Below are 57,671 nucleotides of genomic sequence, written 5' to 3' on the forward strand. Positions count from 1 at the left end.
TACATTTGACGTTTCAATCCTAGAATTAGGTGACGGTGTCTTCGACGTATTATCAACTGCTGGTGATAACAAACTTGGTGGGGACGACTTTGACAATAAAATCGTTGACTACTTAGTATCAGAATTTAAACAAGAAAACGGTATTGACTTATCACAAGATAAAATGGCATTACAACGTCTTAAAGACGCTGCTGAAAAAGCGAAAAAAGACTTATCTGGAGTTACTTCAACTCAAATTAGCTTACCGTTCATTACAGCTGGCGAAAATGGTCCATTACACTTAGAAACAACATTAACTCGTGCTAAATTTGAAGAGTTAACTGATGACTTAATTCAAAGAACGAAAAAACCTGTTCAACAAGCATTATCTGATGCTGGTCTAAACAAATCAGATATTGATGAAGTTATTTTAGTTGGTGGATCAACTCGTATTCCAGCCGTAGTTGATTTAGTTAAAAGCGAAACAGGTAAAGACCCTAACCGTTCTGTAAACCCTGACGAAGTGGTTGCTATGGGTGCAGCTATTCAAGGCGGTGTTATTTCAGGTGATGTTAAAGACGTTGTATTACTTGACGTAACACCATTAACATTAGGTATTGAAACAATGGGTGGCGTATCTACACCATTGATTGAACGTAATACGACTATCCCAACTTCTAAATCACAAGTATTCTCAACTGCTGCTGATAATCAACCAGCTGTTGATATCCATGTGTTACAAGGTGAACGTTCAATGGCCGCTGATAACAAAACATTAGGTCGTTTCCAATTAACTGATATTCCTGCTGCTCCACGTGGTGTTCCTCAAATCGAAGTTTCATTTGATATCGATAAAAACGGTATTGTTAATGTTAAAGCAAAAGATTTAGGTACAGGTAAAGAACAAGCAATTACTATCCAATCTAACTCTGGTTTATCAGATGACGAAATTGATCGTATGATGAAAGATGCTGAAGCAAACGCTGAAGAAGATAAAAAACGTAAAGAAGAAGCTGATTTACGTAATGAAGTTGAACAACTTATCTTCCAAGTTGAAAAAACAACGAAAGAATTAGATGGAAAAGTTGATCAAGCAGAACTTGACAAAGCAAACAACTTGAAAGATGAATTGAAACAAGCTCAAGAAGATAATGACCTTGACAAAATGAAAGATAAAAAAGAAGAATTGAGTCAAGTTGTTCAAGAATTATCTGTTAAATTATACGAACAAGCACAACAAGAACAAGCCAATGCTGAAGGCGATTCATCAAATGATAATACTTCAGATGACGATGATGTTGTTGATGCAGACTTTGAAGAAATGGATGACGACGACAAATAAGATAGACTGAAACGTCATATCAATCGTCTGAAATAGACAATTAGTTGGCGGTTGGTCCTTATCAAAAGCTAGTGATTTCAAGGATGATCTACTTTGGTAAGGCCAACTGCTTACTTTTTATGTGAATTTAAACTAAAGAAGGGAGCTTGTTATGGCAGATAAAAATCCTTATGACGTACTAGGTGTCTCTAAAGATGCCAGTCAAGCTGAGATTAAAAAAGCCTATCGTAAATTATCTAAAAAATACCATCCTGATTTAAACGATAGTGATGATGCAGAACAAAAATTTAAAGAAATTTCTGATGCTTATGAAATTTTAGGTGACGAACAAAAACGGAAACAGTACGACCAATTTGGATCAACAGGTGGTGCTGGTGGCTTTGGTGGCTTCGGTAATGGCGGTGGCCAGTATCAACAATATTCTGGTGGCTTCGAAGACATTTTTGATACCTTCTTTGGTGGGGGTAGTGGCTTCGGTGGCTTTGGCCAACAACGCCGTCGCGATCCGAATGCGCCTCGTCCTGGTGATGATTTACAATATACAATGGATTTAAACTTTGAAGAAGCTATTTTTGGTAAAACAGAGCATATTAGTTTCAGAAGAGAACAAGATTGTCATTACTGTCATGGGACAGGAGCAAAACCAGGAACTTCACCAAAAACATGTTCTACTTGTGGAGGACGTGGAGTGGTTAATCAAACACGTAATACACCTTTAGGTCGTATGAGTACGCAAACAACGTGTCCAGATTGTAATGGATCAGGTGAAGTGATCGAAGACGAATGTACGCATTGTCATGGAAAAGGACGCGAAGCTGTAAATCATAAAGTAAAAGTGAAAGTGCCAGCTGGTGTAGAAGATGGTCAATCAATACGCCTTTCTGGTCAAGGTAATGAAGGCTATAATAATGGTCCTGCAGGTGATTTATATGTTGTTTTCCGCGTAAAAAGTAGTGACATGTTTAAACGTAAAGGATCAGAAATTTACTTTACGTTGCCAATAAACTTTGCTCAAGCCGCATTAGGTGATGAGGTAGAAGTGCCAACCGTTCATGGTAAAGTTAGTATGAAAGTTCCTGCCGGGACTCAAACAGGTGAAACTTTTCGATTGAAAGGAAAAGGAGCACCTAAATTGAATGGTTCTTCTAATGGTGATCAACGAGTCACAGTAAAAGTTATGACACCTAAAAATCTAAATGATGGACAACGAAAAGCGCTTCGCCAATTTGCTGAAGCAACAGGTGATAATGTGACTGAAGAGGAACGCAACTTTTTTGATAAATTAAAACGTGCATTTAAAGACTGACTAGATGAAATTAAAAATTATTAAGAGATTAGGAGACTTTCCTAGTCTCTTTTTTTATAGATAGTAAGAGACATTGGTTAGAGAATTGTTATTATCTCAAGGCTTTGCTATAATGAGGTCTGTTAAACAAGAAGGAGCTTATATCTATGAATATCGAAGAAATGAAACAACGACAAGAAAGAATTAGAAATTTTTCGATTGTGGCACATATTGACCACGGGAAATCGACACTTGCCGATCGTATTTTACAAAATACGGGAACCGTATCTGAACGGGAAATGCGTGATCAAATGCTTGACTCCATGGATTTAGAGCAAGAACGCGGAATTACAATTAAATTAAACGCTATTGAATTGGAATATACTGCCAAAGATGGCGAACGTTACATCTTCCATTTAATAGATACCCCAGGGCACGTCGACTTTTCTTATGAAGTCTCACGTTCGCTAGCTGCCTGTGAAGGGGCTGTATTAGTAGTAGATGCTGCGCAAGGGATTGAAGCACAAACGTTAGCTAATGTGTACTTAGCTTTAGAGAATGATTTAGAAATTTTACCAGTCATAAACAAAATTGATTTACCGGCTGCTAATCCAGAAGCGGTTCAGGAAGAAATTGAAGATGTCATTGGTATCGAAGCTGATGATGCCGTGTTAGCAAGTGCAAAAGCTAATATTGGGATTGATGATTTATTAGAACAAATTGTTGAAAAAGTTCCAGCTCCAACAGGTGACTTAGAAGGTCCTGTACAAGCTTTAATTTTTGACTCAGTTTATGATCCTTATCGTGGAGTCGTCTTAAGTATTCGAGTACAAAATGGTGTCATCCATCCAGGGGACACTATCCAAATTATGAGTAATGGAAAGACATATGAAGTAGTTGAATTGGGAATTATGTCACCAAAACCGATTCCTAGAGATTACTTAATGGCTGGGGATGTTGGTTATGTGACAGCAAGTATAAAAGATATCCAAGATACTCGTGTGGGGGATACGATTACTTTAGCTGATAATCCGGCCACTGAACCATTGGAACAATATCGACAAATGAATCCAATGGTGTATTGTGGGATTTATCCTGTAGACTCTTCTGATTACGGTGATTTAAGAGATGCTTTAGAAAAATTACAATTGAATGATGCCAGTTTGGAGTTTGAAGCAGAAACGTCACAAGCATTAGGATTTGGCTATCGCTGTGGGTTCTTAGGATTACTACACATGGATGTGATTCAAGAACGTTTGGAACGTGAATTTAATTTGAATTTAATTGCAACCTCACCATCCGTAATTTATCATGTTCAAAAAACAGATGGTTCCTGGGTAGAAGTCGATAATCCTTCTGAAATGCCGGATAATACGAATATCGAATCAGTAGAGGAACCATATGTTAAGGCTGAAATTATGGTACCTCAAGAATTTGTTGGTGCAGTTATGGAATTATCACAGAAAAAAAGAGGTAATTTCGTTACGATGCAATATTTGGATGATATTCGTGTCAATGTGATTTATGAAATTCCATTATCTGAAATCGTCTTTGATTTCTTTGATCAATTGAAATCCCATACTAAAGGATATGCATCATTAGATTATGAAATTATTGGTTATCGCCCATCAAATCTAGTGAAGTTAGATATTTTATTAAATAATGAAGTCGTGGATGCTTTAAGTATTATTGTTCATCGTGATTTTGCGTATGACCGTGGAAAAAATCTGGTTCGTAAATTAAAAGAAGTCATTCCGCGTCAACAATTTGAAGTTCCTATCCAAGCTGCTATTGGACAAAAGATTATTGCACGAACAAATATCAAGTCCTTACGAAAAGATGTCACAGCTAAACTGTATGGTGGAGATGTTACTCGTCGACAAAAACTTCTAAATAAACAAAAAGAAGGTAAAAAACGAATGAAAGCAGTAGGATCTGTCGAAGTTCCTCAAGAAGCTTTTATGGCCATTCTCGATATGGACGAAGATAATTAATCATTTAATTAATACAAAAAACTTGGAGATTAGTATCATGCTAACCTCCAAGTTTTTTTAATAGTGTCAATGTTTTATGGTAATGGATATCCAGCTGATAAATAAAGATCATACCATTCTTGATTCGTTAAATTCACTGTCAATGCTTTAGCTGTATCTTTTAGATGGTCTGGAGACATTGTACCAGTGATGACTTGAATATGTGCAGGATGTTTAAGAATCCATGCGGCAGCAATCGCATTTTTCCCCACTTGATATTTATTTGCTAATTCAGCTAGTTTTTCATTAACTTCTGGGAAATCAGGATGGTCAATAAAGCTACCTGAAATTAAACCATATTGAAATGGAGACCAAGCTTGGATGCGAATTTGTTGTTGCTGACAATATGCTAATAGTCCACTATTACCAGTAGCGTTTTGACCTTCTGGATAATCAGTGTTAACCGTCACTTCTTGAGCAACCATATCCGCATGCATTAATCCAAACTGTAATTGATTATATTGCAAGGGTTCAATGGTACCAGCTTGTAAAAGGGCAATTTGATTTTGACCAAAGTTTGAAACGCCAAAACTGTTTACTTTACCATCATGACGTAAATGGAAGAAGGCTTCGGCAATTTCATCCACTTGCATTAAAGGATCCGGACGATGTAGAAGAAATGCATCTAAATAATCTATTCTCAAACGTTTAAGTGTTCCTTCAACAGATTCGATGATGTGATCTTTACTGAAATCATAGCGGGGGCCGCCCATTTTTTTTGTAATGATGCCACCTTTACTTTGAATAAATAAATCTTCACGATTTAAAGACGACTGTTTTAAAGATTGACCAAAAGTTTTATCTGATTCACCTTCGCCATAAATATCAGCCGAGTCAAACATCGTAATCCCATTATCAACTGCCGTTTCAATAATGTTTTGAGCATCTCCCACACTTTTTTCATGCATACGCATAATTCCTAAAATAAGAGGCGATTGCTTTTTAGCACTTTCTGAAATTTTTTCTTGATTCATAAAATCATCCTTTTTCTCTTTACTAATATTAAATCTGAAAACGGTTAAAAAAGCAATGATAATTATTTGATACGTTAATATTTTAATCTGATTGGGTACCTATAATAAAAATATAAAGTAGTAAAAGACTGTTATAATAGCTTTTAGAGTAATAATTAAAAAATAATATCATTTATTTTTAAAATAACCTTTGACTTTTATAAGAAAACTATTACAATATAGTTAATAGATAAAAGCTTAGTCATGAGCAGTAACAAAGCCTTTTAGTTCAGAGAGCTTATGGATGGTGAGAATAAGCCTAAGAGATTGTGAATCCGCATAACTAGCTGACTCTGTAAGCCAATATTGGTGAAGGAGCTCCGGTATCAGCCGTTAACTATGAGTGTAAGTCAATGACTATGACTTAAATTAGGGTGGTACCGCGGATAATTATGTTTGTAATAACCATTTCGTCCCTTCCAAGGAATTGGAAGCGATGAAATGGTTTTTTTGTATTTTAGGAGGAAGAAATTATGATAGATATTAAAGAAATTCGTCAAAATTTTGATCAACTCGTTGAAAAATTAGCAGTTCGTGGCGTTGATAAAGCTGAAATCGAAGAAGTGAAAGCAAATGATGAAAAACGTCGTGAATTGATTGCACAAACAGAACAATTAAAAAATGAACGTAATGAAGTATCAAAAGAAATTGCTAATTTAAAACGAGAAAAAGCTAATGCTGATGATAAGATTGCGCAAATGAAAGAAGTCGGTAATCAAATTACTGAGTTGGACAATCAAATTCGAGAATTAGATGAAAAAGTGGAATATACAATGGCACGTATTCCAAACATTGCTCATGAATCTGTTCCTGTTGGTGAAGACGAGGATGAAAACGTTGAAGTTCGTCGTTGGGGACAACCTAAAGAATTTGATTTTACACCAAAAGCTCACTACGAAATTGGGAAAGAGTTAGGTATTTTAGACTTTGAACGTGGAGCAAAAGTTTCTGGTACACGTTTCTTGTATTATAAAGGTCTTGGTGCTCGTTTAGAACGTGCAGTATTTAACTTTATGTTAGATGAACATCAAAAAGAAGGTTACCAAGAATTACTTACACCATATCTTGTAAATGACAAAACAATGTATGGTACTGGTCAATATCCTAAATTTAAAGAAGATGTCTTTAAAATGGATGATGAAGAACGTGATTTAACATTAATTCCAACAGCTGAAGTACCACTAACTAACTTCTATGCTAATGAAATTATTCCTGGTGAACAATTACCAATTTATTTCACTGCATTTTCACCATGTTTCCGTTCAGAAGCGGGTTCAGCTGGACGTGACACACGTGGATTGATTCGTTTACATCAATTCCATAAAGTTGAAATGGTTAAATTTGCAATGCCAGAAAATTCTTACGATGAATTAGAAAAAATGACAGACAATGCTGAAAACATTTTACGTAAATTAGATTTACCTCACCGTGTCATTACTTTATGTACAGGAGATATGGGATTCTCAGCTGCGAAAACTTACGACGTTGAAGTATGGATTCCAGCGCAAGATACTTATCGTGAAATCTCTTCTTGCTCAAACTGTGTTGATTTCCAAGCTCGTCGTGCTAAAATCCGTTTCCGTAATGCAGATGGTAAACCAGAATTAGTTCATACTTTAAATGGTTCAGGTTTAGCGGTTGGCCGTACTGTAGCAGCTATCTTAGAAAACTATCAAACAGCTGATGGAACAGTAAAAATCCCTGAACCGCTTGTTCCATACATGGGTGGTATCACTGAAATTACTAAAGACAATGCGACAGGAACTAAAATGCCTTAATTGGTATAAGGTATAAATAATGATATTATCAGGAAAACGGATTACTGAATTACAAGGAGATGGGATTGAAATTGAGCCCTTTAATCCTAAGCAAGTGAATCCGAATAGTTATAATCTAACTTTAAGTGATGAATTAGTTGTCTATGAAGATAAAGTCTTAGACATGAAAAAAGAGCCAACAGTTAAACACATTCATATTCCTGAAGAAGGTTATGTTCTAGAACCAGGAAAATTATATTTGGCACGTACGCAGGAATATACGCGAACGAGTCGGTTTGTTCCTATGCTTGAAGGCCGTTCTTCGGTTGGACGCTTAGGATTATATATCCATGTAACAGCAGGATTTGGTGATGTTGGATTTAACGGTTATTGGACATTGGAAATGCATTGTTTGCAACCAATTCGTATATATAGTGGTGTAGAGATTTGTCAAATTTATTATCATACGATTGACGGCGAATTTGATACTTATTCATCTGGAAAATACGCCAATAACAATGGTATTCAAGGAAGTCAATTGTATAAAGATTTTCTCTAATAGTTAACTAAAAAAGATTAAACATTCAAAAGAAAGGCTGGGATTTCCCAGCCTTTTTTACTCACTCTAAAATCTTTTAAAGACCAGTGTCGTTTATTTTATCCAAGGTCTTTGTATGCTAAAATAAGCATAACTATAGAAATGTGAGGCGTTTAAATGAGAGATTACAAAGCAATAGCATGGAATAAGACATTTGGAATCAAACAGCTTTTAGCTGATGTATCTTTTTTAATTCGTGAAGGTGAGCACATTGGTTTAATTGGAACGAATGGTTCAGGGAAAAGTACATTGTTAGAAATTATTTCAGGTAAAGATACGTTTGATTCAGGAAAGGTAGAAATGCCTCGTGATTTCTCAATAGGCTATGTGCCACAAGAAGCAGATTTAGATCCTAACCAAACGATATTTGAAGCTATCTATGAAAGCGATAGTCCTTTGGTGAAACTGGTAGGAGAATATGAACAAGCGATACTTGACTTAAATCTTAACCCAGAATCAGAAGCAGCTATTAAACGATATCAAGATTTGGAAACAGATATGAATCAACGAGATGGTTGGACTTTAGATACTAAAATTCGAACCATTTTATCTAAATTAGGAATTACTGATGTCATGCAGCCTATTCATGAATTAAGTGGGGGACAACGTAAGCGAATTAATTTAGCAAAAGTATTAATTGATGATCCTGATTTATTATTAATGGATGAACCTACGAACCATTTGGATTTTGATATGGTGGAATGGTTACAAAATTATATTAAAAATTATAAAAAATCAGTTTTAGCTGTAACCCACGATCGCTATTTCTTAGATCAAATTGCGGATCGCATATTAGCGTTAAATCGGGGAGATATGCGGGAATATGAAGGGAACTATCAAGCATATTTGGAAAAACGAGCGCATGAAGAAGAAATTGCTGCTGCGACTCAGGAAAAACAAAAAAAACTTTATAAAAGCGAGTTAGCTTGGATGCGTAAAGGAGCTAAAGCTCGTACGACTAAACAACAAGCACGCATTAATCGTTTTGAAGACTTAAAAGCAGATGTTAATCAGCCTAAAGCGAAAAATAATAATGTAACGTTAGATTTTGAACAACAACGACTAGGGAAAAAAGTCATTACTTTAGATCACGTTTCAGTTGGCTATGATAACAATACCTTAGTGAAAGATATCAATTTACTCATTCAAAATGATGAACGAATGGGGATTATTGGAGATAATGGCGCTGGAAAAACGACGCTTCTTAATACTATGGCAGGATTATTACCCCCTAAAGCAGGAACTGTAGAATTAGGTGAAACCGTACGAATTGCTTATTTCCGTCAAATACCAGCAGATTTACCTGAAGACAAGCGAATGATTTCCTTTATCCAAGAAGTCGCGCAAGAGTATGAATATACGGATGGTCGAAAAATGAGTGCTTCTCAAATGCTTGAACAATTTCTATTTCCTCGTGAAACTCATGGGATGTTAATTGAACAACTATCAGGAGGAGAAAAGAAACGTCTTTATTTACTTAAGCTATTAATGGAACGTCCTAATGTTCTCTTTTTAGATGAACCAACAAATGATTTAGATATTGATACGTTAACAGTTTTAGAAGATTATTTAGAAACTTTCCCTGGGGCGGTTATTACAGTTAGCCATGACCGTTATTTTTTAAATAAAGTGGTAGATAGATTATTAATTTTAACTAAATCTAAGCACGAAGCGAGATTATTTTATGGCAATTATAGTCACTATCGCGAAGCAATTGATAATAAGCCGTCCGAACATTCAAATAAAACCAATCATAAAACAAAGAATAAAGAAAGTGTAACTCAATCTAAACCTAAAGATGAGAACAAAACGAATGATAAAAAACGGATGACCTATGCTGAGAAAAAGGATTGGGAGACTATTGAGGATGAAATTGATCAGTTAGAAATGGCGATTGCCGAAATTGATAACGAAATGTCAGAAAATGGTAACGATTTCAGCAAATTAAGTGAGTTGCAAAAAGAAAAAGAAAGCAAAGAGCATGATTTGCTGCAAAAAATGGAATATTGGGAATACTTATCTGAATTGTCTCTATAGGAGGAAATTATGACGACACAATATTTAGAGTTATTACATCATATTTTAGAAAATGGCTCACCAAAGCATGATCGAACTGGAGTAGGGACTTACTCGGTTTTTGGTTACCAAATGCGTTTCGATTTAGAAAAAGGTTTTCCGCTTCTGACGACTAAAAAAGTTCCCTTTAGTTTAATTCGTTCAGAGCTCCTATGGTTTTTACGTGGGGATACTAACATTCGTTATTTGCTAGAACATAAGAATCATATTTGGGATGAATGGGCATTTGAAAATTGGGTGTCAAGTTCAGACTACCAAGGGCCAGATATGACAGATTTTGGATTGAGGGCTGAGCAAGACCCTGAATTTAAAAAAGTTTATCAAGAAGTAAAATCTGAATTTTGTGAACGGATTTTAACCGATGATAAGTTCGCAGAAAAATATGGCGAACTCGGTGACGTGTATGGAAAACAATGGCGAGCATGGCCAACACGTGATGGAGGCACTATTGATCAAATTGGAAATATTATTAAACAATTGAGAGAAACCCCGGATTCTAGACGAATCATTCTTTCAGCTTGGAATCCTGAAGATGTCCCTAATATGGCGCTTCCTCCCTGTCATACACTCAGTCAATTTTACGTCAAAGACGGGAAATTAAGTTGTCAGTTGTATCAACGGCCAGGTGATGCTTTTTTAGGTGTTCCTTTCAATATTGCAAGTTATGCGTTGTTGACGCACTTATTAGCTCGTGAAGTTGGATTAGAAGTTGGAGAATTTATTCATACTTTCGGTGATTTACATATTTATAGCAATCATATTGAGCAAGTTAAAGAACAATTGAATCGTGACCCTTACCCATTGCCAACGCTAGAAATTGCAAATAATGGCAAATCTATGATGGCATTAGAGAATAAAGATATTAAAGTTAAAGATTATAAATCACACTCCGCAATTAAAGCATCAGTTGCTGTATAAGGAGGGAAATAGATGTTAATTGCAATTTGGGCACATGCTCGTAATGGCGTTATTGGAAAAAATAAAAAAATGCCTTGGCACCTACCAAAAGACTTAGCATTTTTCAAAAAACAAACGGGAAATCATCCGATTGTTATGGGTCGGAAAACGTTTGAAGGATTTGACTATCGTCCGTTACCAAAAAGAGAAAATATTATTTTAACTCGTCAGAAAGAACTTCTTCCTGGTGTGAGTGAATATGATAACGTTCGCCAAACCCAAGATATTGAGGCGATTATCGAACGAGGGAAAAAAGAAGATATTTATATCATTGGGGGTGCGGAGATATATCGCCTATTTTGGTCGCATCTCGATGAATTGAGAGTTACAGAAATTGATGCGAATTTTGACGGAGATACAGTTTTTAACCCAGATTTAAGTGGATTTTACTGTTATCGTGAAATAATTGGTGAAACAGATGAAAAAAATCCCTATCCATTTCAATTTAAATTTTATCAACGAAATAAAGGAGATGACTAATGAAGAAAGTAAGTTTTCTTTGGAAATGGGCCTTCCTGCTATTAAGTGGGGTCATTCTTATTTTAGTAGCTATAGGTTTGTGGACATTTTATACTTTGCCAGAGAGTGATAGGGAGCCTGTTAATTTTCCTGTACAAGAAGAGACGATAAATGGACAAGCAGACTTAAGTACTACTTCTTTTAATGGCCTAGTTGAAGCAGCAATCGGTGGTAATGATGTGCCTTATCAAGTATTTATTGATGATGCTGTCCATTTAACGGGTGAGTTAACGGTCTTGAATCGTCAAGTAGCCTATGAGATGACAGCAGACCCTCAAGTTGACGATGATGGTAATATTAGTTTAGCAGTCAAAGATATTTCGCTAGCGGATTTGGATTTACCTATTCGGAGTGTATTAACTGCTTTTCAACTAACTTTACCAGATGATGTGCCATTAGATGTCTATCCTAAAGACCAACGTTTAGTTATTAGACTCGATCAATTATCTCAAACTGTTGGATTTACGGTTATGGGAGGTAAAGTGGACTTATCATCTGATGAAATTAGTATGAAATTATCGTTACCAGTTGACTTAGTGATTGAACAAATTAATCAACAGCGGGGAGGAAATTAAATGACACGCTCTTTTTATCATTTTTCACAAACATTGAGAAATGCGAATAAAATTGATAGTGATCCAGAAGCTGCCTTAGCTGAGCTTATTTTTAGAGATACGGATTTCCCCAAATCGTCACATGATTTCCAAGAAGTTAGTGATTATATTGAACTAAATAGCCGCTATACTCATTATGTGCAGGCGTTTGATGACATGTGGCAAAAATATAGTGAGTAAAAAGTAAGAGAGAAGGAAGTCTATGACTAACGATAGTGAAGAAACGTCAAAAACAACAAATCATCAATTTAGAAAGCCTTATCTATTTAATCAAAAAAAAGCTAAGGATAAGAAACGTCAAGCGACGGAGCCTAAATCATCTATTTGGAGAACTTTAATTGGTATCCTCGTGATTATATTATTGACGGTTTTTATGACATTCCTTGGAACAAATTTATATTTGACGGGTCGTCTTCCATGGGATGGGATTCTCAATGATCGTTCTGTTTTATCGAGTCGTGATATTCGACGTTTGAATAATACTTACCGAGTTATCAATGATCAGTATTTTGAAGATATTAACGGAAAAGATTTGGTTTCTGGTGCGATTAACGGAATGACTGAATCCATCCAAGATCCTTATTCACAATTTTTGCAAGATAGTGCGAGAGATAATTTAGATCAAACAATTGATGGCTCATTTGAGGGTATTGGTGCAGAGGTCATGCAAGATGGTGACAAAATTAAAGTAGTGAGTCCAATTAAGGATTCTCCAGCCGAAAAAGCAGGATTAAAAGCCAATGATTATATTTTAAAAGTTGATGGAAAATCGCTCGAAGGATTTACTGTTCAAGAAGCAGTAGATAAAATTCGTGGAAAAGCCGGATCAACGGTAAAATTAACCATCGAACGTGCTGGTAACGTACAAGATTTGACTGTTAAACGTGGAGAAGTTCCTATTGAAACCGTTCATAGTGAGTTACTTGATAACTCATCGATAGGGTATATTCAGATTACTAATTTTTCAGAACCAACGTATAAAGAAGTTGTCACAGCTATCAAAGATTTACGTAAAGAAGGCGCTAATCGATTTATTCTCGATGTCCGTGGCAATCCAGGTGGACTACTACCTAGTGTGTTGCAAATTGCGAATATATTCTTGAATGATGGGGATACAATAGTGAAAGTCCAAGAAAATGGGGAAGATCCAGAGGTAATAAAAGCTTCATCTGAGGATTACGGTAATTTCAGAGTTGATGAACCCGTATCCTTGTTAGTTGACGAAGGTAGTGCGAGTGCTTCAGAAATACTAGCAGGGGCTTTAAAAGAGTCAGCTAATATTCCAGTGATTGGGACCCAAACATTTGGTAAAGGAACCGTCCAATCCGTATTACCAGTCGATAAAGAGTCGGAACTAAAATTAACCATTGCTCGTTGGCTAACTCCTGATGGACACTGGATTAATGAAAAAGGGGTTCAACCAACTGAAAAAGTTGAGTTACCGGATTATGCTCACCTATCTCTTATTGACACGACTAAAACTTATCGAGAAGGCGACCAATCAGAAAGTATTGAAAATATCGCGCATATCTTGAATGCGTTAGACTATTTAGATGATGAATTTGTTACGGATCAGTTTTCTAGTCAAATGACTCAGACAGTGAAAGAATTTCAAGCGGAGTCTAATCTTGATTCTAACGGAGAAGTGGATGCTGAGACGGGAACAGAACTTGTTCGTCAAGTCCAAGTAAAAATTAAAAATAATGATACGCAATTAGACAGAGCTAAAAAACTTATGGAAAAAGAATAAAAGGTAGGCGTTATAATGAAACGTTTTTTTAGTGAAACATTTTCAATTTTATTTTCAGTGATTATTGCTCTTGCAGTTTTTTGGGTAGTAAAAACATACTTCTTTTATCAAGTAAAAGTTGATGGAGATTCTATGTATCCGACGATGCAAGATGGCGATCGTTTCTTGGCAAAAGTCGATGGTGAGATTGATCACTCCGACATTGTTATTTTTCCTGATCCTGAAGGGAGCGGCAGCGATTTTGTCAAACGGGTTATTGGATTGCCAGGCGATACGGTGGAATATAAAAACAATCAATTGTATTTAAATGATGAACCTGTAGAAGAAAACTATTTGAATGATTTAAAAGCAGCCAATCCTAATCAAAAAGTGACACCAGATTTCACTTTAGATGAATTAACAGGTGAACATAAAGTACCTGAAGGAGAATTATTCGTCTTAGGAGATAATCGTCCAGTTTCCAAAGATGGTCGGTATTTTGGTTTTATTAAAGAGGATGATGTTGATGGGATTAGTTGGGTAAGAATCTGGCCTTTCTCTAAATTTGGTAAAGTCGAGTAGTTTAACTTAGATTAATAAAAAGTCGATAGACGATTTCTATCGGCTTTTTTTGATGTTCGCGAAGTTGTTGTAGACATGCTATAATCAATAAATTGAAAGCAATTAAGAGGAGGAATCATAGTGGCAACTATTCAATGGTATCCAGGACATATGGCTAAAGCTAAAAAAGAAGTTCAAGAAAACTTGAAGAAAGTTGATGTCGTAATTGAATTACGTGATGCACGTATTCCTGAGAGTAGCAAAAATCCTATGCTTGAAAAAATAATTGCGAATAAGCCGCATATTATTGTATTGAATAAAGTCGATTTAGCTGATAGTAAACAAATCCATGCTTGGAAAAAGCATTTAACTAATGATCAAACGACAGTTATGACCTTAAATAGTAAACAACCTAAAGCTATGAAAACGTTCAAAAAAGAATTGGCAGAATATACAGCCCCTATTCGACAAAAATGGTTGAATAAAGGGCTTAAACATAAAGCCATTCGATTGATGATTATAGGGATACCTAATGTTGGCAAATCAACATTTATTAATCAATTTACGAAGCAAAAAAAAGCGGCAGTAGGTAATAAACCAGGAGTGACTAAAGGCCAACAATGGATTCGTATTGATAAAAATTTTGAGCTTTTAGATACGCCAGGTATTTTATGGCCAAAATTTGAGGATAAGGAAGTGGCAACTCGGCTAGCACTAACTGGAGCTATTAAAGAAACTCATTTTTATAAAGACGATGCTGCTTTATATGCTCTAGACTTTTTAGGACACTATTACCCAGACTATATTCCTAATCAGTATGCTATTTCTCCTGAGGAAATGAATCCTCCTTATCCAGAGTTATTGATGACATTAACTCAGAAAATGGGCTTTATTGATGATTATGAAAAAGCTAGTGAACGAATGATTAAAGACTTACAAGACGGTAAATTAGGTCCAATCACTTTGGATCGAGTGGAAGATTATAATGATGGAGCGATGATGGATGAGTAAGCGACCAACAATAGCTGAAGTTAAACAGCGACTACTTGAAGAGACCTCCATCGATAATAAATGGTTAGAAGATTTATACCATGATGAACGTAAAGGGGTACAAGTCGCTTTAAAACAATATGAGAAACGTCAACAAGAACAGGCGCGGATTCATCAGCATATTTTGCAACTTCGACAAAAAGAAAAGATACTCCACCAAGAAGGGTATCAATTAATTGCCGGGGTAGATGAAGTCGGTCGGGGGCCATTAGCGGGGCCTGTCGTTGCTGGAGCAGTGATTCTTCCCGCTGATATGCCAGAAGCTTATTTCAATGATTCAAAGCAGTTATCTCATGCCAAACGTCAATCACTGGTGGCAGATATCGAAAAATATGCCATTAGTTACGCTGTCGCTGGTCAGTCAGCACAAATAATTGATCAAGTTAATATTTTAGAAGCAACGAAGCAAGCGATGACATTAGCGCTAAAACGGCTAACATCTACACCTGATTATGTGTTAATTGATGCCGTCCATTTAGACTCAATTTCCCATCTTCCGCAAGAAAGCATTATTAAAGGAGATGCGACGGTATATAGTATTGCAGCAGCCAGTATTTATGCTAAAGAAAAGCGTGATGAATTAATGGCACAATATGCTGAGCAGTATCCAGGCTATGGTTTTGAACACAATGCTGGATACGGGACCAAAGAGCATTTAGAGGGACTAAAAAAATATGGCCCATGTCCTATTCATAGATGTTCGTTTGCTCCAGTTAAGGCTTATTTATAATAGAAGCATTTTTTTCGTATTTATAGGTACGAAAGGAGTGCTTTTTATGTTTGAACCAGCGATATTAAATTTAACTCCCAGAGAGCAACTTATTTATTTGTCTGAATATGGTCAATTAACCTATGAAGAATTGAGTCAACTAAACATTGAGGATCAGGGAGTAGATGAACATGGTATTTGGCAATTAACTCAAAAGCATCAAACATTAAGCCAATTTTTACAGCAATATTCGGTAGAATTTTTTCGAGAACTATATCAAAAAGAAGGAATTAATCCTATCACTATAATAGATAATGAGTATCCGGAACAATTAAAAGAAATTTACCACCCACCACCCGTTTTATTTACCAAAGGAAACCATTCGTTATTAAAGACACCCTCACTAGCCATTGTTGGTAGCCGTAAAATGAGCGAGTATGGGCAACAAGTGATGACACAATTGATGCCAGCTTTAAGTCGTTATTTTACAATTGTTAGTGGTTTAGCTTGCGGATGTGATGCGATGGCTCATCAAACATGCATCAAAAATCAAGGCCAAACAATTGGTGTGATTGGAACGGGACTATTGACGGCTTACCCTAAGCAGAATAAATCCCTTCAGCATCAAATTGCGACGCATCACCTACTTGTCAGTCCATTACCGAATCTATCTGGAGTCAAACGATGGCATTTTCCTTTTCGAAATCGGGTTATTGCTGGTTTGTCTATGGGGACATGCGTTATTGAAGCGAAAATTCGCTCGGGGAGTTTAATTACAGCCAATTACGCCTTACAAGAGAATCGCAATGTTTATAGTGTGCCTGGAAATATTTTTTCAGAAACGAGTGAGGGCTGTAATCAATTAATCCAATTAGGAGCTAAGTCTGTGCTAAGTGCAAAGGATATTATTGAAGATTTGGAAGGAATTATCACGTGAGATAATTTAACGTTGTCAGTGAATGATTTAAATATTATGTTTGACAAACGAGACTCCTTAGAATATCATGTATAGCGATTTAATAACCGCAACAGATAGAAAGGAGCTTATCGTTGGCATATAAATATTTAGTTATCGTTGAATCACCAACGAAAGCCAAAACGATTGAAAAATATCTCGGAAGAAATTATAAAGTTGTCGCATCTAAAGGACATTTACGAGATTTGCCTAAGAGTAAAATGGGCATTGATATCGATAATGACTATGAACCTCATTATATTTCCATTCGTGGAAAAGGCCCTTTAATTAAAGAATTAAAAAAATACGCAAATAAAGCTGAAAAAATTTATATCGCTAGTGACCCGGACCGTGAAGGAGAGGCAATTGCTTGGCATTTGGCCCATTTATTAAAACTAGACCCAACAGATAATATTCGGGTAACTTATAACGAAATTACGAAAGACGCCGTTAAAGAAGCGATTAAACATCCTCGTCCTATTGATATGGACTTAGTTGATGCTCAACAGGCAAGACGTGTTCTTGATCGATTAGTTGGGTATAATTTATCACCAATGCTATGGAAAAAGGTAAAAAAAGGGTTATCAGCAGGACGTGTTCAATCGGTTGCTTTACATATGATTATTCAGCGTGAAAAAGAAATTCGCGCGTTTAAACCAGAAGAATATTGGACAGTTGAAGGAAAATTTCTAAAAAATCGGAAGACATTTACTGCCAGTGTTTCAAAATATAAAGGGAAAAAACTGGATTTAAAAAATGAAGACGATGTAAAAGAATTTATGCAAGAAATTAAAACCCGAGACTTTGAAGTTCAAAATGTGACCGAAAAAGAACGGCGCCGTTTTCCTTCTAAACCGTTTACGACATCCTCTATGCAACAAGAAGCAGCGAAAAAAATTAATTTCCGTAGTCGGAAAACTATGATGGTTGCTCAACAACTCTACGAAGGGATTAAAGTCGGTCGTGGGGCGGCTGAAGGACTGATCACTTATATGCGTACGGATTCTACACGGATTAGTCAAAGTGCCAAAAATCAAGCCCAAGCATTTATTGAGGCTAATTATGGAAAAGATTATTTAGGCCATCGTAAAAATGATAAACAAGCGAGTGGCGCTCAAGATGCTCATGAGGCGATTCGTCCATCTAATATCAGTCGAACACCAGAATCGATTGAAAAGTACTTGACGAAAGATCAAATGAAACTTTATTCATTAATTTGGTCACGCTTTATGGCTAGTCAAATGGCACCAGCTGTTTACGATACAGTAGCTTGTGATTTAGTCCAAAATGAGGCCACTTTCCGGGCAAATGGATCTAAAATTAAATTCCCTGGTTATCAAAAAGTATATAAAGAGGCGAATAATAAGGATAATATTTTACCAGCATTAAAAAATGGTGAAATGGTTAAAAGTAAAGATATTGAACCTAGTCAACACTTTACGCAACCGCCAGCTCGTTATACTGAAGCAAGTCTAATTAAAACGTTAGAGGAGCAAGGTGTTGGTCGTCCATCGACGTATTCACCAACTATTGAAACGTTAATCAAACGGTATTACGTGAAACTTGAAGCAAAACGTTTCGAACCGACTGAGTTAGGAGAAATTGTTAATGATTTAATTACCGATTTCTTCCCAGATATTGTCGATACTCAGTTTACTGCTGATTTAGAGTCTGAATTAGACGAGATTGAAACCGATAAGAAAGCTTGGGTAGATGTCATCGATTCATTCTACCAACCATTTTCTAAAGAATTGGATACAGCTTGGGATAAGATGGATAAAGTCGTTATTAAAGATGAACCTGCTGGATTTAAATGTCCTGAATGCGATCATGATATGGTGATTAAATTAGGGCGCTATGGTAAGTTTTATGCTTGTTCTAATTTCCCTGATTGTCGACATACAGAAGCCATTGTAAAAGAGATTGGTGTGAAATGTCCAACTTGTGGAAAAGGAGAAGTTGTGGAACGTAAATCGAAGAAAAATCGCTTATTCTTTGGTTGTAGTCGTTACCCTGATTGTGATTTCGTTGATTGGAATAAACCGGTTGGTCGGGAATGTCCAAAATGTCAACACTACTTAGTAGAGAAGAAAAAACGCGGTAGTAAACAAGTAATCTGTTCTAACTGTGACTATAAAGAAAATGAAGTGAAATCAAGCCAACAAGCTTAAAATGACGAAGCATTAAAATATTTTTGCAAATAATTGCAGCCCTCTTATGAGTATGGTATCTTTAGTATGCTATATAAGAGGGTTTTTAATACGCTTTTGAAATAGGTTAGCCGTTGATTAGATGATGAGACACTTGACGTCTAAATATTTCAAAGCGTTATTTTTCATTATTTTTTATTTTATGTATCAAAATTATGGAGGTATTTAAGTATGGAAAGTGACATTTTAGCTAAGATTCGACAAATTAAAGAAATCGTGAAACGTGAGGATATCGTCTCTAATGATAAAATGTCAGAATTTCCGTTTCAGCCATTAATTAGAGTTTTAGGCCAAATCTTAAATGCTAATGCTTATTTAGTTAGTGAAATTGGAGAGTTATTGGGCTTTTATTCTACGTTCGATTTTATTAATAGCGAACGTACGAATCAAATGCTGGCTAATCATCAATTAGATGAAACCTATATGCATGGGCTAGCTGCTATTAACCAGACAATCGATAATATTGCTATTGATGATGATCGAACGATTTTCGCGACAGAATATCGCCAACAGTTTTCTGAAGGTAAAACCGCGATTATTCCAATTTTTGCGGCTGATATAAAAATTGGTTATTTAATTCTCGCTCGTCCTGATGCGCAATTTAATGTTGATGATATGATTTTAGCTGAATATATCGCTAGCTTGTTAGCATTGGAAATGGAGCATTTAAATCGTGATCGTCAATCTGAGCAATCTAGACGACAACACTTAGTGGAATTGGCTGTTAATTCATTGAGTTACTCGGAATTAATGGCACTGAGAACTATTTTTGATGGACAAACAGAACCGGTATTTCGGATTACGGCTTCTAAAATCGCTGAAGAAGTTGGGATAACCCGTTCTGTCATTGTAAACGCCTTACGTAAACTTGAAAGCGCAGGGGTCATTCAATCACGATCTTTAGGTATGAAAGGCACACATATCAATATTAACGATGAACATACGTTAACCTTACTACAGCATCAATTGCATCTATAATTAAAAAGGTCGGAATAAATATTCCGGCCTTTTCTTACGTTAGCAGTAGTTAACGCTTATGATGATATCCAAAGGGAATTTTTGATTCTGTTCCTGCTTTAATACGCTGAATATTTTCCTTATGGCGAATAACAACCACAATCCAAATAATAGCTGTTACAATTGTTAATACCCAGTCGTGCCAGAAGAAGCTAATTAAAATAGCAAAGAAGATAGATAAGATACTAGCTAAGCTAACCATTCGACTAAAGTATAGGATGACGAAAAAAGATGAAATCGCTAAAATCGCGAACAAGGGGTCAAAAGCAAAGACTATACCAAAACTGGTAGCAATAGCTTTCCCTCCTTTAAATTTTAAATAGATAGGGTATACATGACCTAAAACAGCGCCTGCACCAAATAATAAGGGATGCCAAGTAAAGGGCGATAACATACCAATTAAGACAGGGATGCCACCTTTTAACATGTCACAGAGAAAGACGAGTAAACCACCTTTAGGTCCCAAGCCGCGAAAAGCATTTGTGGTGCCAATATTCCCTGATCCAACTTGTCGCAAGTCAACGTTAAAAAGTGATTTTCCAAGTACCAGACCGAATGGAATGGAACCAAGAAGGTAAGCAAAAATAAATAATAACAGATTTAGCATATGCTTACTCCTTTCTTAAAATATTAGTCTAATTATATCAGATTGAAATGGAAAACGCCTACTGATTTAGATACAAGCTTAGATGTGTTGTGAAAATATTAAAAGTAAAGTATGATAATTAAGATTGAGTAGAAGGGGTTGTTGAGATGGAAAAGCCAAAAAATCAAGAATATAATGAACAATCTATCCAAGTTTTAGAGGGATTGGAAGCAGTCCGTAAACGACCTGGTATGTATATTGGGTCAACAGATACTCATGGGTTACATCATTTGATTTACGAGATTGTTGACAATTCAATAGATGAGGCTCTTTCTGGATATTGTGACAATATTTGGGTTACCTTACATACAGATGGTAGTGTAACCGTTGAAGACAATGGTCGTGGGATGCCAATTGGACAACATGCAAGCGGTCGACCAACTGTTGAAGTGATTTTAACGGTGCTACACGCCGGGGGGAAATTTGGCGGTAGTGGCTATAAAACCTCTGGTGGACTTCATGGTGTCGGTTCAAGTGTTGTTAACGCACTTTCTGAGTGGATGACGGTTTCTGTTCGCCGCGATGGGAAATGTTACGAACAGAAATTTACTAATGGTGGTCATCCTAATAAACCGAAGACGACAACGTATAAAGGTCGTAAAACCGGGACTACGGTGACATTTAAACCTAGCCAAGAAGTATTTGGACGAGCACAATTTGATGCACAAACAATTCGTGAACATCTCAGAGAATCTGCTTTCTTACTGAAAGATTTAACGATTCATTTTAAAGATGAAAACACCGATGAAGAAGATACCTTCCACTTTGAAGAAGGAATTAAAGAATTTGTGGCCTATTTAAATGAAGACAAAGACACATTGCATGATATTGTCTTCTTTAAAGGAACGGAAAATGATTTTGAAATTGAAATTGCTTTTCAATATAACGATGGCTATTCCGAGACAGTCCTATCATTTGTCAACAATGTGAGAACAGCTGATGGTGGAACGCATGAATCAGGGATGCGAACAGGGCTAACCAAAGCATTTAATGAATATGCGAGAAAAGTAGAGTTGTTGAAACCAAAAGAAAAAAATCTAGAAGGAACAGATGTTAGGGAAGGATATACAGCTGTCTTATCTGTCCGTATTCCTGAAGAATACCTACAATTTGAAGGCCAAACAAAAGGAAAATTGGGGACACCAAAAGCACGTCCAGCAACGGAAGCATTAGTGAATAGTCGCCTATCTGTTTTTCTAATTGAGAACGGTGAAACCGCTCAAATGTTAGTTCGAAAAGCATTAAAAGCTCGGGAGGCTCGAGATGCTGCCCGTAAAGCTCGTGAAGAAAGTCGAACGGGTACTAAGAAAAAAGGAAAAGAAACGATTTTATCAGGGAAATTAACGCCAGCTCAAGGACGAAATGCGAAAAAAAATGAGCTATTCCTAGTCGAAGGAGACTCTGCAGGAGGGTCTGCAAAACAAGGTCGTGATCGTAAATTTCAAGCCATTTTACCTTTACGTGGTAAAGTGTTAAATACTGAAAAAGCAAATATTCAAGATATTTTGAAAAATGAAGAGTTAAATACCATTATTTATACGATTGGTGCTGGAATTGGCCCTGAATTTGATATTGAGGATGCAAATTACGATAAGGTAATTATTATGACAGATGCCGATACAGATGGTGCTCACATTCAAGTATTACTTTTAACCTTCTTTTATCGGTATATGCGTCCTCTAGTAGAAGCAGGTAAAGTGTATTTGGCAATGCCACCGTTATATAAATTATCTCGTGGTAAAGGAAAAAAAGAAAAAGTCGCTTATGCTTGGACAGATGAAGAGTTGGCAGACGTGACTAAAACAATGGGAAAAGGGTATACCCTTCAACGGTATAAAGGTCTCGGTGAAATGAATGCGGATCAGCTTTGGGAAACGACTATGAATCCAGAATCGCGAACATTGGTGCGTGTAACGTTAAATGACTTAAGCCTAGCTGAAAAACGCGTTTCCGTTTTAATGGGTAATAAAGTGCCTCCAAGACGGAAATGGATTGAATCAAACGTTGCTTTTACTATGGATGATTCAGATAACTTATTAGAAAATGTGACGGATGATCAAGCAAATGGTGAAGGCGAAGAACAATTACGTCAAAAAGCTGATACGATATTAAGCGAACAAACATCAGCGAATCAAATGAGCCTATTTGACGAAGGAGATATGGAATCATGATAGATATTCAAGAATTAAGTTTAGAAGAGGTTATGGGGGATCGCTTCGGACGTTATTCCAAATATATTATTCAAGATCGTGCGTTACCTGATGTTCGAGATGGGCTAAAGCCTGTTCAACGACGGATCCTTTATGCGATGTTTCAAGAAGGAAATGTTTCTACTAACAATTTTCGTAAATCTGCTAAAACAGTAGGTAATGTTATTGGTAACTATCATCCCCATGGCGATAGCTCAGTCTATGAAGCGATGGTACGGATGAGCCAAGAGTGGAAAAACCGTGATGTCTTAATCGAAATGCATGGAAATAATGGGTCAATGGATGGTGACTCAGCAGCCGCGATGCGATACACTGAGGCACGATTATCCAAAATCGCGGATGAATTATTACGTGATTTAGATAAAAATACTGTAGAAACGATGTTAAATTTCGATGATACAACCGAAGAACCCACTGTTTTACCAGCAGGTTTTCCTAACTTATTGGTCAACGGGGCTTCAGGAATTTCAGCTGGATATGCGACAGAAATTCCTACGCATAATTTAGGGGAAGTTGTTGATGCAACCACCTATTTAATTGACCATCCTAATGCTTCATTAGATAAGTTAATGACTTTTGTAAAAGGACCAGATTTTCCTACTGGTGCGATTGTTCAGGGAGAAAAAGAACTGAAAAAAGCTTACCAAACTGGACGTGGGAAAGTAGTTGTTCGTTCGCGTCATAATATGGAAACGTTACGAGGTGGTAAACATCAAATTGTCATCACCGAAATTCCATTTGAAGTGAATAAAGCCACTTTAGTTCGAAGAATGGATGAGCTACGGTTAAGTAAAGGAATTGATGGCATCTCAGAGGTTCGCGATGAAAGTGACCGTAATGGGTTAAGAATTGTTGTGGAACTCAAAAAAGATGCGAATGCTGAAGCCATATTACAATATTTCTATAAGAATTCTGACTTACAAGTGAATTATAATTTTAATATGGTAGCTATCCATGACCAACGTCCAGAGCAACTAGGGTTAAAAGATATTTTACAAGCATATATCAACCATCGTTATACGATTATTCGTCAACGGACAGCATTTGATTTGGAAAAAGCGCAACGGCGATTACATATTGTTGAAGGATTGGTTAAGGCGTTATCAATTTTAGATGATGTTATTCATACGATTCGTGATTCAGAAAACAAAGCAGATGCAAAACGTAATTTAGTGTCACAGTATGATTTTACTGAAGCTCAAGCTGAAGCTATTGTCAGTTTACAACTTTATCGTTTAACTAATACGGATATTACGGACTTACAAAATGAACGCTTAGACTTAAATGAGCAAATTGCTTCCTATCAAGCTATTTTAAATGATGATTACGTCCTATTTAGTGTGATGAAAAATGAACTTAAGGGTATCAAAAAAGCTTATGCAACACCACGACGTACTGAAATTCAAGCCACAGTTGATAAGATTGTGATTGAAAAAGAACTATTGATTAGTGAAGAAACGGTGATGACAGTCGTAACTCGCCTAGGCTATATCAAACGAACAAGTTTAAGATCGGTAAAATCTAGTGGAATGACTGAGCTAGGATTACGTGATGGTGATCAACCAATCTATGTTCATACACACTCAACATTGGATCAGTTAGTTATTTTAACAAGTAAAGGTCAATATATTTTCCAACCCGTTCATGAATTACAAGATATTCGCTGGAAAGATATGGGTGAGCATTTATCTCAACGGATTCCTCTAGCAGCGGATGAATTTATTTTAGCAGTATATCCGTATCAAGAATCCTCTCAAGATAAGCTAGTATTAGCTACGAAAGCTGGAATGATTAAACAAACCCAATTAAGTGAGTTTCAATCATTCCGCGGCCATCGTAACAAAGCGGGGATGGCGATGAAATTATCGAATGATCAAGATGAAGTTGTCAATGTCTATCTCGTGCCTCACGATACGGATGATAAAGTAGGCGAAGTTATTATTTTTACGCACTTTGGTTTTACATTACGTTATCCGATTTCAGAAATTAATGAAGTCGGTACGCGTGCTAAAGGGGTCAAGTCGGTAAATCTTAAGAAAGACGATTTTGTCGTTAATATGGTGTTTGAAGCGATGCCTCAGCCTAATCATCAAGTCTTAATGGTGACTCAACGGGGACATATGAAACGGTTAAAATGGTCTGACATCAATCAATTAGGTCGTGCGAAACGAGGACTAACGAGCCTAAAAGAATTAAAAACTCATCCTCATCGTTTAGTGAGTGTTCAAAAAGTATGGGATAGTCAACAAACTTTTGAAGTAATCGGTAGTCAAGGCTCTCAACAAACTTTTAAAGCGGTAGATATTCCAATAGGTGAACGTTACAGTAATGGATCCAAAATGATTGATGAAAGTAAACTAGGGGAAGTTCAACGTGTGACACCTTTATTTGACTTAGAAACTATTGAGATTGATTAATAAGTTATCATGTTTTACGTCATTATGGGTTTACTGCTATAATGCATTTATAGAAGAAACATTTATAAAGGAGAAGGTTAGATGTCAATACCGATGTATACTGCATATAATGACTTTCAAATTCCACAATTAGGTATGGGAACCTATAAACTAAGAGGGAAAATGGGTGTCGATGCGATTGCTGCTGCTCTTGAAATAGGTTATCGCTATTTAGATACCGCTTATAATTATGAAAATGAAGGAACAGTAGGTGAAGCTATTCGTCAATCATCTGTTAATCGTGAAGATATCCAAGTCGCTTCAAAATTACCTGGACGTTATCATGATTATGAGTCAGCATTAACGACGATTGAAGAGTCTCTTTATCGGACCGGATTAAATTATTTTGATTTATATTTAATTCATTGGCCAAATCCTAAACAAGACCAATATGTTGATGCTTGGAAAGCTTTGATTGAAGCTAAAAAACGTGGTTGGGTAAAAGAAATTGGGGTTAGCAATTTTACTCAAGATTATATTGAACGTTTAATTGAAGAAACAGGCGAAAAACCCGTTTTAAACCAAATTGAATTGCATCCTTATTTTGAACAAGCAGAATTATTAGCTTACCATCAATCGCAAGGAATTATTACGCAAGCATGGTGTCCTTTAGGTCGCGCCAATGAGAAAGTAGCAGAATCTGTATTAGAATTACCAAAAATCGTAACTATTGCTCAAAAATATGGAAAAACGCCTGCACAAGTCATTTTGCGTTGGCATTTACAACGTGGAGTGATGGCTATTCCAAAATCTTCTAAACCAGAACGACTAGCTGAAAACTTTGATGTTTTTGACTTTGAGTTAACAGATGAAGAATTAGCCACTATTTCTAGTTATTCACGGGCAGATGGCCGTCTAGCCAACCAAGATCCAGAGGAACATGAGGAATTTTAATTCATAAGTCAATATGCTAAAATAAACTTAATCAAATAGAAAGAAGGAGATTACGTGAGTAAAGTCTTAGTTTTTGGTCATAAAAATCCAGATACTGATGCCATTACATCAGCTATCGCTTATGCTTATTTATTATCTGAACAAGGTGTAGAAGCAGAACCAGTTGCTTTAGGAGAAGCAAATGAAGAAACAGCTTATGCGCTAGACCAATTTGGTTATGAAGCTCCTCGTGTTGTGATAACTGTAGCTGATGAAACAGATATTGTTGCCCTAGTAGACCATAATGAAGCACAACAATCAGTTGATGATCGTGACAAAGTAAGTATCCATTCTGTAGTCGATCATCATCGGATAGCGAATTTCGAAACGGCTGATCCCATTTTTTATTTAGCGCGTCCATTTGGATGTACTCAAACAATCTTATATGGCTTGTTCCAAGAAGCAGGAATTGATATTCCTGAAAAATTAGCGGGATTAATGTTATCTGCGATTATTTCTGATACGTTATTATTAAAATCACCAACAACAACTGATCGTGACAAAGAAGTAGCCGCTAAATTAGCTGAATTAGCAGGAGTTAACTTAGATGATTATGGTATCGCTCTTCTAAAATCAGGTACTAATGTTGATAACAAAGATGCTGAAGAAATTGTCGATGGTGATGCTAAATCATTCGATATGGGTGATTACAAAGTTCGCATTGGTCAAATCAATGTTGTCGATATTGATGACGTGTTAAACCGTAAAGATGAAATGTTGGAAAAAATGCAAGGGTTAAGTATCGATAATGGTTATGATACTTTCTTATTAATTGTGACAAATATTTTAACGAATGATTCAGAAGGTTTAGTTGTCGGTAAAGAAGAGCTGCTTCCTTATGTTGGCCAAGCTTTCGATGCAGAAGTCAACGATTCTCAATTACCAATGCCTGGTGTTGTGTCACGTAAAAAACAAGTGGTGCCCGTTTTAACAGCAAAAATTGAAGGATAACAGCCAAGATAATGCTGAGTTAGCAAAAGCTAGCTCAGCTTTTTTATTTGTCTAAATTATCTCCTATCTTTCAATGAACCGATAGAGGGTGTTATAATGAAACGGATTATGGGAGAAAGTAGGGGAATGAATGGAAGTTATTGTTATTGGTGGTGGCAAACTAGGTCAGAAAATAATTGAGGATTTAAATGACGAGGGACATCAGATTACCCTAATTGATAAAAATCCAGATGTATTAAATCGATTAATTGATGAGATTGATATTAAAGGTGTAACTGGGATTGGTACCGATATTAATGTGTTAAAAGATGCTGGAGTGACACAAGCTAAAGTAGTTATTTCTGCAACCCCGTCTGATGAAGTGAATGTGATTTCTGCAATGTTAGCCAAAAACCTTGGGGCTGAATATACAATTATTCGCGCACGAAATCGAGAATTTACGGATAATGAAAGTTTTATCAAACAAAAATTTGATATCGATTTAATCATTAATCAGGACAGAGAAGCCGCTAATGATATCTTACATGTGATTGACTTTCCATCAGCTAGTAATGTCGAACCGTTTTATCATAACCGCGTCCAATTAGTAAAAGTTCGCATATTGGCAGATAGTTTTCCGGATGGTATGGCGGTAAGTGATATTCGTCAAAAGATACCAGATTTAGTTATGGTTGTTATTGAGCGCGGTGATGAAACGATTATCCCTAGTGGGGATACGACACTCCAAGCGAAGGATCAAGTGGATTTATTTGCGCCTAAGAAAGTGTTAAATCAGTTTTGTGAACTTGCAGGCCATAAAGCCCATCAACGCTATCGAACAGCCTTAATTATTGGGGGAAGTCGTGTAAACCACTATCTCGTTCCGGCGTTGCATGCTAGAGGAATTCGAACACGAATTATAGAACGTGATGAAGATCGAGCAAAAGTCATTGCCAGTCGCCTCCCAATGGCAGAAGTGATTGTCGGGGATGGAACGGATCAAATTTTTTTACGGGAACAACGAATTTATAATTTTGAATTATCGCTATCACTAACCAATAGTGATGAAGAAAATATTATGGTTTCCTTATTTGCGCATCGAGAGGGAGTTACAAAAACAATTACGAAAGTGAATCGTGTGGGCTTAACTGATTTACTTGATGCGAGCCAATTAGATGCTATTCTGTCTCCTCGTATTTCGATATCTGATGCGGTTATTCGTGGGGTACGTTCTTTACGAAAAGAGCGAGGAGGCTACTTAGAAAACTATGCACGGTTAGGAAATGAAAAAACAGAAGCATTAGAATTTCGATTAGCGGAGGATAGTCCTATCTGTGGAACTCCAATTAAGGATTTACCACTAAAAGATCATATTGTGATAGGAATTATTATTCGTGACGGAGAAGTCATTTTACCAACGGGATTTGATGAGCTTCAGCCAGATGACCATGTATTGATTATCAATAATCACAAAAATATTCTTGAAATTAAAGATATTTTAAAAAGAAAGGTGAAATAAATGAATTGGGCATTTATTCGCTTTCTTATTGGTCGTTTATTAATGGTTTTAGGCATTTTAATGACAATTCCAGTGTTTGTTGGTTTTATTTATCAAAATGATGCCAAAATGATGTATGCTTTCTTTGTTAGTATTTTATTATGTTTAGCGGTAGGGTATGCACTATCTTATAAAATGCCCAAAAATGCGTTATTTTTCTCTCGTGAAGGGTATGCATTAGTCGCATTATCTTGGATAACTTATGGGGTTTTTGGTGCATTACCTTTTTATTTAAGTGGTGCAGTTAAATCACCAATTGACGCCATTTTTGAATCAGTTTCGGGTTTTACAACAACAGGCGCTAGCGTCTTAAGCGAGAGCCTAACAGCACTTCCAGAAGCCCTAATGTTTTGGCGCAGTTTTACCTTATTAATTGGTGGAATGGGGATGCTCATCTTTTTAATGTACATTATTCCCAATTTTGGCGCTAAAGGGGTTCATGTTATGCGAGCTGAGCTTCCAGGACCGAATCAGAGTAAAATTGAATCACGTGTGAGTCATTCGATTTTAATTTTATATGGTGTCTATATTTTCTTGACATTTGTAGTAACACTATTACTACGATGGGGAGATGTTCCATGGTTTGAAGCCATGCTTCTTGCGATGGGAGTTGCTGGGACGGGTGGATTTAATATTTATCCCGCCTCTATTGGTCATTATAATTCTCAATATGTAGAAACCGTCTTGGCCTTTGCAATGATGATTTTTGGGATGAATTTTAACTTCTTCTATTTAATTGTGATTGGTAAAGTGCGAGATGTCTTACGTGATGAAGAGTTGAAATGGTATTTAATGATTATTGGAGTCAGTTGTGCGATTATCGCATTTACCTTACTACCGCTGTACGATAATTTAGGAGTAATGATTGGTGATGTTTTCTTTAATGTGACATCAGTCATGTCAACAACTGCCTATACCAATCTTGATTTATTAAAGTGGCCTGTAACGACTCATATTATATTACTAGTGTTAATGTTTACAGGTGCGATGTCAGGATCGACTACTTCAGGACTTAAAGTCATTCGAATAGGTATTTTCTTGAAATCAATCCGTCAGGAATTGAGAAAAATTGTGTCGCCTAATCGAGTAGTTTCCATTACTTTTAATGGTCGTGCGCTTGGTAATCGGGAGCAGCGAGGGATTGCCTTCTATTTAATGACCTATCTATTAATGTTTGTGGTACTACTTATCATTTTAAGTTTTGATACAAGTAATTTTTCTAGTGCCTTTAGTGCTACTATTGCGACATTAAGTAATATTGGGGGAAGTTTAGATTTGCTTGGACCTTCAGAAGATTATGTTCAATTAAATGGATTTTCCAAAATTATCATGAGTTTCGGAATGATAATGGGGCGATTAGAAATCTATCCAATGCTAGTCCTATTATCTCCTACTTCTTGGCGAAAAATTTAGCAAATAATTGCATACAAAATTGTATTTGTAGGGTGAAGTGTATTGCTTCATCCTTTTTATATTCTCTTAAAAATAGTCATCATAGTGTATTAAAGTACATTTATTGTACTAAATCATCAGTTAATTAAATTTTGTTGATGACTATGTGTTTAATGATATAGCTTAAAAAGATTGATATACCAACATTTTTAATGATTTTGATTAATTTATTCAAAAATAAGGCTTGTTTTTCGTGAGTGAAAGTAATTGAAAACGCTTAAGGGTCATGGTAAAGTTAGGTCGTAATATGGAAAGCGTATTCAATAAGGAGGGTATTAAAGTGTCGGAAGAAAAAAAATATATAATGGCGATTGACCAGGGAACGACAAGCTCCCGTGCAGTTATTTATAATCACGCAGGGGAGACTGTTGCAAGTAGTCAAAAAGAATTTGAACAAATTTTTCCAAAGTCAGGGTGGGTAGAACATAACGCTAATGATATTTGGATTTCCGTGCAATCAGTTATTGCCGGAGCACTTATCAATGGCGGTATTGATCCCGCTAGTATTGCTGGTATTGGGATTACTAACCAACGTGAAACAACAGTTATTTGGGACAAAGAAACGGGTAAACCGATTTATAACGCGATTGTATGGCAATCACGTCAAACGGCTCCTATTGTCGAATCATTGAAAAATCAAGGACATGAAGAACTAATTCGTAAAAAAACAGGGTTAGTTCTCGACCCATATTTCTCAGCTACAAAAATTCGTTGGATTTTAGACCGTGTGGATGGTGCGCAAGAACGTGCTGAAAATGGGGAATTGTTATTCGGTACCATTGAAACATGGTTAGTATGGAAATTAACTGGCGGCGAACGTCATATCACCGATTATTCTAATGCATCACGTACGATGCTAATGAATTTAGAAACATTAGAATGGGATGACGAAATTTTAGATATCTTAGATATTCCAAAAGTAATGTTGCCAGAACTTGTTTCTAACTCAGAAAATTATGGAACGTCGAAAAATTATCATTTCTTCGGCCAAGAAGTACCAATTACGGGTCTTGCTGGTGACCAACAAGCAGCCTTATTTGGTCAATTAGCTACCGAAAAAGGTATGGTAAAATCAACTTATGGAACCGGTTCATTTATCGTGATGAATGCTGGTAATGAAGTGCAATTATCTAAAAATAACTTATTAACAACAGTTGGTTTTGTCATTGGTGATGAAGTCACTTATGCCTTAGAAGGTTCTATATTTATTGCTGGATCTGCTATTCAATGGGTTCGTGATGGATTAGAAATGATTAAAGATGCAGCTGAAAGTGAAGAGTTAGCGCATAAATCTGATAATGAAGATGAAGTTTATATTGTGCCAGCGTTTACAGGTTTAGGAGCACCATATTGGAACTCTGAAGCGCGTGGATCTATCTTTGGTTTAACTCGTGGAACCACACGTGCTGACTTTGTTAAAGCAACTTTACAATCAATTGCCTACCAAGTTCGTGATGTTACTGATACAATGGCACGTGACACCGGTATTGATATTCCATTATTAAAAGTGGATGGTGGAGCAGCAATGAATGATTATTTAATGCAGTTCCAATCTGATATTACTGGTATCGAAATTGAACGAGCAGCTAATTTAGAAACAACTGCTTTAGGTGCTGCTTACTTAGCTGGTTTAGCGATTGGTTTCTGGAAAGATATCGATGAAATTAAAGAGATGCAAACAGATGGCCAAAGTTACCAACCACAAATGAATGATACGCGTAAAGAGATTCTATATCGTGGTTGGAAACAAGCAGTGAAAGCAACACAAGTTTTTGCAGAAGTTGACCGGGAAATTCCTGATCACGAATAATAGAAAGGAAGAATATAAATGCCAAAATTCTCATTTAAAGATCGTGAAGATATTAAAAATAATTTAAAATCAGATGATTATGAACTTGTTATCATCGGTGGAGGAATTACTGGTGCAGGGGTAGCGATTCAAGCCGCTGCAAGTGGTGTTAAAACCGCTTTAATTGAAATGCAAGACTTCTCAGAAGGAACAAGTTCACGTTCAACTAAATTAGTTCACGGTGGTATTCGTTACTTAAAACAATTCGACATTGAAGTTGTTGCTGATACGGTTACAGAACGTGCAGTTGTTCAACAAATTGCACCACATATTCCACAACCAGACCCAATGTTAATGCCGTTATATGATGAAGAAGATGTGACTTTTAATCCATTCCGTCTACAAGTCGCTATGGATTTATATGACTCACTAGCTGGAGTAAAAAACTCTAAATTTGCTAACAAAATGTTAAGCAAAGAAGAAGTTATCCAAAAACAACCAGGTGTTATGGAAGATGGTCTAATTTGTGGTGGTGTCTACTTAGACTTCAATAACAATGACTCTCGTTTAACCATTGAAAATATTAAACAAGCGAATGCTGACGGTGCAGATATGTTAAGTCATGCCAAAGCAATTGGTTTCACTTATGATGGCGATAAAATCAATGGTGTTGAAGTAGAAGACGCATTAACTGGTGATAAATTTACTATCAAAACACAATTAGTTATTAACACTACTGGTCCTTGGAGTGACACTATTCGTGATCTTGACGAGAAAAAAGATTACCCATCTCAAATGCGTCCAACTAAAGGGGTTCACTTAACGGTTGATAACAGTAAAATCAAAGTTAACCAACCAACTTACTTCGATAGCGGGGAACAAGATGGTCGGATGGTTTTCGTTATCCCTCGTGAAGAAAAAACTTACTTCGGTACAACTGATACGGATTACGATGGCGACTTTGAAAAACCAACCGTAAGTCAAGATGACGTAGATTACTTATTACGTGTTGTTAACCGTCGTTTCCCTAAAGCAAATATTACGTTAGATGATATTGAAACAAGTTGGGCTGGTTTACGTCCATTAATCGATGGTAACAATGCTTCCGACTATAATGGTGGCGATAGTGGCCGTTTATCAAACACAACATTTGATGAATTAGCTGACGCCTTTGAAAAATATAATCATAATGAATTAGAACGTGACACTGTAGAAGATATGTTAGCTGATGTCGCTTCAAATACGTCTGAACGTGGAGATGGTGGACCTTCTTCCGTATCACGTGGTTCTGATTTATCAATTAGTGAAACAGGTTTAATTACTTTAGCTGGTGGTAAAATTACTGATTACCGTAAAATGGCTGAAGGTGCGATGAAACAAATTATCGCTATTTTAGAAGAAAATAATGATAAAAAATATACTTTAGTTAAATCTAAAACATACCCTGTTTCAGGTGGTCAGTTTGACCCTACACGTGTTGAAGAATCAATTGAATCATTTGCTAATTTAGGTGCTTCACGTGGATTAAAATATGCTGATGCTAAACGTCTAGCAAAAGTGTATGGATCTAATATGAGTAATGTTTTACGCTACTTCCCAGAAGCAGAAAAATATGCGGAAAAATACGATATTCAATTATCAGTTGCCCTTGGATTAGTTTATGCATTAGAAGAAGAAATGGTTTATTCACCACTAGACTTCTTTGAACGCCGGACAACATTCCTATTATTCCAATTTGACCGTATGCAAAAAATTAAAGATGCTGTCGCTCAAATTATTCAAGAACATCTAGGTTTAAGTGATGAAGAAGCTTCAGCTCAAAAAGAAGAGCTAGAAGCACAAATTAAAGAAACGAGTCTTGCTTACTTGAAAGACTAAGAGGAGGAACTGTGATGCAAGGTTTTATTGGTGAACTAATTGGGACTTTTGTCCTTGTCTTACTTGGTGATGGCGTTGTTGCTGGTGTCACTTTGAATAAATCTAAAGCTCAAGACACTGGTTGGTTACTTATCACACTTGGGTGGGGTCTAGCTGTAACAATGGGAGTTTATGTTTCAGGTTTTCTTTCATTAGCACATTTAAACCCTGCAGTCACATTAGCATTTGCGATTAATGGTACTTTCCCATGGGCTGAAGTGGTTCCTTATATTGCTGGTCAAATGATTGGAGCATTTTTAGGAGCGTTAGTTGTATGGTTAAACTACTATCCGCACTTTAAAGAAACGCCTGATTCTGAAGCAATCTTAGGTATCTTCAGTACTGGTCCTGCTATCCGTTCAACCGGTTGGAACTTAGTATCTGAAATTATCGGAACAGCCGTTTTAGTAATGGGTATCATGGCTATGGATCCTAACAAAATTGTTTCAGGAGTAGGCCCTATGGTGGTTGGTATTATCATTACTTCAATTGGTATGTCTCTAGGTGGAACAACTGGTTATGCACTGAACCCTGCTCGTGACCTAGGTCCACGCATTGCTCACGCAGTGTTACCAATTGCAAACAAAGGCGATTCAGATTGGGGCTATTCATGGATTCCAATTGTTGGTCCTATTATTGGTGCAGTCATTGCAGCAATGATTTACCTTATGGTTTTATAGTCTTATATTAGTTAATAGACAAAGTCATTAAAAAGGTCGAGAATAGTCTCGACCTTTTTTGATGGTATTTATTTATAGGAGGAATTTTATGCCAGAATTTTTCATGAATCCATTATTAGAAACAACGGATATTGCTAAGCAACTATTGGGGTGCGTATTAAGTTATACTCAAAACGGGAAACGACGAAGTGGTTGGATTGTAGAAACAGAAGCGTATTTAGGTGAAAAAGATCAAGCAGCCCATACTTATCATGGACATCAGTCTAAGAGAGTGGAGGCTTTATATGCGCCAGCTGGAACTTTTTATATTCATCAGATGATGCAACATACGATGATTAATATATCTACAAAGGAAAACGGTAATCCTGAGGGTGTGCTTATTCGTGCAATCCAGCCAATAGAGGGGAAGGATACGATGGCTAAAAATAGAGGAAATAAACCTCAATTAGAATGGACAAATGGACCGGGGAAATTAACGCAAGCATTAGGGGTGACAATGGCAGATTATGGTACCTTAGCGACAGAAGGACGGTTGCAAATAAGTGAAGAAGGAAGACGCCAACCTTTAGAGATTATATCAGGTCCGAGAATCGGCATTCCAAATAAAGGAAAGTGGACAGAAGCCCCACTTCGTTTTTATATTAAAGGGAATCCTTTTGTTTCTAGAACAGCAAAAAAATATCACGACTTAGAAACTTATGGCTGGGAAGAATAAAGCTAAAGTGTTTAAATAGTTATCAGGGTGAGTATTTACGGTTTCGGAAAACTAATATATTTTCTTTAGTATAAATAAAGAGAATATATTTATTTGCAGAAAATAATAATAAGTTAATTGTATAAACAATTATAAACTTTACCTTTTTATCTGTGCATAAGTCTTATATAATAAAGGATGATAAAATTTTTTGGAAAGGAAGACGTGTATGTCTGAAAAGAAAAAGAAATTTAAAATGCCTAGTGCGCTAGTTATTTTATTTTTCCTCTTATTGTTTGTGACAGTCTTGACGTACATTGTTCCAGCAGGTAAATTTGGAACATTGACGTTAGAAACAGGGCAGGAAGTTGCAGATCCTAATCAATTTAACTTTGTTGACCAAAATCCAGTTGGGTTTTTAGGTTTCTGGTCAGCATTTCCAAAAGGGATGGTTGACGCGGCTACTGTTATCGCTTTTACGCTTATTATTTCTGGTTCATTAGAAGTGATCAAAAAAACTGGGGTTATCGATATTGCGATATACAACCTTTCACAACGGTTTGCTAACAATGGTGTTTGGGTTATTCCAATTTTAATGTTTGTATTAGGTGCTATTGCTACATTCATCGGTACAGAAGAACTATCAATGGTTTATATCCCCATTATCCTTCCACTAATGATTAGTCTAGGATTTAATAATTTAACGGCCACAGCGGTAGTTATCTTATCTACCCATATTGTGGGTGTTATGTCTTCAATGACTAACCCATTCAATGTTGGGGTTTCACATCAAATTACAGGGTTACCAATGTTTTCTGGAGTATGGCTACGTGGTATTTTATTTATTGTATTATTTATTATCTGTACAATTTATACAATGCGTTATGCAAAATCTATTCAAACAGACCCTGAAGCTGCTACTAAAGAGGCGGTACGTATCGGTGCATTAAAAGAATCAGAAGCCAATACTGATGATACGCATGAGATGTCTAAACAGCAAAAATGGGTAGGTATTGTTGCTATTGTGCTATTTGCTGTTATTCTTGCTCTTGTTATTATTCAAGGCTGGGGCATGATTGAAATGGCTGGAGCATTTGTGCTGCTTGGAACTGTTGCTGGTTTAGTAGGTGGCATGGGCGGAGATGACATTGTTGATGGTTTTGTCGACGGTGCTATCGGTGTCATGAGTGGTTCAATCTTGATTGGTGTTGCTACAGGTATTTCTGTTATTATGCAAGAAGCGAAAATTTTAGACACGATCGTTTATTATTTTGGTAATTTTCTTCAAAACTTGCCATTAATGCTTAGTGCTTTGGCTATCTTTATTTTTATTGCTTTATTTGCCTTTTTCGTACCTTCCGGATCAGGTAAAGCAGTCGTTACTATGCCGATTATTTCGCCACTAGCTCGTATGGTTGGTTTAAACCAACAAGTTTCTGTTTTAGGTTATGTTTTAGGTGATGGTGTGGCTAAACCATTCTATCCAACATCAGGAACGTTTATGGCGACTTTAGATATTTCTAAAGTGAAGTGGCAAGACTGGGCAAAATTTTATATTCCATTAATGATTATTCTTGCCATTGTAAGTATTATTTTCATTATCGTTGCCCAACTTATTAATTACGGTCCATTTTAATACACTATTAAGGTCAAGGGTTCCTTGGCCTTTTTATTTATGATAGAGACATTATTAAAGCGCATTCTAAAAAGCTATGATAAAATAGAGATGTGATATTTTCTAACTTGACAGAAGTTAGGATTGGAGGAGTTTTTAAAATGACAAAAAATATTGCTTTAATTAATTTAGGTGGAACGATTATGTCCATGCATGATCCAGAGACAGGTCGACTGAAGGCGGGAGCTATGACAGGTGATGAGTTACTTGAAAATGCTAATTTAGAGCATTTAGATGTCGATATAGATGTTAAGGAAGTAAAAAGCATTGATAGCTCTGAAATGACGTTAGAGGATTTAAGAGACATTGCCAAAGCTATTCAAAACGTATTAGATGAAGGTGTCGATGGTATCGTTTTAACACATGGTACAGATACGATGGAAGAAACAGCGTATATGATGGATTTAATTTTTGATACCGATACGCCTATTGTCTTTACTGGTAGTCAATTAAGTATTGAGGATTTAGGATTTGATGGGCATTCAAATATTCGGGACGCTGTTTTAACTGCTTCACATCCTGATAGTCGCGGACAAGGAGTTCTAATTGTCTTTGATCAAGTTATCATCCCTGCTCATGGCGCAACGAAGAAAAATAGTATTGGTCTTCACGCCTTTACTTCATATTTAAATACTATTCTAGGTGTGTTATATGATGGTAAAGTGTCTTATTTTGTTAATAAACGTCGTCAACCACACTTCGCAATTGATTTAAGTCAGCCATTTACTCGGGATGTTCATGTTATTCGTATGGCGCTAGACTTTAATGCTAATTACCTAAATTATTTAGTCGATAATGGATGTGATGGGTTAGTTATTGAGTCATTAGGAGCTGGTCAAATTTTCCCTGAAGCTGTTCCTGCAGTACATAAAGCGTTAGAAAAAAATATTCCCGTTGTCGTTGTTTCCCGCGCTTACACAGGTGGTGTTGTCAGCTTGTATGATGGTGAAGGTGGGGGAGCCGCACTTGCACAAGCAGGCTGTATTTTTGATGAAGGACGGTTAAATGGAACACAAGCGCGCATCAAATTAATTGCGATGCTAAATAGCGAGTACGATTCAGATATTGCGACTCAATGGCATAATTTCTAAATATATAAATAGTTAAACAATATTTCGGTTAAGAGTTGGTTTAAACCAACTCTTTTTATATTTTTAAAGTTAATTAATAAAAAGAGTAGGGGAGGTGGAAATGAAATACACGTCTCCTATCTCTTTTGTTATAATAATTAACATAAACTCTGATGAAGGGGTCAATGGATGATGTCAACGAATCAATTAAGGTTTGATGCTCAGAAATTTTATGAGGGGTATCAAAAATATCTTAATCAAAAACAAGCAAAAACTCGAGAAAGTTATTTACGGAATATTCAACCATTTTTTAAATATTTATCGGTTCATCACATCTCGAATCCGACATATCATGACGCAGAACGGTATTTTGATGATTTAATTAATCATCCTAAAGAGACTTTTCTAGCAATTAATCAGATTGACTATGATAAATTGTCTGCCGAGGAGCGACGTGCGATTGATCATTTTCGCTATAAAGACCGTACGATTCGTTCATACCGAAATATGCTGAATCAATTTTTTAAATGGTTAGAACGTGAAGGATTATATGACAATATAATAAAACAATCGGAAAGTAAAATTCCTGTGCCACACGGACATGCTAAAGACGCATTAGATATCGAAGATGTCAATCGTCTATTGGATTATTTAAAAGCTGGTGCTGATACAGTGACAGGAAAACGGGATTATGCGATGATTCTGTTAGCCATTACGACGGGGTTACGACTTATAGAGCTGAGCCGAGCAAATTATGAAGATATTCAACGGCGTGGCGCTAATACGGTTATTTACGTGCAAGGTAAAGGTCATCGCGAACGTGATGATTTTGTCATATTACCTCGTCATACGAAAGAAGTGGTTAGAGATTATACCAATGCTCGTGAAGAAGAAGGCGTGATGATAAATACTGAGTTAGCACCTTTATTTGCATCTCATGGAAATCGTAATAAAGGCGGTAGAATGTCAACACGGACCATTTCGAGAATTATTACTAAGGCATATCAAGCAGTAGGTATCAAATCAGCAAAAATTACACCACATAGTTTGCGACATACAGCAGCTACTTTAAGTTTGATTAATGGTGGAAACTTGCGAGAAACGCAAAAAATGTTACGGCATTCAAGTGTGCGAACAACAGAAATTTATGCCCAAGACTTAGATGCTGATAAAAATATGTCGTCACAGTTAGTTGAAGATATGATTCAAGATAATCGTTTAAAATCCTCTGAAGATTTAGCCACACTTATTGCTGATACGGAAACATTTAATATTGACGATTTTAGCGATGAAGATGATCCAACATATAGATAATCATAAATATTTAGTAATAAAAAAGCCATCAGAAAAATTCTGGTGGCTATAATTATATTAATAAACGAAAATAATAAAAATAACATGAATATTGTTAGTTATTTATAAGAGGTTGTTTTAAAACGTTGTTCTATGTCTGCTAATAGTGATTAGTGGACATAGGTGCAAAAGCTTAATTTGAGGGTGTTTAACCAAATTTTTACATGAGTTACTTTTTAGTATTTTAACTTAAGTAACTTGCTTATAGTTCTGTATATTTTTTATGATTGCCCTTAGCTTTCTCAACAGGATATTTTTCAACATTCTTTTGTAGTTTTGATTCAATAATATCCGCAATATTTAAATCCAGATTATCAGCTAGCATTATTGAATAAATTAATACATCAGCTAATTCATCCTTTAGATTGTCCATTTCAGTTGCTAAAGTTTCTTTTGACGACTGCCATTGAAATAACTCTAGCAACTCATTTGCCTCTAAACTTATTGAAATGGCTAAATCTTTCTCTTGATGAAAATGTCGCCAATCACGTTCATCGCGAAATTGATTAATCTTATCAGTTAGTTCTTTAATCTCTTTAGTCATTATAATTCTCCTTTTTGAGCTTTTAATAACATATTTTGCAGTTCGTTATCTACAGCGTAAATATACAATCCATTGACACCTCGTGTTAATAAGACATTTAACTCATTTTTTAGAAAATTTGCTGAATTATCAATCTTTTTATCTCCTAATTGACGTTTATTCGTCGCGTTTTTACTTTTACTTTTCGTTTTATCGAATTGAATTTTACCATTCCGATATTTAACAGATGGACCTATAATGAGTCCAGCATAGTTTAAATCAAGGCCTTGTACAGTGTATGTAGAACCTACCTCATAAATGGTATTTGAGCGTTCTGGCCATGATAGCTTGCTTTCACCTTTTTTGGCTTTTAATTGGTTATTCCAAGGCATCGAAAAACCTTTTTCTTTAACTAACCATAAATATTCATGTGACGATTTACTTGAGAATTCCCAATCGTACGTGGCAATCATTCGTAATATACCGTTTTCTTGATGTTTATTTTTTTCGAATATAGCTTTTTTCAGTGTATTTGGGGAATCAAATATCTTCAATTCAAAAATATCATCCTTAGGAATATTGCTAATTGACCGATAATCAACAAGATTTCTAATCCATTCAACAGTTTTCTTGTTTGAATTAATTCTCATTTGATTAGTTAAATTAATTGTTCGATCAGCATTGCTATAAAGATTTGCTAATTGTTCATTACTCCAATATTGGTTTCCTTGAAGAATCTGATTTTTATCAAATACTAATATCGTTACTTTACTCCGTTTAATAATATCAAAAAGTTGATTTTGACCACGATAGGATTGTTTTCCTTGTGTCCAAAGTAAATGTCCTTCATCAATTAAAGTAATATCTGCTAACTCACTTGTTGATCGATTATTAATAAATGTGGTAGGTTTGCTCACGCGTTTAGGGTGTCTTTTAGTGACGATACCTAATTTTTTAGCAATTTCGAGGCAAATATGAAATTGTTCATCGTGATTAACTAATAAGTAATTATCAAGATGACTTAATTTACTAATTGTATTTTGAGAAGAAAAGTTTTGAAATAAATCGTAAAATAAACTACTTAATAATACTGTCTTCCCTGACCCTGCTTCACCATCTACAAGTATAAGTTTATTCTTTCCATCATAACTAATTAAGCAATCGATAACATATTCTTTAATCAACTCTTTTGTCCGCTTTTGTTCATTAGTTAATTTATGGAATGGTGAAGCCTTAAATAATGCCTTATCCTTAATATGGCGCTCGATAGGAAATAATTCCGCATTGTCATTAACTAATTTTCGCCATATCGAGGAAAAAATAGTTTCTAATTTTTCCGAAGTATAATAATCACCCTGCTCATTTGTTCGTCGATTGTAAATGGTAGAGACATTATCTATACTTGTTAAATACATCATCAAACGATTTTCAATATCTAACGTTAATGACTTATTAAAAAATTCATTTCCAATTATATATAATGATGAATTATCACTATTATTAAATAAATTCCATTCATCGCGAGTGGCATTATCAATCTCCATATGTTCAATGGTTCTTCTATAAATATCAGTTGTTTCACCTACATAAACAGAGTACTTGCCTCTATATTTATCATTAGCAATGTAAACAGTTGGATAATCGAGTAAATATCTACTTTTTTCGCTCGGATCATTTGTGTAACTTTGTCGAAATTGAACTAACGATTCTTTACTAAAAGGTATTTTTTCAACAAAAGTTTTATTATTCTTTCCCATACTTTATATCCCTTATCATGAAGTTGTATTAGTCACCCGCTAATGCGGGTCTTATTATTCATCCAGGAGTTATTTAAAAATAATTCTCGGATCACTCCTGCTAGTGCAAGATTAATTCATGTTGTATTCAATTATATCAAATAAACAAATGGTAAAGGAACAACTCATATTAAATTTAGAGATATGTTATAATAAGCAAAATTTAATTTGTTAGAACAATAAAAGAACTTAGCTGAAGCTGAGCTATTCATACATCAGGCTAAGTCCTTAAAAATTAAAAATGAAAAAGAAGTAAATAAAAAATAATACTTCTTACGCTAGGAAGAATGACTTCCTTCTAGTGTTTTCTATTATATCATAAACATTAGGAGGTTTATAATATGTCTACTTTAACTACAATACTTGTGATTATTTTAATCGTTGTCATCGCTTTTGTCATTGTCATAACAATATATGATAAAGTGAAATCAAATAAACTTAACCACTAAAATATAAATGTTCAACACTAAAATCAAAAAAGGAGTATCATTATGGTTGTATACCCTGCTATATTTAAAAAAGTCGACAATGGTTATATGGTAAGATTTCCTGAAATACCTGAAGCTATGACAGAAGGTGATACTATTAATCAAGCTTATGAAATGGCTATTGAAGTGTTAGGGTTAGCATTAGAAGACTATCATATCTTTCCTAAACCAAGCGCGTATCATAGTATCCAACAAAAATATCCAAATTCTATTATCACACTAGTGGGAATAGATTTGAAAGATTACAGAAGTCAATATGTTTCAGAAAGCCTGAAGTAAAAAAGTCAGATTATAATTAAATCTGACTTTTTGCTTTTTATCTATATATGTAAAGGTAAACTTAATTGCGATTGTTTTCAATTTTTTAAGCCACCAAATTAATAAACCGATAATTGTAAATGCATGTTGATTCTCTTCTAAATGATGGAGGTGATTCTAAAAGGAGTGACTATAAACATTAGCTGAGTTTAGGCGACTTCTTTTCAATATTTGAGTAAATTAATTATACAATTATGATTTAAAAAATATAAAATTATATGAAGCAGGGAAATAAAACTATTTATTTGGAGGAAGATGAAATGGCGAAGAAATATTATGATGAAAATGGTAACGAAATTAAGAAGCGTGGCGGATGCCTAAAAACTGTATTAATAGTGATTGGAGCCATCGTTTTACTAGGTATTGTAATTGGGGCTTTAAATGGTGGAGATGATTCAGCTTCTAACGATCCACAAACTGAAGAAAATGCTAACCAAAAAGAAGCAGACAAAGAAAACTCTAGCTCTTCCGATGAAAGCCAAGAGGAAAAATCTTCTAATGAAGAAGATGATGTTCCAAGAGAACATAAAAATGCTTTAAGAGAAGCACAAAATTATGTTGATAATATGCCATTCTCAGAAGCTGGACTATATCAGCAATTAACATCAGAGTATGGAGGACAATATCCAGAAGAAGCAGCGCAATATGCTTTAGAAAATGTTGATGTTGATTACAATAAAGAGGCAGTCGAAGCAGCAGAATCATATCAAGAGAATACTCCGATGTCTGATAGTGCTTTATATGACCAATTAGTTTCTGAATATGGCAGTCAATTTACCCCAGAGCAAGCTGAATATGCAATTAGTCAATTAAGCGAATAATTTTAATAAAAAGCCTTATTAAGGCTTTTTATTATCTAATATGTCAACAGACTGTTTGCAATAAAATCTATTTGAATGGAAAATAAATTATACGAGTAAAATTTTTATACGATAAAGCTAGTTAATTTCAAAAAGATGATATTCTCTCTAATTCACCAAAAATTAATAACCGCTTTCACCCCTTTTTTCGTTTATTTGTGCTTTTATTCGATCTTGGGGTGTGGTAAAATAGCGAACGTGATTTGAGACCTAGGTCATTTGATCCAAATCATAGCTGTTGTATTACTTAAATTTTCAAATATAGAAGGGATAATCATAATATGGTTAGAACAGTTGGAACAGTCGCTCGTGGACTTAGAGCACCTATTATTAACGAGGGAGAAGATTTAGCCTCTATCATTGTAGATACTGTCTTAAATGCTTCTCAAAGCGCGGAATTCCCTATTGAGGACCGTGACATTGTTACCATTACTGAATCTATTGTAGCCCGTTCACAAGGAAACTATGCAACAATTGACGCAATTGCTAAAGATATTGCGAATAAAGTTACAGACGACACAATTGGTGTTGTATTCCCAATTACTAGTCGTAACAGATTCCAATCTATGTTAAAAGCAATCGCACGTGCAGCTAAAAAAGTTGTCATCCAATTAAGTTACCCTTCTGATGAAGTGGGTAATCCATTAATGCTAATTGAACAATTAGATGAATTAGGAATTAACCCATGGTCAGATGTTTTAACGGAAGAAGAAGCTTATGACAAATTCCAAGAATTAAAACATCCATTCACTGGTGCTGACTACTTGAAAATTTATCGTGAAACGGTTGAAGCTGAAAATGCTGAATGTGAAATCATTTTAGCTAACCAACCAAAAGCTATCTTAGACTATACAAAAGACGTGATTGCTGCGGATATCCATACGCGTAAACGTACACAACGTCGTCTATTAGCTGCTGGTGCTAACAAAGCAGTCACTTTAGATGAAATTATGACGGAATCAGTTGACGGTTCAGGATATAACCCAGACTTTGGTTTATTAGGTTCTAACCTTTCTTCAGACGAACGAATTAAATTATTCCCTATTAATGGTGAAGAATTAGTTCAAGATGTTCAAAAACGTCTAAAAGAAGAAACAGGTAAAACCGTTGAAGTGATGATTTATGGTGATGGAGCTTTCAAAGACCCACAAAGCCATATTTGGGAATTAGCTGACCCTATCGTTTCACCAGCTTATACGGAAGGCTTATCAGGTACTCCTGAAGAAGTTAAATTAAAATATTTAGCTGATAGTAAATTCGACGACTTACGTGGTGAAGAATTACAAAATGCTATCTCTGAATACATTTCTTCACATAAACGTGCTCAAGTTGACGAAGCAGAAGGTATTGGGACAACTCCTCGTCAAATTACTGACCTATTAGGTTCATTATCTGACTTAACTTCAGGTTCAGGTGACAAAGGAACACCAATTATCTACATTAAAGGATACTTTGATAAATATTCAGACTAATTAAATAAAAAAGTGACCGTTTAACGGTCACTCATGGAGGGTTGTTCAGACGAACAGCCCTCTTTTCTATTGGTTAAATCACTTTGAATTGGTCTCCCATATCTTCAACTAGATTACTTGGGACGCAACTAAAATCGTAGTCACGTAAAGCTTCAATATCATCGTGGATGAAGTAAGTTCCTGCTTGTGCAATCATTAGATTAACATGAAATTCTTTATCTAGTGTGTCACTGTGGGAGAGGAAAACAAGGATGTTGGGTTTATGAAGAGCTGTCATAAATCCAAGTTCCATATTTAACCCTTCATCTTGTTCATCGACGTCTATTAAATAAACACCGATATCAGAACTACCCATGGCGTTTTTATCATTTTGGTAGGTTTTTAGTTGCCATTCCAATGATCCAAATAATCCAGTGGTATCATCAAATGAGACGTTTTTATATTGGTGGTCCCATGGATTATGTACAATATCAACAGTCGGATTGTCTGTTAGAGCCGTTTTAGCGCGTTTGATCCAATCGGCATGAAATGGTTTAAAATTAGAACTAGCGAGATATATTTTGGTCATTATCAATCATCCTTCCTGGTATATTAGCTATAGCATAGCGGATAATTAGAAAATTGACAATGTAAGATTTTATTAGGAAAAAGTGATACGATGGAAGTATAGAAATATTGATAAAAGAAGGTAATATAAAATGACAGATTTAAAAGATGCAACCTATTATGCACGTCAAATTCGTCAAGGAGAATTGACTCCTTCTTCATTAATGTAAGATACCATTTCAGCCTTAGAAAAGGCACAACCAACCTTACATGAAATGGCGATTCCTTTTTATGATAAAGCTCGTCAAAAAGCTAAAGAAATGACAGAGAAAATTAAGGCGATGTCAGTTGCAGAGCGAGAAGAACTGCCACCATTTTATGGTGTTCCCCTACTGATTAAAGATTTGGGATTTATGGTAGCTGACACCGTAATGTCTTCAGGGTGTGAATGGTTTAAAGATGATAAAAAAACGGTGACAAGTGCTGATATGCAAGCAATTGAATCGGCGGGTTTTATTTTTGTTGGCCGGCCAAATACCCCTGAATTTGGATTAAAAACAGTCAGTGATTCCCCCTACTATGGCTCCGTCGTATTACCGAACGATACCACACCTAATGCAGGAGGTTCATCAGGAGGATCTGCAGCAGCTGTAAAAGCGGGATTAGTCCCTATTGCTGCTGGATCAGATGCTGGTGGATCTGTACGAGTACCGGCTTCAGATGCTGGGCTAATTGGATTAAAACCAACACGTGACCGCATTTTAGCTGGCCCTGGTTCTCTTCGTCCTATAAATCATTTATCTACTTATTCTGTATTAACCCAAACGACTCGTGATTTAGCGGATTATTTAAAGATTATTCAACGTCCTCGCTTTGGTGATAGCTCTAAAAATGTTTTACCTGAACAAAATCAAAGTAAAATAAAAATTGGTTACACGACCGATAGCTTTATGAATGATAATGTCTCTCAATCAGCAAAAGCAGCTTTAAATCATGCAATTAAAGTGCTACAAAACTTAGGTTATATTGTTGAGCCCGTTGATTTATCAATTGATCAAGCGGATGTCCCGGTACCTGAAAATATCGTAAAAGCAATTGATAATAAACAACTACCTAATGATTCATTATCAAAACAATGGGAAGTTGTGGAAGCAACTTGTGATCACTATTACTGGCGAACACCGTATACTATGTTATGGAATTTCACTGGTCATCCAGCAATTAATATCCCAATGTGGTCCGATGATAATGGGTTATCATTAGGAGTACAATTAATTGGAAATTGGGCGAGTGATTTTGATTTAATTGCGGTACCCGTCGCCTTAGAAGCAACTAGTCAATTAGAAGTGAACATTACAACATTAGCTTAAGCATAAATAAACAGCGTTTCCTGTTCTGATTGGGAAACGCTGTTTTTTGCTAGAAATAATGAAAGTTTTTACTCATGAACATGTTTTAAGGTTTTGTTAGCGACAAAACGAATGTTTGTTGAATGAGTTGCTCGTTCAACAATGTCTTCAAAAATTGTTAGATATTCAGGAAACTCATTCACGAGACTTTCTGGATGAAATTGGACGCCAAAAAAGTCAATATTTTCATCAACTGATTCAATTGCTTCAATAACGCCATCATAGGCAGTCGCAGCCACTTTCAGATGTTTGCCTAATTTTTTAATGGCTTGATGATGAACCGAATTGACATCGTGAATATTTGCTAATAAATGATAGAAACGGGAGTGTTTTTCAACAGCTACTCCGTGAACTTGTTTTTCCATATCATCTAGTAATTCATGTGCAAGCGTTTGTTCTTGATGGCTATTAATGTCTTGAATGAGTGTGCCGCCCATATAGACATTCATAATTTGCATACCGCGACAGATTCCTAATATCGGTTTATGTTGTTGTGTAGCTGCTTTAATTAATTTAAATTCGCGAGCATCACGGGCCGGATCCGTAGCTGCTAAATTTTCAGCCGGCTGTTCTCCATAAAATTCTGGATTAACATCTACGCCTCCAGATAAAACTAGTCCATCAATCGCATGAACATAGTCATCTGTCATATCTGACTCGTGAATTGGAATAATCATAGGAATACCACCAGCTTGAATGATGGCATTGGTTATTGTACTTAATGTATATGAAGCAGGTACGCCAGCAAAATTATCTGTTTCAAATAACGTATTTTCACTGCTCGTTACCCCGATAATAGGTTTACGTCTCATTAAAAAACTCCTTTTAAAAAAACATCGCCCCTTTAATCACCAAAAAAGTGATTAAAGGGGCGATGCTAGTCGCGGTTCCACCCTTCTTATGTCGAAACCTCAGTGTCTATCAAATTGCGATAAACGATTGGTTAACGGTAATCAACCGATTTAACTGCTTGCACAATTAAATGACTCAGAGTGCACGTTCACTTACGCTTGATTGTCCTTTCTCAACATCCGGACTTTCTGTTAATCATTTAATAAGTTACTTTCTCTTCAATGTCATTTATTTATTAATAAATAGGATAACGGATTTTATCGATAAATGCAATCCCTCTGCTCGAATAATTTTTAATATACAAAAAATCCCCTACATTTATTATGTAAGGGACTTTTTAACAGCTAGCTATTATTTAATAGCGCGTGATTCTAATCCTTCTTCTTCTAGGAATAGACGGAATGGCACTAAGTCTTCAGCTTCATATTTTTCTTTGAAGGCTTTGATATCTTCTTCTGAAGAAACTTTAGGGTCTAATTCTAAGACTTCAACTGGAATTGGACGATCTGGAGTAATTTTAGCGTCAACAACAACTGTTTTACCAGCTTTGTTATCTTCTACAGCTTTACGCATTACTTCATCCATATCTTCGATACGGTTAACTGTATAACCTACAGCGCCTTGAGCTTCACCAATTTTAGCGTAGTCAACATCAATGAAATCAGTACCGAATAAATGTTTGTTAGTGTCCTCATATTTATTTTTAATGAAGGCATATTCAGTATTTGAGAAGACAACGTTAATAACTGGTAAGTCATATTGAACGTTAGTTACAACATCTGGATATGTCATGTTGAACGCACCGTCACCCATGATGTTCCATACTTGACGATTTGGGTTATCTTTTTTAGCAGCAATACCACCTGGTAAAGCAATTCCCATTGTCGCAAATAATGGACTTGTACGCCACATGTTTTTAGGATTCATGTGTAAGTGACGAATTGATGTTTGAGTTGAGTTACCAACATCAATTGAGTAAATAGCGTCTTCGTCGGCATGGTTGTTAATAGCGTTATATACTTGGTATAATTGAAGGTCACCTTCAGTTTTTTGTTCTAATTTATCCATGTATTCACGCCAGTTTTTATTATTTTTAATATTAGCATTCCACCATGCTGATTCTTCAACAGCATCTACTTTGTCGTAGATAGCTTGTGCAGCTTCACCAGCGTCACCTAAGATAGATGCATCTAAAGCGTTACGTTTACCAAGTTTATGTGGATCGATATCAACTTGGATAAATTTATCAACATTTTTAAATGCTTGGTAAGTTTCTGCGAATGGGAAGTTTGAACCTAAGAATAATACAGTATCAGCTTCAAATACAACTTCATTAGCTGGTTTCCAACCAACACGGTAAGCAGATCCAGTTAATGCTTCGTCATCATAGTTAAATGAGTCGAAGTTTTTACCAGTTGTAATGATAGGCGCTTTGATTTTTTGAGCTAATTTAGAAACTAAGTCTCCATGTTCATTAGCACCAATACCAGAATAAATAACTGGACGTTCAGCATTATTTAAGATTTCAACTGCTTGGTCGATATCTTCTTCATTTAATGCTGAAGCAATGTAATCACGTTGGTATTCGCCTGAACCATAGTAAGAATCTTCAGGGATTTCTACCCAACCGAAGTTTACTGGGATTTCAACAACAGCAGGTCCTTTACGTGTTACAGCAGCACGAGCAGCTTCGTCAATTACTTTTGGTAATTGTTCTGGATAAGCAACACGTTTGTTGTAAACAGCAATTCCTGAGTACATTGGGTTTTGGTTTAATTCTTGGAATGCATCTAAGTTTAATTCGTCGTTTGGACGAGAACCTTGGATTGCTAAGAATGGTGTGTTGTCCATAGCGGCATCGTAAACACCATTAATTAAGTGAGTAGCACCAGGTCCACCAGAACCAACAGCAACTCCTAAAGGTCCACCGAATTTGTTTTGCATTACAGCTGCTAAAGCACCCACTTCTTCGTGACGTACTTGTAAGAAACGGATGTCGTCATCTTCAGCTAAAGCATCCATTAATGAACCTAATGTTCCTGAAGGGATACCGTAAATAGTATCTACGCCCCATGTTTTTAAAACATTAAGCATTGCAGATGATGCTGAAATCATGTTTTCACTCATAAAAAAAGATGTCCTCCTTGTTAAGATATGTTTAAATTCTACAGTGACAAATAATAACACATTCTTCGAACAGTTCAAATTATTTTGCAATGTAACAGTTAAGTGTTTTCTATTATAACAGATAAAAGAACAACAATTGTATTTTAATGGAAAATTATTATTTTCTTTTACCTTTTGCTAATAACAGGAAAATGCTGTTTTAATAGTATTTCAAAGAGGTTAAGGGTGATAAAAAACTAATTATTTAAAATGGAAATCGTAGAAATTAAAGATTTGTGAATAAAAATAACAAAAACAATTTTTGTATTTGATAAAAATCGTAACAGTTTGTATTTGGTGTTATACCTCAATAATATTCAAATAATCGATGCTTTTCTAACCACTTAGATAACGCTAATATTTTAGCATCTTGAGATTGTCTTGCCGATATCATCACCCCTATTGGTAATCCCTCAGAGGTAGAATGTACGGGTAAACTAATAGCTGGTTGTCCAGTCAAATTATAAATATAAGCATACGGAGAATAATATGTTCCTGATTTAAGCGATTCAATAATTAAGTCTCCTAAGGTTTCCTTATTAAGATCTTTCCAAGTTTCGATTGGAGGAAGCATTTCTAAATAATACAAATCCTCTGATAATGAAGGTGCTGCCTTCGCTGTGGCTGGTTGTATTAATGCATCATACGTTTCATGTAACTGTTGCATTTGATTAGCTAAGTTATCCCATTCATCGAATACTTCAGAATATTCCCAAGCCGGAATCTTTTCCCCATAGATAGCTAATAAATAGGATAATGGTTCGACCTCATCTGGTTGAATCGCTTTTCCGCGTTGTTTTTTGATTTGTTGGAACATTTTTTGTTGTTCGCTGGCATTCATTTTATAGTAACCGGGAAGGTAATCTTTCAGTCCATTAATATTTGGATGGACTTCGGTAACTGAGAAACCGTGATTTTGTAAATAGTTAACGGTTTTTTCTACGGCTTGAACAGCGTCGTCACTCGGTGTTTCGTCAATAAATGGATCAACAGTGTAAGCAATATTTAAATCGTTGATATTATCTTCATAATTGCGGACGTCATCAGCAATTAATGGAGGTACTTTAAATGCTGAGGCATCTTGATGAGGGAGCTGCATAGCTAACAGAAAGTTTTCAGTATCTTGAATAGATTTTGTTAAGGCAAAATCAATAGCAGCTCCACCCCACGACCGATAAGAGCCCGGTCCTGTTGGCATCGCTCCACGTGTTGGTTTGAAACCAACCAGACCAGAAAAAGAAGCAGGGATGCGAATGGATCCACCTCCATCAGAGGCCGCTGCAATAGGTACCATACCGAGTTGTACAGCAGCTGCTGATCCCCCACTAGAGCCACCAGCATGATATTTTGGATTTACGGGATTGGGGACCGTTCCATATAAAGCAGAATCACTAACAAATTTTAATGCGAATTCAGGTGCATTGGTATGGCCAATAATAATAAATCCTGCTTTTATAATTTGATCAACATAATGACTATTTTTCGTTGCAATTTGATTTTTAAACAATTGCGAGGATGACGTTGACGGATGGCCAGCGTAATCGTGACCAGCATCTTTAAGTAAAATAGGTACTCCCGCGAATGGCGCTTCTAAATTAGATAATGATTTAGCTTGTTTAATCGCGTCTTCTTCATACAAGTGAACGACAGCATGGAATCTTTCATTATATTTTTTTACTTGGTCAATAGCTATTTTAACGGCTTCAACAGGTGTTAGTTTTCCTTGTTTTATCCACTGTGCACATGTTGTTGCGTCAATTGATTGAAATGATTGCATGTTTTTTTCTCTCCTTCTATACAAAAAACCGTGTGATTTCACACGGCTCTAACTTCATAAAGGGCAATTAATCATTATTTTGGTGACTTTCCATATAATCTGCATATTCTTGCATATCTTCAGATGGCACATCATCGTTATCCCACGCACCATAGAAATCACCAGCACCTGTTTCATTTGCATAATCAATGACTTCTTGACGTTGGTAAGCATCTAAGATTTTTTGTAAGTCTTTATTATCTTTATCTTCTTTACGTACAACAAAATTTAATCGTAACATCGGATTTGAGTTTTCCATGTCTTCTAAAATCATGGCGTCATCGAGATCAATACCAGATTCGGTAACTGAAGTTGATCCGGCAAGAATCATTTCTACATCACCTAAAGCACGAGGAACAGCTCCATAATCCATTGGGACAAGTTCTAGATTTTTATATGTTGATTCGATATCTTCTTCGGTTGGCACTAATGGAGCATCATCTTTTAATTTGATTAAACCATTTTCATCCAATAATTTTAACGCATTTCCTGTGTTAACGGGATCGTTTAAAATTGCGATTTGAGCATTCTCTGGAATATCTTCTTTAGAATTAATACCATCAACTGTCCAAATTCCTAGAGGCTCAGCAGATAAGTAACCCATTGGATAAAGTTCATCTTTATTACCAGAGTCTTGTAAATAGTCATATAAGAAAGTGTAATATTGATAGGCGTTGGCATCAATTTCACCTTCTGATAAGGCTTTATTTGGTTGAATGAAATCATCAAATTTGACGATTTCTACATCAATATCGCCTTCTTTTTCTAAGTCTTCTAATGCAAATTCCCAAATTTCTTTGGCACGATCAGAAACGACACCAATTTTATAATGTCTTGGCTCGTCACTATTTGCATCGTCACCGCCGTTTTTGTTTTGATTGCCACAACCTACTAACAATAAAATACTCAAAGCAGCTAAAACCCATTTGAGACATTTCTTCATCAAATAACCTCCTAAATATATTTTGTAACCGCTATTACTATACTCCAGGACTGCGTATGCTGTAAATTATATATAGAGAAGCCGTTTCATGTGATGATTATTTATGCATTGTGATGGATTTATTTGCATTGCTTTTGAAATATTAATAACAAAGAGTGATAGGTTTGCCTATCACCCTCATAAAATATTAATGGTTTTCTACTACAAAATTAATATATTCTTGCATATCGTCGTATGGAATATCATCATTATCCCATGCACCATAAAAATCTCCAGGCCCCGTTTCATTTGCGTAATCGACCACTTCTTGGCGTTGATACGCTTTAAGAATTTTTTGTAAATCTTTATTATCCTTATCTTTTTCTTGAACGACAAAATTTAATCGTGTTAGAGAACTAGCGTCTTCACCGCTTTGGAAGACTAAAGCATCTTCTAATTTAATGCCTGATTCTGTTACTGGTGTTGAAACAGATAAGATGAGTTCACAATCACCTAAAGCACGCGGAACAGCACCATAATCCATTGACACAAGTTCTAAGTCTCGATAAGTAGATTCGATGTCTTCCTCGGTTGGAACAAGTTGTGCATCATCTTTTAAGGTGACCAATCCATTATCGGCGAGCATTTTAATGGCATTGCCTGTATTGACAGGATCATTTTGAATAGCGATTTTAGCGTGTTCAGGAATATCTTCTTTGGATTCAATGCTATCGATTACCCAAATACCTGATGGTTCTGCGGATAAATAACCCATTGGATATAACTGATTATTACCAGAATCTTGCATATAATCGTATAAAAAAGTGTAGTATTGGAAAGCGTTAGCATCAATTTCACCTTCAGCGAGGGCTGTATTGGGTTGAACGACGTCATCAAAAGTAATGACATCAACATCAATTTCGCCCTCAGCTTCTAAATCTTTTAGTGCAAAGTTCCAAATTTCTTTGGCACGGTCAGAAACTACTCCTATCTTATAGTGACGAGCATCATTTGTATTTGATTCATCTTGATGAGACGTCTTAGTTTGAGTACATGCCCCTAAGCTTAAGCAAACTAACATCAACATCCCTAACTTAATCCATTTTTTCATCGAATACCTCCTAAATTGTTATGTGACCGCTATTAATATAACATAGTTGATATAATTTTTTGGTTATTAAAATCATTAAAAACCAAAAAATGGAAAAATAGACATAGTGCTGATGAAAATAACACTTTAAAAAAGCAGACCTTTCATTATGAAGTCTGCTTATCTTCGAATTGATTAAGATTTGGGTTGTTGTTTGATAAATAGAGCCATTAACCCGATACCAATTGCACACATTAGTGCGGATATGATAAATGCGGCTCCATAGCCTGTAATCGTTGCAATTTGTGGTCCTAAGATGGCTGAAATCCCATAAGCGGTAAACATCCATCCATAGTTAGCTCCGGAGTTTTTAGTTCCCCAGTTTCCGGCTGTAATTCCTGGAAAAGCACCAAGAAACCCTCCAAATGAGAAGTAAATGGCTAACATCCCAACGACCCCAAGTACAGCGCCTAATTGAACATTGAACGTTAGTAAAATAAGTCCGAATGCATTCGTTATAAACATCGCAATGACAGTGAGATAGCGTCCGATTTTATCGGAAACGATTCCCCAAATCACTCGTCAACCAGTATTAAAAGCGGCACATAGCATAATAATAACAGCAGCGTTACCTAGGGAATATTCAGTGACAATTCCAGCAGCGTGGCCGATTAGCATCATTCCTCCAGTAGTCGCTAATGTATAGATTAACCATAATAACCAAAATTTTTGGGTTTTAAGCATCACTTTGGGTGTCTGATCAGTACTTGATGAGATTATAGTGGTAGAAGACTGTTCAGGAGCTTTTTCCATAAAAAATGAGCAGATAATAATAATAAGTAATAGGACGCTCCCCATTAATTTGAAAAAGGATTGCTGTGTAATAAATCCTGTTGCAATCATTCCAATTCCAAATAATACTCCCGATAAAAATACGATTTTTTTACCACCGATTTGATCAACTTTTGGACCAAAAATAATCATTGAAATGGGAACCATTGCGAATGAAATACTATATGCCCAGGAAATATTGTCAGTCCAGCCATGCGCTTGTTGCAAAGGCCCTTGAAACAGGGACCACATGTAACCTGCTCCTAATGAAATATTGATAAAAATTGCTGCGGCTAAGATAAGCCACCGATTGGGTTGTTTTTCCATATTTATTCTCCTATAACTGTGTTTTTAGCGCTTGGAAAATCCTAAAAGGAGCGCTATGTAACCCTTTTCAAAAAAAGAGGTAGCTGTATTATACTCTAATAAGAAAACAAAAAGCAACGAATATTATTTTGGAAATAAAAAAAGACGATGAATAATCATCGTCTAAGCGACGCCATACGAAGATGTCATCTATTATCAATCATCATTAATTAGGGAGAATATCTCAATTTCATTAAGGAAAGAAAATTAATGATGAAGTTGATCTTCTAAAATCTGATCACCATTCCAGCTTTGAGGATAATATGTTGGCCAGTTATCTATTCCTTTTAATAATTCATCGTGAGAGTCATTGCTGAAATAGAGATGGAAGTGCATCACATCGTCTGTCGGACCAATATTATGGTCGGAGAATTGAACGGATTGATAAGCCTCATCGTCTCCACCAACTTTAGTGAATTTTTGACGTACCCCTTTGTTTCCAGCTTCATAATGAAGAACTTCATAACCGTCTGCTTTATATTTCCCCATTACCTCGGAGCCATCGTTTTTAATAAAGGTAATTTCATCACCATGGATTTTAATTGATTTCACATCGGTTTTATACCCTGTTTCATAGTAATCTTTATACTCGTCAGCATCTTTTTTACCATCAGATTCTAACGCTTTCATTTCCATTACGGGGTCTAAGGTGCCATCTTCTAAATAAGGATAGACGGATTGCCAATCCCCTTCCCAATCAGAGAGTTCACGATCAGAGACTTCAGCATCTTCAAAATTTCCCGCTTGGATTTCTTGTTTTTTCTCATGTTCTTTTTTTAGGTTAGGATGAGCTTTTAAGTTTTCATCAATTTTTTGACGATCATCTTTTGAAACGTTACTAATCGGCACTTCATGATAATGATCACCGTGAGCGACAATATAATGATCGTCTTCCTTATCAACTACAGTATCTACTGTTACTTCGATATCGTGGTCCTCGTGATTATGGTTTTGATGATTATGACCATCACTTTCATGATTTTCTTTATGATGGTCATTCTTTGCTTGTTCAGTTGTTGTGTTATGTTGATTATCTTTATCATCATTAGTCATCTGACCACAAGCACCTAACAATAATACTGACGATAAGGAAAAAAGTAATAATTTCTTCATAATGAAACTCCTTTTATATGATTTATACGACATATAATCGTAATGGTTACGTTTAACGATAAAGAAGGTACCATAAAATGTCAATAATAAATCGTAATTATTTTGATTTATTAACAAATTAGCTATTTTTACCGAAGATATGTGCTAAAATAAAGAAAATAGAGGAGGCAACATTATGCGGATTGAAGATCTCGAATACTTTGTAACCGTCGCGAAAGAAGAATCATTGACTCACGCAGCCGAAAAACTTTATATTTCGCAACCATCAATTTCAAATGCAATGAAAAAACTTGAAGAAACCTTAGGCGTGATACTCTTCACCCGTACCTCTACAGGAATTTCATTAACAAGTGATGGTGAAGAATTTCTCCAATATGCGAATCAAGTACTTGAACAAATCGATTTAATGAAACGTCGTTATACGACAAAAGAACAACCTAAGCAAATTTTCTCTGTTGCCTCTCAGCACTACCCTTTTGTTGTTGACGCTTTCGTTAACTTATTATTATCATTAGATACGGATAAATACCAAGCCACGTTAAAAGAGATGCGAACCTATGAGGTAATCGATGATGTCGCTAATTTAAAATCTGAGATAGGCATATTATATAAATCTAGATATAATCGTCGCGTCATCGAAAATCATATTGCGGATAATAATTTGACATTCCATTCGTTAGTTTTTAACAAACCACATGTGTTTTTATATCGCAATCACCCGTTAATTAATAAGAAAACTATCACCCTTACCGATCTTAAACCCTATCCTCGATTAAACTTTGAACAAGGGACACATAATTCTTTTTACTATTGGGAAGAGGTATTAGGTGATTATGACACCGACAAGTCCATTATTGTGAGTGACCGAGGAACTATATTTAACCTCATCATTGGTTTAAATGGTTATACGATCAGTTCAGGTATTATTAATAATGAATTAAATGGGCAAGATATTGTTGCCCGTCCAATTGACTCCGATGAGTATATTGAAATTGGCTATATAACCAATAATTTGCATATTTTAAATCCGATTGCTGAACTATTTATTACTGAATTGAAGAAAATTATTATTCCTGGATATCAAGAAGAATAATTAACGAATACAAAAAGACGATGACTAGTAACTCATCGTCTTTTTGTATAAATATGATTATAAAATATCGGTTGCTTGGTGCTGCATTTGTTGCCGATACTCTTGACGTCTACGCATTCTTAACCAAGAGATATAAGCATTGACATCGTTGATTAAGAAGATGAAGAAACAAATGACCATGCCAACATAGTTAATATCTTCAAATGATGCCATAATCCATAAAACAATAAGAACAACATCATT

49 protein-coding genes and 1 other annotated feature (2 of these 50 cut by a window edge) are annotated in these 57,671 nt (G+C 35.8%); of the genes, 35 read left to right on the top strand and 14 right to left on the bottom strand.

Annotation, left to right across the window (positions count from 1 at the left end; genetic code table 11):
- The 3 genes from dnaK to lepA all read left to right on the top strand — a co-directional run.
- Positions 1-1,321 carry the 3' portion of a molecular chaperone DnaK gene (dnaK, locus tag B8955_RS02275; protein WP_084098119.1) on the top strand. The gene continues 518 nt to the left of window position 1, outside the view, so only the last 1,321 of its 1,839 coding nucleotides appear in the window; its start codon lies beyond the left edge, outside the window; its stop codon occupies positions 1,319-1,321.
- A gap of 151 nt (positions 1,322-1,472) precedes the next feature.
- Positions 1,473-2,627 carry a molecular chaperone DnaJ gene (dnaJ, locus tag B8955_RS02280; RefSeq protein WP_084098121.1) on the top strand — a complete coding sequence of 385 codons (1,155 nt, stop codon included), beginning with the start codon at positions 1,473-1,475 and terminating at the stop codon, positions 2,625-2,627.
- 146 nt (positions 2,628-2,773) lie between these two features.
- On the top strand, positions 2,774-4,600 hold the full coding sequence (lepA, locus tag B8955_RS02285) for a translation elongation factor 4 (protein ID WP_084098123.1): 1,827 nt from the start codon (positions 2,774-2,776) through the stop codon (positions 4,598-4,600).
- A 74-nt stretch (positions 4,601-4,674) separates the two neighbouring features.
- Here the strand turns inward: lepA and B8955_RS02290 are convergent, their stop codons facing one another.
- A complete protein-coding gene (locus tag B8955_RS02290; protein WP_084098125.1) occupies positions 4,675-5,613 on the bottom strand; it encodes an aldo/keto reductase in 939 nt (312 codons plus the stop codon).
- Positions 5,614-5,842: 229 nt separating this feature from the next.
- Positions 5,843-6,073 (top strand) — a binding site (T-box leader).
- A gap of 52 nt (positions 6,074-6,125) precedes the next feature.
- Here B8955_RS02290 and serS point away from each other — a divergent pair.
- The 14 genes from serS (at position 6,126) to B8955_RS02360 (ending at position 20,365) form a co-directional block, all read left to right on the top strand.
- Positions 6,126-7,430, top strand: a complete 1,305-nt coding sequence (gene serS, locus B8955_RS02295) for a serine--tRNA ligase (protein ID WP_084098127.1) — start codon at positions 6,126-6,128, stop codon at positions 7,428-7,430.
- 19 nt (positions 7,431-7,449) lie between these two features.
- A complete protein-coding gene (gene dcd, locus B8955_RS02300) occupies positions 7,450-7,968 on the top strand; it encodes a dCTP deaminase (protein WP_084098129.1) in 519 nt (172 codons plus the stop codon).
- Between the two features lie 156 nt (positions 7,969-8,124).
- Complete coding sequence (locus B8955_RS02305; protein WP_084098131.1) at positions 8,125-10,044, top strand: ABC-F family ATP-binding cassette domain-containing protein; 1,920 nt, start codon at positions 8,125-8,127, stop codon at positions 10,042-10,044.
- Between the two features lie 9 nt (positions 10,045-10,053).
- A complete protein-coding gene (locus tag B8955_RS02310) occupies positions 10,054-11,001 on the top strand; it encodes a thymidylate synthase (protein ID WP_084098133.1) in 948 nt (315 codons plus the stop codon).
- Positions 11,002-11,013: 12 nt separating this feature from the next.
- Positions 11,014-11,520 carry a dihydrofolate reductase gene (locus B8955_RS02315; protein ID WP_084098135.1) on the top strand — a complete coding sequence of 169 codons (507 nt, stop codon included), beginning with the start codon at positions 11,014-11,016 and terminating at the stop codon, positions 11,518-11,520.
- On the top strand, positions 11,520-12,134 hold the full coding sequence (locus B8955_RS02320) for a YpmS family protein (protein WP_084098137.1): 615 nt from the start codon (positions 11,520-11,522) through the stop codon (positions 12,132-12,134). The genes B8955_RS02315 and B8955_RS02320 overlap by 1 nt, the downstream gene beginning before the upstream one ends.
- A complete protein-coding gene (locus B8955_RS02325; protein WP_084098139.1) occupies positions 12,135-12,353 on the top strand; it encodes a YozE family protein in 219 nt (72 codons plus the stop codon).
- 22 nt (positions 12,354-12,375) lie between these two features.
- On the top strand, positions 12,376-13,923 hold the full coding sequence (locus B8955_RS02330; RefSeq protein ID WP_084098141.1) for a S41 family peptidase: 1,548 nt from the start codon (positions 12,376-12,378) through the stop codon (positions 13,921-13,923).
- A 15-nt stretch (positions 13,924-13,938) separates the two neighbouring features.
- Positions 13,939-14,484: a signal peptidase I gene (lepB, locus tag B8955_RS02335; protein ID WP_084098143.1), complete on the top strand. Its 546-nt coding sequence runs from the start codon at positions 13,939-13,941 to the stop codon at positions 14,482-14,484.
- 120 nt (positions 14,485-14,604) lie between these two features.
- Complete coding sequence (ylqF, locus tag B8955_RS02340; protein WP_084098145.1) at positions 14,605-15,474, top strand: ribosome biogenesis GTPase YlqF; 870 nt, start codon at positions 14,605-14,607, stop codon at positions 15,472-15,474.
- A complete protein-coding gene (locus tag B8955_RS02345) occupies positions 15,467-16,243 on the top strand; it encodes a ribonuclease HII (RefSeq protein WP_084098147.1) in 777 nt (258 codons plus the stop codon). The genes ylqF and B8955_RS02345 overlap by 8 nt, the downstream gene beginning before the upstream one ends.
- Before the next feature lie 46 nt (positions 16,244-16,289).
- Entirely contained in the window at positions 16,290-17,159 is an 870-nt protein-coding gene (gene dprA / locus B8955_RS02350) for a DNA-processing protein DprA (protein WP_084098149.1), read from the top strand.
- Between the two features lie 113 nt (positions 17,160-17,272).
- Complete coding sequence (gene topA, locus B8955_RS02355) at positions 17,273-19,348, top strand: type I DNA topoisomerase (protein WP_084098151.1); 2,076 nt, start codon at positions 17,273-17,275, stop codon at positions 19,346-19,348.
- A 210-nt stretch (positions 19,349-19,558) separates the two neighbouring features.
- Positions 19,559-20,365, top strand: coding sequence for an HTH domain-containing protein (locus tag B8955_RS02360; protein ID WP_084098153.1), 807 nt, complete (start codon positions 19,559-19,561; stop codon positions 20,363-20,365).
- A 49-nt stretch (positions 20,366-20,414) separates the two neighbouring features.
- Here the strand turns inward: B8955_RS02360 and plsY are convergent, their stop codons facing one another.
- The gene (gene plsY, locus B8955_RS02365) at positions 20,415-21,011 is read right to left on the bottom strand and encodes a glycerol-3-phosphate 1-O-acyltransferase PlsY (RefSeq protein ID WP_084098155.1); all 597 of its coding nucleotides are present in this window, start codon (positions 21,009-21,011) and stop codon (positions 20,415-20,417) included.
- Positions 21,012-21,157: 146 nt separating this feature from the next.
- On the opposite strand from plsY, the gene parE reads away from it, so the two are divergent.
- From parE to B8955_RS02430, 13 genes are all read left to right on the top strand, one after another.
- Complete coding sequence (gene parE / locus B8955_RS02370) at positions 21,158-23,221, top strand: DNA topoisomerase IV subunit B (RefSeq protein WP_084098157.1); 2,064 nt, start codon at positions 21,158-21,160, stop codon at positions 23,219-23,221.
- Positions 23,218-25,677, top strand: a complete 2,460-nt coding sequence (gene parC / locus B8955_RS02375) for a DNA topoisomerase IV subunit A (RefSeq protein ID WP_084098159.1) — start codon at positions 23,218-23,220, stop codon at positions 25,675-25,677. Before parE ends, parC begins: the two co-directional genes overlap by 4 nt.
- Before the next feature lie 81 nt (positions 25,678-25,758).
- Complete coding sequence (locus B8955_RS02380) at positions 25,759-26,610, top strand: aldo/keto reductase (protein ID WP_084098161.1); 852 nt, start codon at positions 25,759-25,761, stop codon at positions 26,608-26,610.
- 54 nt (positions 26,611-26,664) lie between these two features.
- Positions 26,665-27,600, top strand: coding sequence for a manganese-dependent inorganic pyrophosphatase (locus tag B8955_RS02385; protein ID WP_084098163.1), 936 nt, complete (start codon positions 26,665-26,667; stop codon positions 27,598-27,600).
- Positions 27,601-27,730: 130 nt separating this feature from the next.
- Positions 27,731-29,098 carry a Trk system potassium transporter TrkA gene (trkA, locus tag B8955_RS02390; protein WP_084098164.1) on the top strand — a complete coding sequence of 456 codons (1,368 nt, stop codon included), beginning with the start codon at positions 27,731-27,733 and terminating at the stop codon, positions 29,096-29,098.
- Positions 29,099-30,550: a TrkH family potassium uptake protein gene (locus tag B8955_RS02395; RefSeq protein WP_084098166.1), complete on the top strand. Its 1,452-nt coding sequence runs from the start codon at positions 29,099-29,101 to the stop codon at positions 30,548-30,550.
- Positions 30,551-30,869: 319 nt separating this feature from the next.
- Positions 30,870-32,399, top strand: a complete 1,530-nt coding sequence (glpK, locus tag B8955_RS02400) for a glycerol kinase GlpK (protein WP_143238344.1) — start codon at positions 30,870-30,872, stop codon at positions 32,397-32,399.
- 18 nt (positions 32,400-32,417) lie between these two features.
- Positions 32,418-34,256, top strand: coding sequence for a type 1 glycerol-3-phosphate oxidase (glpO, locus tag B8955_RS02405; RefSeq protein ID WP_084098170.1), 1,839 nt, complete (start codon positions 32,418-32,420; stop codon positions 34,254-34,256).
- A 14-nt stretch (positions 34,257-34,270) separates the two neighbouring features.
- Complete coding sequence (locus tag B8955_RS02410; protein ID WP_084098172.1) at positions 34,271-34,975, top strand: MIP/aquaporin family protein; 705 nt, start codon at positions 34,271-34,273, stop codon at positions 34,973-34,975.
- An 88-nt stretch (positions 34,976-35,063) separates the two neighbouring features.
- Positions 35,064-35,690 (top strand): DNA-3-methyladenine glycosylase, encoded by a 627-nt coding sequence (locus B8955_RS02415; protein WP_234983503.1) that lies wholly within the window; start codon positions 35,064-35,066, stop codon positions 35,688-35,690.
- A gap of 208 nt (positions 35,691-35,898) precedes the next feature.
- Positions 35,899-37,305, top strand: coding sequence for a YfcC family protein (locus B8955_RS02420; protein ID WP_084098174.1), 1,407 nt, complete (start codon positions 35,899-35,901; stop codon positions 37,303-37,305).
- 140 nt (positions 37,306-37,445) lie between these two features.
- On the top strand, positions 37,446-38,435 hold the full coding sequence (locus B8955_RS02425; RefSeq protein ID WP_084098176.1) for an asparaginase: 990 nt from the start codon (positions 37,446-37,448) through the stop codon (positions 38,433-38,435).
- A gap of 168 nt (positions 38,436-38,603) precedes the next feature.
- Positions 38,604-39,728: a tyrosine-type recombinase/integrase gene (locus B8955_RS02430; RefSeq protein ID WP_234983504.1), complete on the top strand. Its 1,125-nt coding sequence runs from the start codon at positions 38,604-38,606 to the stop codon at positions 39,726-39,728.
- 241 nt (positions 39,729-39,969) lie between these two features.
- Here the strand turns inward: B8955_RS02430 and B8955_RS02435 are convergent, their stop codons facing one another.
- Together B8955_RS02435 and B8955_RS02440 are read right to left on the bottom strand one after the other, a co-directional pair.
- Positions 39,970-40,311, bottom strand: coding sequence for a nucleotide pyrophosphohydrolase (locus B8955_RS02435; RefSeq protein ID WP_084098178.1), 342 nt, complete (start codon positions 40,309-40,311; stop codon positions 39,970-39,972).
- Positions 40,311-42,047 (bottom strand): DNA/RNA helicase domain-containing protein, encoded by a 1,737-nt coding sequence (locus B8955_RS02440; protein WP_084098180.1) that lies wholly within the window; start codon positions 42,045-42,047, stop codon positions 40,311-40,313. The genes B8955_RS02435 and B8955_RS02440 overlap by 1 nt, the downstream gene beginning before the upstream one ends.
- Positions 42,048-42,577: 530 nt before the next feature.
- On the opposite strand from B8955_RS02440, the gene B8955_RS02445 reads away from it, so the two are divergent.
- From B8955_RS02445 to B8955_RS02455, 3 genes are all read left to right on the top strand, one after another.
- Positions 42,578-42,853, top strand: a complete 276-nt coding sequence (locus B8955_RS02445; RefSeq protein ID WP_084098181.1) for a type II toxin-antitoxin system HicB family antitoxin — start codon at positions 42,578-42,580, stop codon at positions 42,851-42,853.
- A gap of 299 nt (positions 42,854-43,152) precedes the next feature.
- Positions 43,153-43,713 carry an Ltp family lipoprotein gene (locus tag B8955_RS02450; RefSeq protein ID WP_084098183.1) on the top strand — a complete coding sequence of 187 codons (561 nt, stop codon included), beginning with the start codon at positions 43,153-43,155 and terminating at the stop codon, positions 43,711-43,713.
- Between the two features lie 320 nt (positions 43,714-44,033).
- Positions 44,034-45,224, top strand: coding sequence for a coenzyme F420-0:L-glutamate ligase (locus B8955_RS02455; protein WP_084098185.1), 1,191 nt, complete (start codon positions 44,034-44,036; stop codon positions 45,222-45,224).
- A gap of 73 nt (positions 45,225-45,297) precedes the next feature.
- Here the strand turns inward: B8955_RS02455 and B8955_RS02460 are convergent, their stop codons facing one another.
- On the bottom strand, positions 45,298-45,792 hold the full coding sequence (locus tag B8955_RS02460; RefSeq protein ID WP_084098187.1) for a nucleoside 2-deoxyribosyltransferase: 495 nt from the start codon (positions 45,790-45,792) through the stop codon (positions 45,298-45,300).
- Between the two features lie 214 nt (positions 45,793-46,006).
- On the opposite strand from B8955_RS02460, the gene B8955_RS06965 reads away from it, so the two are divergent.
- Positions 46,007-47,140 carry an amidase gene (locus B8955_RS06965; protein ID WP_268760129.1) on the top strand — a complete coding sequence of 378 codons (1,134 nt, stop codon included), beginning with the start codon at positions 46,007-46,009 and terminating at the stop codon, positions 47,138-47,140.
- A 68-nt stretch (positions 47,141-47,208) separates the two neighbouring features.
- Here B8955_RS06965 and B8955_RS02470 read toward each other — a convergent pair whose 3' ends face one another.
- From B8955_RS02470 to B8955_RS02500, 8 genes are all read right to left on the bottom strand, one after another.
- Positions 47,209-47,991 (bottom strand): gamma-glutamyl-gamma-aminobutyrate hydrolase family protein, encoded by a 783-nt coding sequence (locus tag B8955_RS02470; protein ID WP_084098191.1) that lies wholly within the window; start codon positions 47,989-47,991, stop codon positions 47,209-47,211.
- A gap of 391 nt (positions 47,992-48,382) precedes the next feature.
- Positions 48,383-50,158, bottom strand: coding sequence for a pyruvate oxidase (gene spxB / locus B8955_RS02475; protein WP_084098193.1), 1,776 nt, complete (start codon positions 50,156-50,158; stop codon positions 48,383-48,385).
- 346 nt (positions 50,159-50,504) lie between these two features.
- Positions 50,505-51,974 (bottom strand): amidase family protein, encoded by a 1,470-nt coding sequence (locus B8955_RS02480; protein ID WP_084098195.1) that lies wholly within the window; start codon positions 51,972-51,974, stop codon positions 50,505-50,507.
- Between the two features lie 67 nt (positions 51,975-52,041).
- The gene (locus B8955_RS02485; RefSeq protein ID WP_084098197.1) at positions 52,042-52,956 is read right to left on the bottom strand and encodes a MetQ/NlpA family ABC transporter substrate-binding protein; all 915 of its coding nucleotides are present in this window, start codon (positions 52,954-52,956) and stop codon (positions 52,042-52,044) included.
- A gap of 187 nt (positions 52,957-53,143) precedes the next feature.
- On the bottom strand, positions 53,144-54,046 hold the full coding sequence (locus tag B8955_RS02490; protein WP_084098198.1) for a MetQ/NlpA family ABC transporter substrate-binding protein: 903 nt from the start codon (positions 54,044-54,046) through the stop codon (positions 53,144-53,146).
- 174 nt (positions 54,047-54,220) lie between these two features.
- Positions 54,221-54,604: an MFS transporter gene (locus B8955_RS06970; RefSeq protein ID WP_234983505.1), complete on the bottom strand. Its 384-nt coding sequence runs from the start codon at positions 54,602-54,604 to the stop codon at positions 54,221-54,223.
- 3 nt (positions 54,605-54,607) lie between these two features.
- Positions 54,608-55,183 (bottom strand): MFS transporter, encoded by a 576-nt coding sequence (locus B8955_RS06975; protein WP_234983506.1) that lies wholly within the window; start codon positions 55,181-55,183, stop codon positions 54,608-54,610.
- Between the two features lie 246 nt (positions 55,184-55,429).
- Entirely contained in the window at positions 55,430-56,335 is a 906-nt protein-coding gene (locus B8955_RS02500; protein ID WP_159444417.1) for a ZinT/AdcA family metal-binding protein, read from the bottom strand.
- Between the two features lie 175 nt (positions 56,336-56,510).
- Between B8955_RS02500 and B8955_RS02505 the strand changes: the two genes are divergently transcribed.
- The gene (locus B8955_RS02505) at positions 56,511-57,428 is read left to right on the top strand and encodes a LysR family transcriptional regulator (RefSeq protein ID WP_084098202.1); all 918 of its coding nucleotides are present in this window, start codon (positions 56,511-56,513) and stop codon (positions 57,426-57,428) included.
- A 57-nt stretch (positions 57,429-57,485) separates the two neighbouring features.
- Here the strand turns inward: B8955_RS02505 and pnuC are convergent, their stop codons facing one another.
- Positions 57,486-57,671, bottom strand: the end of a protein-coding gene (gene pnuC, locus B8955_RS02510) for a nicotinamide riboside transporter PnuC (RefSeq protein ID WP_084098204.1). It continues 534 nt past the right edge of the window; the window shows 186 of its 720 coding nt (coding positions 535-720); the start codon falls outside the window, past its right edge; it ends in the stop codon at positions 57,486-57,488.

This window comes from Aerococcus suis (genome assembly GCF_900176325.1).
Taxonomy (GTDB): domain Bacteria; phylum Bacillota; class Bacilli; order Lactobacillales; family Aerococcaceae; genus Aerococcus; species Aerococcus suis.

Bases quoted from the DNA above. Each gene is read 5' to 3' on its own strand.
- B8955_RS02460 (WP_084098187.1), bottom strand. From the start codon at position 45,792: ATGACCAAAATATATCTCGCTAGTTCTAATTTTAAACCATTTCATGCC.
- B8955_RS02310 (WP_084098133.1), top strand. From the start codon at position 10,054: ATGACGACACAATATTTAGAGTTATTACATCATATTTTAGAAAATGGC.
- B8955_RS02320 (WP_084098137.1), top strand. From the start codon at position 11,520: ATGAAGAAAGTAAGTTTTCTTTGGAAATGGGCCTTCCTGCTATTAAGT.
- B8955_RS02450 (WP_084098183.1), top strand. From the start codon at position 43,153: ATGGCGAAGAAATATTATGATGAAAATGGTAACGAAATTAAGAAGCGT.
- parC (WP_084098159.1), top strand. From the start codon at position 23,218: ATGATAGATATTCAAGAATTAAGTTTAGAAGAGGTTATGGGGGATCGC.
- B8955_RS02500 (WP_159444417.1), bottom strand. From the start codon at position 56,335: ATGAAGAAATTATTACTTTTTTCCTTATCGTCAGTATTATTGTTAGGT.
- B8955_RS02315 (WP_084098135.1), top strand. From the start codon at position 11,014: ATGTTAATTGCAATTTGGGCACATGCTCGTAATGGCGTTATTGGAAAA.
- B8955_RS02290 (WP_084098125.1), bottom strand. From the start codon at position 5,613: ATGAATCAAGAAAAAATTTCAGAAAGTGCTAAAAAGCAATCGCCTCTT.
- B8955_RS02395 (WP_084098166.1), top strand. From the start codon at position 29,099: ATGAATTGGGCATTTATTCGCTTTCTTATTGGTCGTTTATTAATGGTT.
- B8955_RS02470 (WP_084098191.1), bottom strand. From the start codon at position 47,991: ATGAGACGTAAACCTATTATCGGGGTAACGAGCAGTGAAAATACGTTA.
- B8955_RS02430 (WP_234983504.1), top strand. From the start codon at position 38,604: ATGATGTCAACGAATCAATTAAGGTTTGATGCTCAGAAATTTTATGAG.
- B8955_RS02410 (WP_084098172.1), top strand. From the start codon at position 34,271: ATGCAAGGTTTTATTGGTGAACTAATTGGGACTTTTGTCCTTGTCTTA.
- B8955_RS02380 (WP_084098161.1), top strand. From the start codon at position 25,759: ATGTCAATACCGATGTATACTGCATATAATGACTTTCAAATTCCACAA.
- B8955_RS02490 (WP_084098198.1), bottom strand. From the start codon at position 54,046: ATGAAAAAATGGATTAAGTTAGGGATGTTGATGTTAGTTTGCTTAAGC.
- B8955_RS02440 (WP_084098180.1), bottom strand. From the start codon at position 42,047: ATGGGAAAGAATAATAAAACTTTTGTTGAAAAAATACCTTTTAGTAAA.
- B8955_RS02480 (WP_084098195.1), bottom strand. From the start codon at position 51,974: ATGCAATCATTTCAATCAATTGACGCAACAACATGTGCACAGTGGATA.
- parE (WP_084098157.1), top strand. From the start codon at position 21,158: ATGGAAAAGCCAAAAAATCAAGAATATAATGAACAATCTATCCAAGTT.
- B8955_RS02485 (WP_084098197.1), bottom strand. From the start codon at position 52,956: ATGAAGAAATGTCTCAAATGGGTTTTAGCTGCTTTGAGTATTTTATTG.
- B8955_RS02420 (WP_084098174.1), top strand. From the start codon at position 35,899: ATGTCTGAAAAGAAAAAGAAATTTAAAATGCCTAGTGCGCTAGTTATT.
- B8955_RS02345 (WP_084098147.1), top strand. From the start codon at position 15,467: ATGAGTAAGCGACCAACAATAGCTGAAGTTAAACAGCGACTACTTGAA.
- B8955_RS02360 (WP_084098153.1), top strand. From the start codon at position 19,559: ATGGAAAGTGACATTTTAGCTAAGATTCGACAAATTAAAGAAATCGTG.
- dnaJ (WP_084098121.1), top strand. From the start codon at position 1,473: ATGGCAGATAAAAATCCTTATGACGTACTAGGTGTCTCTAAAGATGCC.
- B8955_RS06975 (WP_234983506.1), bottom strand. From the start codon at position 55,183: ATGGAAAAACAACCCAATCGGTGGCTTATCTTAGCCGCAGCAATTTTT.
- B8955_RS02445 (WP_084098181.1), top strand. From the start codon at position 42,578: ATGGTTGTATACCCTGCTATATTTAAAAAAGTCGACAATGGTTATATG.
- B8955_RS02415 (WP_234983503.1), top strand. From the start codon at position 35,064: ATGCCAGAATTTTTCATGAATCCATTATTAGAAACAACGGATATTGCT.
- trkA (WP_084098164.1), top strand. From the start codon at position 27,731: ATGGAAGTTATTGTTATTGGTGGTGGCAAACTAGGTCAGAAAATAATT.
- dprA (WP_084098149.1), top strand. From the start codon at position 16,290: ATGTTTGAACCAGCGATATTAAATTTAACTCCCAGAGAGCAACTTATT.
- lepA (WP_084098123.1), top strand. From the start codon at position 2,774: ATGAATATCGAAGAAATGAAACAACGACAAGAAAGAATTAGAAATTTT.
- B8955_RS02305 (WP_084098131.1), top strand. From the start codon at position 8,125: ATGAGAGATTACAAAGCAATAGCATGGAATAAGACATTTGGAATCAAA.
- B8955_RS02325 (WP_084098139.1), top strand. From the start codon at position 12,135: ATGACACGCTCTTTTTATCATTTTTCACAAACATTGAGAAATGCGAAT.
- lepB (WP_084098143.1), top strand. From the start codon at position 13,939: ATGAAACGTTTTTTTAGTGAAACATTTTCAATTTTATTTTCAGTGATT.
- B8955_RS02425 (WP_084098176.1), top strand. From the start codon at position 37,446: ATGACAAAAAATATTGCTTTAATTAATTTAGGTGGAACGATTATGTCC.
- B8955_RS02505 (WP_084098202.1), top strand. From the start codon at position 56,511: ATGCGGATTGAAGATCTCGAATACTTTGTAACCGTCGCGAAAGAAGAA.
- plsY (WP_084098155.1), bottom strand. From the start codon at position 21,011: ATGCTAAATCTGTTATTATTTATTTTTGCTTACCTTCTTGGTTCCATT.
- B8955_RS02330 (WP_084098141.1), top strand. From the start codon at position 12,376: ATGACTAACGATAGTGAAGAAACGTCAAAAACAACAAATCATCAATTT.
- glpO (WP_084098170.1), top strand. From the start codon at position 32,418: ATGCCAAAATTCTCATTTAAAGATCGTGAAGATATTAAAAATAATTTA.
- serS (WP_084098127.1), top strand. From the start codon at position 6,126: ATGATAGATATTAAAGAAATTCGTCAAAATTTTGATCAACTCGTTGAA.
- dcd (WP_084098129.1), top strand. From the start codon at position 7,450: ATGATATTATCAGGAAAACGGATTACTGAATTACAAGGAGATGGGATT.
- spxB (WP_084098193.1), bottom strand. From the start codon at position 50,158: ATGAGTGAAAACATGATTTCAGCATCATCTGCAATGCTTAATGTTTTA.
- B8955_RS02435 (WP_084098178.1), bottom strand. From the start codon at position 40,311: ATGACTAAAGAGATTAAAGAACTAACTGATAAGATTAATCAATTTCGC.
- B8955_RS02455 (WP_084098185.1), top strand. From the start codon at position 44,034: ATGGTTAGAACAGTTGGAACAGTCGCTCGTGGACTTAGAGCACCTATT.